Genomic DNA, 57671 nt, shown 5'->3' with positions numbered 1-57671 from the left:
TTAAGTTTTTTAAATTTTAAATGTTTAAGTTGACTTAAATAAACACTTTTATGATTTTCTATGGATTTGATTGAGTTCATAAATTTTTATTTTAGACCTATACATTTCTTCGAATAAAAAGTATTTATTATTTAGGTGTTCATTTAATCTTCTTGAGTTAGTATATAGATCATTGATTGCTTCAATGGCAGAATAACCATACCCTTTATTATATTCTTTTCCATTACAATCAGTTAATGTTACAATATATTGGTTATTGAATTTGTCAAGTTTTACATACTTGGAAGGTTCTGATTTTCTAAGTGTTGTATTTAGAGTATACATAGATTCTGATTTTAGATTATTTTTTCTTTTTGGCATCAAGTTTAAATCCTAACCCTAAAGAGATATTGAAGTTGTTTTCCATATCAAAACCAGAAATTTTATCACCTGATGTATCCGTGAATTCAAAAGTTCTGTTTACAGTATATCCAGTGTTGAGAGTGATGTTTATTGTATTTGATAATTTTTGTTTTAACTCTAACCCTGTAATGATTTCATTATAGTTTATACGCTCTACTTCTTCATTATTGAGGTTGAAATTTTCACTAATGTTGTAATTGAAACCTTCAAATTTGGCAAGAGCTTTTAATGAAGTTTTTGGTGAAATGTTATAGGTAAATGATGTTTCGGGGAAACCAATATTCATTTCTGTTTTTTCATTAAATTTTTTCCAATAATTTGCTATAGGAATTATCGGAACTCCAATTCCTGCATAGGGATTGTAGGCGACCCCAAAAGTTAATCGATTAACGGGTTTGGTGATGTAATTGAATAGTATAATTGCATTAGGATTAAAATCATCATAAGTTATGTCTGAAGTAAAATTAGAACTTAATTGAGGACGTAAGATTCCAACAAAACTCCATTTTCTATTCAGTACTTTAAAATAGGTAAGAGAAATACCGAAGTTGTAAAACTTATCTAAATCTTCCTCAAAGAGAACAGGAGTATTATAATCAATATTAGAATAGTTAGAAGTTACATCAACTCTAAATTGACCTCTACCATTTTTTAAAGGTTTGCTGTAGAGTTTTGCTGTAAAATCAAAATTGAAAATGTTAGCATCACTATCACCTTCTAAAGTATGTGACAATCTAGTTGATATGTCATCTTGTTGTTGTCCATAAGAGTAGATGCAATACATCAGGAGTAATAAGATTAAACTATTCTGTTTTTGTTGAATTTTCATATTTATTTTAAATTTTAATGTATTTGAAAATAAGAATCTTACTTCTTTATAATAGATTACTTTTTGTTTATATCTCATTGCTTTAAAGTAGCTATAGAGATAATTTTCTAGGTTTGCTGATTAATAATATCACTTCAAATCTGATACTTCTTTCTTAGTACCAAAAATTATTATATGTGAATTGATGTTTTTGCTAGTGAAGTGTCAAAAACGAACTTGAAGAGTGATTTAGTATCTACTATAGCTATTTTATCTAATCAGACTTTATTAAAAACAATTCAATCTCTTATATGACAATTAAGAATGCCTGTCAATGATTATTCTATACCAAGAATATACTTTTATGGCAAATTAGTATTGAATACTCTGATGATATTAAAAACCTATGCAAAAAAAAATATTCTGCGTTTTTTAATTATAAACGTTCTTTATTTTCTGGTTAGATTAACTGTTGATCATTCAAATAATGATACCATCATATTTAGTGCGATGGATCTATTTCATTATTTTACGGCCTTCTTTCTTTTGGTAATAACCTTAGAAACTAATGATTGGTTATTAAGAAAAGAAACTAAGCACAATGATCATAAACTATTAGGTGTAAACAATAGCCTGAAAATTATTGTTATAAACCTGGTAGGCCTTATTCCTATTGTTGCTTCATTATACTATATAGTTATTTTTAAGTTGAATTTCCTTATAGAAAATAGTGAAGATAATCTTTGGTTACTATTTAGATTAAACTTTTTCAAGGCAACACTACTGGGTTTAGTGGTTATTGTTTTTAATCTTTTTTACTGGTCTTTTAAACAGAAAAAAGATCTTGAAAACTCCTTGAATATTCTTGAAAAAGAAGCTACGATATCTCAATACAGGTTTTTGAAAAATCAAATCAATCCGCTTTTTTTATACAATAGTTTGCATACACTTACTACACTAATGTATAAAGATAGAGATCTGGCTTCTGATTTTGTATCCAGGTTAGCTATAACGTATCGATATATTTTGAATAATAAAGAAGAAAATTTAATCGAGTTAGAAGAAGAATTAAACTTCTTAAATTCTTATATATTCATGATCAATATAAACCAAGGACAAATACTAAATATAAATATATCTGTTTCTGTAAATCCTAAAGAGTATTTAGTTCCTGCATTAATTATGCAAATACTTATCGAAAATGTTTTGAAATATAGTATTTCTTCAAAAGAGAAACCCTTGGAGATTTATGTTGCTTCTAATGAAAAAAAACAATTGATCATTCAAAGCAAAATAAGTAGAGATAAGTGTGGAGAAGAATCTAAAGAAGAAATATTTAGGGATATTATCGAAAAATATTCTTTTTATACGTGTCAAAAGATTATGATTGAAAGAGAGAAGAAAAATTTTAAAGTTATTATTCCTTTATTATCAAAAAGAAATTTGAGAAAGAACTAAGATTTATAATTGATAATGGTGTTTTTGTGTTTGAATTAGATTGTAAACTAAGGGATTACCGTATTGTAACCGTGGATAACGTTTCAATTAACCGTAATTAAATTACCATTCACCGAAACAAAATTGCATTTCACCGACATGTCCAATGTAACTTTTTGATTATTAGATACATTTGAACTATAGATAAAAACAAAAGTTATGTGTTTCAAAAATATTTTTTTAGTTGGATTTTGCTTTATAATAGGAATTGTTTCTGGAAATGCTCAAGATTTTTTAGTAGACATACCAAGATCAGGACTTAAAAAAGGTATTTATAAAAACTTTGAGGAGTTTAAAAATAATAGCCCTTCTATAGAATTAGATTACAATGTGTTAAAAACAGAAAAGAAAACGGCGGGTATTTTTGCCAAAGAAATGACTGATTTTTATTACTTGGATATAAATAAGAAGAGTGCAAAAGAAATAGGAAGAGTGTTTGGTTTTTCTGATGGAAAAAATATCTATATAAACGAATTTAATCCTAAATTAAGATCTGATGTACTTTTTATGAAAATTGGCTTCATAGGAAACTATTGTATTTTTGAATATAAATCTTTTAATGAACCAAACTCACTGCTTTATAAAAATAAAGTGATAGACATGAAAACTGGAAAAATAAAAGCTGTTTCAAGACAAGTTTTAGAAGAAATAAGCTCTAATTCAAAAGAAACTCTAGCGTATAATGAATTACCAAAAATAATTTCTACTACTATTAAATAAAAAGTTTCATATAAAACGATAAGTAAAAAGTCTCTATACTATAGAGACTTTTTACTTATTTTTTGAAAAATTATATCAGAGCTACATTGACATTTTAAAGAAAATATAAAGATCACTTATTGAAATAGAGAAAAAGGTATCCATCTGAGTATTCATAATAACCTTTCCAATTACCTTCTAGATTCATTTCTTTTTTTCCTTAAATTTATTTTCTATTAGAATTTCGGTTCTTTTGGTATTAGCGTTTACATCTGCTTCAGTAAACCAGGCATCTCTCATTTCTTTTTTAGAGAATAACTCTAATTGGTCTCCATTGTGAGGAGAATCTTTCTGCGTAGCATTACCATAACTTAATAATACTTTGGCTTGTACTTGTTTGCCAAATTCAATTACTCCAACCCACGAGTCTCCGCCGCCTACATACATATGATCATCATCTGATCCTCCTGGCCAGGCTACTCTAAAAACACCTAAAGAACCATCGATGCCATTGGCAGGAAGATTTTTACCATTATAATTGATACGATAATAATCACCCCAAGGAACGTCTAACTTCCCAAATTTTGTTTCTATTTCTGAAGCTGCAACTTCCAAAAGTTCAACGGCTCTTTTGGGATCTGATAGTCCGTCTGGAGTAGTGTTAGGATGTGTAATATCCCAAGGTGTTTTGTAATTACCACTTCGCCATAATCCAAATTTTTGTGCCCAATTAAAAAATAATAACATACCCTTACTATTTGCATCTGCTTTTCTATCCCAATTTTCAAGTATCACTTTAGCCTTTTTTGCTTTATCTGAATTAGAATTGTCTACTGCTGCAAAGAGATCATCAAGAATACGATCTGCAAATTCTAATCGAGTAGAAAGTTTATATTCTATAAGTTCGTCAAAAGTAATAGATTGATCCTCAATCATCATACGAGTAGCACGTTGTGGTCTAAAATACATGTGTTTTGGAGCCATATAAGCTGGATACTCATCAGGGTTTAATGTCATGGGGATTGTACTTGTCCAAGGTGGGTCATTAGCATTTTGTAGCCACCCATTGACAGGATTTTTTACTTTTGGAAGATCTTCATATGGATGCATTTCTGTCCAGATATCTGATGCTTTTCCCCCTGGAATCACTCGATCCCAATATGCCCAATCTCCTGTACTTCGCTTAGGAACTAAACCATTAAAAAGATAAAAAATTTCACCTTGTTTATCTGCATACATCACATTCCAAAATGGGATTTGAGCCATTTTTAAAGCAGATTCAAATTCAGTAAAACTATTGCTGTTGATCATACGCCACCATTGCAAAAACATATTAGGGCGATCAGTTCCAACCATTCTAAGTGCTAGTATCTTTTCTTCAGTTTTGTTTACTACTGGTCCGTGAACAGTTTTCATTAATTGAAGCTCATGAGTTTTCAGATTTCCATCTTCTTGTTTTATTTTAATGGTTTTTGAGCTTTTTTCAAACTCTTTCCTTTCACCATCCAGAAGATACCCTCCATCTTCCAGAGTTAATTCATAAGTATCTGCATTATCGATTGTATTATCGGTATGACTCCAACCCAAGTTTTCGTTAAAACCAATGGCAATTCCAGGAAATCCAACTAGTGTTGTACCGTACATGTTTTTCTCATTGAAACGAAGATGGGATTCAAAAAATAAAAACTCCTTCCACCAAGGTAAATGCGGATTTTGAACCAGCATAGCACTTCCTGAAGCAGAACGTTGAGGAGCGATGGCATAAGTATTCGAACCCATATCTGGCCATTCCTGAATCCTGCCCAGATCGTTTCCTGCGATAAATCGAGTAAAAATAACATACATACTGTGCATATTGAGATCCTTGGTAGTTAAAGGCAATACTGTTTTGTATTTTTCTTCTATCGCTTCAGGATGTGACTCGGCATATGCATTCATTCCTTTTATAAAAGAGCTATATATAGTTTTGATTTCGGGATCTTGTTGGTTTTCCCATTCATTTGCTAACTCTTCAAAACCAAGAGTGTGAATTAGAATATCATTTGATAATTTTTCTTGCCCCCAATATTCTGCTCCTTTTCCTCTTGAACTTCCATAAAGATCTAAAATAAGATTGGCGTGATTATGCATTTGTGCCCATCCTTGAGCAAAAAACAGGTCTTCGAGAGTATTGGCTGTAATATGAGGAACACCCCAGGTATCCCAGGAAATTTCAGTCGTAGGTTTTTCGGTTTGAGCGCAGGAGATACTAAGAAAAGAAAGAATAAGGCAAGTGAGATATAGATGTCGTTTCATAGTTTTTTGTGTGAATTATGAACTTTTTAAAGAATATGTCTATTGTTTTGTAGGATTACGCAACATGTGATTTAACAACTAAGATACTAAATTTAGGTTTTCATAAAATTAAAAGATTTACAGATAATTTATTTATAGCCTAATGTTTACCTTTTGATAATTTATCCAACCAATAAATAAATAGTAATGTTTTTTATACAGTATATAGAATCTGTTTTTTCTGAAAATTTCAGAGAATTTTTTCCCTTATAGATTTCTTCTGTATTTCTCTCCCCAAAACCTGTTACTAGTTTTTGAACAATAAAAATTTTAAAAAACCTTAAAACCAAAAGTTATGAGTTTTATTTTAAAGGGCAATTTGGCTGGAGAATTATGTTCAGATTGCAAAGAATCATTAGTAGGTTCGATAATTCGTTTTTATCGTGTTGAAGATCTTGAAATTGGTTTGGCCAATGTTGCTGCCAATCCTAAATTAACGTTAGCAGTTTTGACTGAAGAGGCTGTTTCTGCAAAATCAAAATTATTAATGGCAGAAACTAAGATTGATGAAAATGGTAATTATGAGGTAGCTCTTGATGATTCGTATCAAAACTATGGTGGTCCATTAATGATTGATGTACTTACCAAGAGTGTGCCTAATCAGAAAGAAAAAGATAAAGAACCTGTACAATTTACTATTACTACAGTTCAACCTAAATGGAAAGAGTTTGAAAATGATTTTATTTTTGAATGGAGGTATTGTTTGCCTCAGCGATTTTGGTGTTTTATCCGTGGTTTATTTGATGCCTGGGTAATATGCGGTAGATTGTTGTCTTGTGAAGATCAAGAAACTCCTATTAGCGGAGTTATAGTGACTGCTTTTGATGCTGATTGGATTACAGATGATGAATTAGGTTCTGCAAATACTGATAGTAATGGATACTTTAGAATTGATTATACCAGTAGAGATTTTAAGCAGACATTTCTGTCTCCTTTAATTAATATAGAAACACCGTTTCCACCTTTTAATAGTGGACCTGATGTATATTTTAAAGTAGAGACTTCTGGAGGAGCAATTATTTATGAAGAAACCAGATCTGATGGTGAACAGGGTGGACGTAGTAATATAGGGCCTTGTTTCTGTATTACGATATGTGTGCCTTTTGAAGTTCCTCCAATTCCAGTAGCAAGTGCCTGGACTGGTATAGGAAATGCGTTTACGATACCTATCGGTGCAAGTTTAAATGATTTTGATGCTAGTGGTTATGCAGGAGGATTGAAATATGCGATTACAGGAAGTCCTCGCATGACTGGACAGGTAGCTTTAACTACCACTAATAAGGTATTACAAGGCAATCCAATAGAGTATCGTTTTAGAGTGAGTGATACAACAGGAGTTAATGGAGCGCCTGCTATAGCTGAATCTAATTTTACCAAAATAGTAGGAGCGGGGCCAGACAAAGATCTTTTTGCAAAAACCAAAATCGGTGAGATGATCTATTTTGGAACTCCTTTTAACCATGTAGAAATTTTTGCAGAACTAGAAGATCTTGATGACCAAGGATGGTTAGATGTTGGAACATCAGTTGTAAGAACTTTTACAGATGAGATAGGTTTAGATCCAAATGATTTGACCGACCCTACAGAAAGTGAGAAATGGCATTTTATAGATACAGATGGCCTTATGGCAATTAACACTTCAAAACTCACTGATAATACAATGCCAACGGTTTCTGACCCAGGAATACCAGTGCCTGTTGGAGATAGAAAAGATATTGAGAAAATTGCAATACGCTTTGAAGTGAGAGAGGTTATCAATAAGGCAACTAATAGTTTTAATTATTTGCCGGCAAGCGGACAAACATTGAATGCTATGATTGTAAATAACACAGCGGCGTTAATGCCATTTAATATTGTAGAATTGGTATCTAATGCTTGTGATACATTATCAGGAAACGTTAATGTTACATATACAGTGCATCACCCTCATCTTGAAGATGTGAGTATTAACGTAAGAAGTAACAGTAATACAATTAATACCAATCTTACAGGTACCAATTTGTCTTTGATTAACAATACAAACGATATTGGTTTGAATCACCTTAATGATGGATCTTTGTCTATTACCAGTGCTCCTAATAATATTAGTTTAATTACTTGCGCTTATATTGCCACATTAAGTGTGAAACGTAGATTACATACAGGGGATTCTGGGATTTCTCCCAAACATGATCAAAAAGCATTTTATTATAATGCCTAAAATATAGATACAGCCTGATTATAAAAGCTCTGAGATTTATTTCTTGGAGCTTTTTAAAATATTTGAAAGTTAGGGTTTTGTATTTCAGCTCCTAAAAACGATAAAGTCTGTTTTTTGTCGGGAATAATGGGTTTAATTAAATCTTGTTTTCACTTTTAATGAATCGGTATTTTAACTTTAGTAGATATTCTGCAAAGAGTAACTTACAAAAGTATACGCTATGAATAATAAATTAGAAGTTTCTGATATAAAACTGATTATACGTAACCTGATTACTTTTATTGTTTTAGATGGAAAAGAATATGTAAGTGATCAAAGAAAACAAGAATATGTCGCAGCATATATACATCTTTTGGTAAAAACAATGAACCTTGTTGATAATAAAGAAGAATCTGCTATTATCGAAGATATCGCAAATGATATTGATACTTATCTAGAATAAAAACACCTGTTTATTTAATCATTATTATATGTGTTTTTGAGGCTTTTTATTTTTAATAAAAGGTCTTTGTGTTTTATAAGTAATAATAACTTTTATATCTTGAACGTTTAAATATCCAAACCCATACTATAGTGAACGAGCAAGATTATATTGAACGGTTAAAAAGAGAAAATGAAATTCTTCAGGATAAACTGGATCAAATTAATAAAGCTAAGGAGCGGAAAAGAAAATTTAAATGGTGGTTGTTTAGAAAATCAAGCACACCTATTTTTGGAAACCGCCTTAAAAGAAGTATTAGCAATGCGATCAATGAGTATAAAGAATACAAAACCGTTTCTGTTGATACCGTTTCTGACGTTTCTTCGAGTATAGTCTGGAGGATCACCCGTATTGGATTATTTGCTTTTCTATTTGCAATTTTGCCTTCGATGGTTTTAATTTTTCAAACAATGTTACTGAAAAACCAAAATGAATTGGTTGATAATCAAAGTGATTTGGTTGAATCACAACGTAGATCATCATTGGTTTTTGTAATGGATAATGTGTTAGGTGATCTTAATGATGAATTGAAGTATAAAGGAGTTAATTCTGCTAACAATATTAGTAATACTTTAGAAGCTCGAATTGTAAGTCTTTCAAGGGCAATGAAACCTTATAAATACAAAGAAGGGAATAAGCTTATAGAAAAAGAAATTAGTCCTGAAAGAGGACAATTACTCTATAGTTTAGTAAAAAGTGATTTGGGAGAACAATCTTTAAGTGATATTTTCCGTACAGGAGATTTTGAATACAGTGATCTTAAAGATGCTTATCTTGGAGAGAAGTTTTTTTTAAGATATATAAAATTAAATCATTCAAATCTCTCAAGAGCTCATATGCCCAAAGCAGATTTATCTAATAGTGAGCTTATAGATGCAGAGATGGATAATGTAAACCTCTCAGAGGCTATATTAAAACGAGCCAGTTTAAAAAGAGCGAATCTTAAAAAATCTGAATTAGCAGGAGCTGATCTTACCTACGCCAATTTATTTGAGGCCGACTTAACTGGAGCAGATTTATCCGAAGCAAAATTATGGGGAACAAAACTAAATGAAGCAGATCTTACAGATGTAATTCTCGATAATGCAATTGTACATAGAGAAGATTGGATAGCCTATGTATCGGATTCATTAGACTTGGATGGGTCTAGTAGTATTGAACGTAGATATAGATTAAAAAAACAAAGTAAACAGCAGTTTATTATAGTTCCTAGGAACTAATAGTTTTTACCTTCTGTTTCCTGAAAATTATATTATGAACTTTCTCTATCAACCAATTCCCTAAAGGAAAGTAAAGCGCAAAGAACAATGCCATTCCTAAACTAAAGTTTTGGGGACTAAATGCTTGATCCAATATGTTGTTAGGGTAGGCATAAGAAGATTGTAACCAATACCCTAAAAACTCTAGAATCCCCATAGCTACAAGGCCATATGCATATTGATTAAAAAAATTGTATTCCTTAAGAATTATAGAAATAGGAACCATATATAAAATATAACAAGAAATGATTTGCCACCAATAAGTAAACTTTGCAATTTCAAGCGTTGAACCTACTTGATTCATTCCTAATCCCCAAAGGAAATAAATAATAATGTATGTTAATAATAAGGTTTTTGGTGTAGTGATTAATTTATCAAGATTCTTAGCTAAAATATCTTTCATTTACTTTGTTTTTTTACAACTCAGACGTTAATATGAGTAATGGTACGAAACCAACTTTTTTTATGAATTTTAAATGTTTTTATTTTACTATTTTGTAATATATTCTCAAATTCTTCTATTGTAAAAGCTCTTTGTATAGCTACCAAACCATCTTGTCGGGCAATAGAAGAGAGGGGTAATAAATAACCAAATATTTTAAATAAATTATAAGCAGCTTTACTTCTATATAAATCACTAAAAATTGCATGTTTTACTTTGTTAGCGTCTAATTTACATAAGAAGCGAATTAAATTCTGGTTTTCGAAATGATAAATAAAATGACTGCTAATAATAAGATCACAATCAGGAATTTCAAATTCTGGATTCAAAATATCATCGACAATGTAATTTACAGTTTCTATTCTCTTGTTGTTCTTTTCTGCATATACTATGCTTTCAGGATTACCGTCAATACCGGTAAATCTAGCCTGGATACCATTTTTCTTAAGTTTTGAAGAAATAGTATGAATACAATCACCACCACCGCACCCTAAATCTACAATATGAAAGGATTTTTGTGGAGATTGGCTAAGGCAGTACCGCAAAACTGCATCTCCCAGATATGCGTGATTGCCAAATAAAGTATTGATAAGCTGTAAACTACCTAAAGTTTTATGCAACCTAGTGCCTGATAAAGCTGGATTGTCAAGTTGCTCACGTCTTTGTAATCTGATTAGAGGATTCAAGAAACTAGATTAAGTGGTAAGTAATGTTTGTCTCAATTTTAATGATAACTTTACATTTAAAAGTAAAAATATGAATAAAATAGATATTAGTGATATCATAAAAAATCGAAGATCTGTTTTTCCTGGACAATATAATGACAAACCTATTTCAAAAGAATTTATTACAAAACTACTTGAGAATGCAAATTGGGCACCAACGCATAAATTAACAGAACCCTGGAGATTTAAAGTTGTAACAGGTGATACCAAAGACCAATTAGGGACTTTCTTATCAAATACATATACAGATATTACTCCGGATGAAAAATTCTCTCCATTTAAATATAAAAAAATTATCAATAATTGTAAATCTGCCGCAGCTATAATTGCAATTTGTATGCAACGAGATATAAATGAATGTATCCCAGAATGGGAAGAAATTGCATCAACAGCAATGGCCGTGCAAAATATGTGGTTAACCTGCTCAGCAAATGAAGTAGGATGTTATTGGAGTAGTCCGAAGTTAATCAATTATGTAGATGATTTTTTTGAACTCAATGAAGGTGAGAAATGTTTAGGCTTTTTTTATATCGGAAATTATGATAAAGATGAAGAACTAAAGTCAAAGCGTAAACCGATAGAGGAAAAGGTAACATGGTTAGATTAAAAAATAAAAGCCATCCGAATGGATGGCTTTATTGATCTTTTATAAGATCTAATAATTTTACAGTGCAATACGAATACTATTGCTGTGTCATTTTAGTAGCTAGCTCTTGAAGTCTTTTAGACGTTGAAGTCATATATTCAGTCCACTTTTGAGCATCTTCACCAGTTAATTTTCCAGAAATTTCCTGAGCTTTTGTAGCTAATTCTTGACCTTTTTGACCAAGAGAAGCAAAAGCAGTCATATCCTTACTTTCTACGATTTTTTCGTATTCAGAGATATACTTTTCGTATGTATCTACATACTCTTGAACAGCAGTATCACTAAAATTAGGTACACCTTCTGTTACTTCTTCAACTTTTTCTGCAACTTCTTCTTTTACCTCTTCTGCTTTTTCTGCAACTTCTTCAGCTACTTCTTTAGCTTCTTCTTTTACTTCTTCAGCTTTGTCTGAAGCTTGTTTACAAGAAATCACTGTTAAAAACATTAGAGCAAGAGCTCCTAAAAAAAACTTTTTCATAATTGATAGATTAGTTAATGGGTTATACTAACGCCAAATTTAACATTTTATTTCATATTGACCTTTTTTCTACCAAGTATTTCCAGTATCGCTTAGGTAAATGCTGAAGATGCAGTTTTGTGTTTTTTCTGGATTTTATATTTACACTGGAATAATAGGTGTTCCAGAGCGTTTGATAATCCGATTCTTGGGGTGAATATAAGAGCGAATTAACAGTTTTTAATTTTTCTAAGGTTATGATTTCTACCGTATTTAGATCATAATAGATTCCATAATTACGTTTGGTATCGTAAATCACCCATTTTTGATCCGCATATCGGTCTTTAAAATGATGAAGGATTAAAGGTAAAACATTAAAATCAGGAGAAACCGTTGCCACATAGATGTTTTCTTTGATTAAATGAAATCTTACAAAGGCTTCCATTCTATGCTTTTCTCTACCTACCATTTTAGCAACTTGGCTTATTTTTAGAATATCTTTATTGCTATAATCTATATCTTTTTTTGAAGGATGGTCAAATATATTTTGCATGTAAGAGAGCAAGGTGTTTTCTACACCTTTAATTTCACTTAAAAAAGCTTTGAAAAAATCTTTTTGTTGTGAGCGGGTTGTTTTATCAGAAAACCTTTTCCATACTCGTTGAGCTTTTAAACTATCTGGGATTATTTTTTCTGTAACGGAGAATAATTGATTGTTATTCTCGGTCTCTTTATAAATTATTGGGAGTCTAATTTTTTCTTCATAAACAGTAAATACAGCACACAAGAATCCATCAAAACTTCCATCATATAATAAAATAGTTTGCGGATCCATAGTAATAATTAGGTAAATAAACTTAATTGATGGTTAAAATGTGCATTGTATTTACTTTTAGAATTAGATAATATTCGATGTTTTAGATCTATGGACGAAAGCTCTTTTTTAAAATAATCTTTTGAATTACAAATGATAAAATATTGTGCCCGATTTAAAGCGATTCCAATAGCTTTGAGATGAGACCAATTTAAGTTTCTGAATTTTCTGGCTTGAATAATTTTGGAAACAGAATTCATTCCAATTCCAGGGATTCGTGCGAGCATTCTTTTATCTGCAACATTTATATCTATAGGAAACAAGTGTAAATTTTTAAGCGCCCAACCCAATTTAGGATCGATATCCAGATCTAAGTTTTTATGAGTATCATTTAGTAATTCTGTGACTGAAAATCCATAAAACCTTAACAACCAATCGGTCTGGTATAATCTGTTTTCTCTCAGTATAGGAACTTTAGTATTTAAAGAAGGAAGGCGATTATCTTCAGTAATGGGAATGTAGCCAGAATAATACACTCTTCTCATATTAAACTTTTTGTAGTAATAAGTTGCTGTGTACATAATATCACGATCACTCTCTCCTGTTGCACCAACAATCATTTGCGTGCTCTGGCCAGCTGGAGCATATCTTGGAGTACTTTTAATAACCTTACATTCGTTTTTATATTGAATAATTTCATTTTTAACCTTTTTCATGGGTTTAATAAAATCTTCGTGTTTTTTGTCTGGTGCCAAAAGTTTTAGACCAGAAATGGTGGGGATTTCTATATTAACACTCAACCGATCTGCATATAAACCTGCCTGTCGCATAAGCTCATCACTGGCACCAGGAATGGATTTAAGATGTATATATCCATTAAAATTTTCTTCAAGTCGGAGTTTTTTTGCCACTGCTACCAACCGTTCCATTGTAAAATCAGCATTTTTAAAAATTCCTGAACTTAGAAATAAACCTTCAATATAATTACGACGATAAAAATTTATTGTAAGATCAACTACTTCTTGGATTTTAAAGGCAGCCCGTTTAATATCATTGCTTTTTCGGGTTACACAATAGGCACAATCATAAATGCAATGATTGGTCAGTAGTATTTTAAGTAGAGAAACGCATCGTCCATCTTCGGTATAACTATGGCATATACCCATCCCGGTATTGTTTCCTAATCCTTTACTTGTGTTAGATCTTTTGCCACCACTACTGGCACAAGAAACATCATATTTGGCGGCATCTGCAAGAATTGATAATTTTTCTCGAATTCTATCAAACGACATAGGAAAGCTCAGGTGTGTGTTTGATTTGATTTTTAATAGCTCTTAAAATTTCTTCTATATCTGTAAGAATTTGATAATCTGTAAACCGAAGTACCGTAATACCTAAGGAATGAATGTATAATCTTTTTTGTTTGTCATTACTATAAACATCAGAAAATTCATGAGCATATCCATCAATTTCAATTGCGATTTTGAGTTGAGGATTATAAAAATCAAAACAATAATTACCGTTTTTATGATCTCTTAAAAAATGATACCCTTTTTCTTTTAACTTTTGATGTAACTGATTTACTGAAGAAATAGAATTATCAAGAGAATGACGAATTATTTTTTCTGATACAGGTTGATGCAAAACAATTTGTGAAGACATAATGGATGGTTTTGTTTGTAATTTTTCCAAATTTATGGAATATTTCCATAAAAATAAAAATAGAATACTGTTAAAATTGGAAATATTCCAAAAAAATGTATCTTTGTTAGGTAATTATCCCAAACCGTTAAGAGCTTGTCTATGATAAAAAATTAAATCTGAATTATATGGATAATTCAACTGACCAAACCATTAAGCGATTTAAACAAATTCGCGAAGAGAACCATTATACCCAATCAGATTTTGCTAAGATTTTGCATATCAAAAATTCTACAGCAGATATTGAACGCGGTAAGACAAAAATTTCAGGAAAAGTTGTTGCAATGTTATTGCAAGAGTTTAATGTAAATCCTTTATGGCTATTTGGAGATAGTAGTCAGAAAAAAATTCAGTTACATCATGGAGATGTTTCACCTAAGGTAGTTACGATAGACTCAAATCATAGTGAGAACATTGTTTTGGTTAATGTAAAAGCTGCCGCCGGATACCCTCACAATGTGCAGGATTTAGATTGGTATCAACAATTACCTGCTTTTGATATTCCACTACCTGAATATCGTAATGCAACATATAGAGGATTTCAAGTCGAAGGAGATAGTATGTTACCTGTTCTGGAACCTAAAGAATGGGTGATAGGAAAAGCTGTAAATAATCTTTCTGAGATAGGTAATAATGCTATTTGTGTTGTTGTACTTGAAGATAGTGTTGTTGTAAAGAAAATAAGAAAAAATGAAGATGCATCTGTTATTACTTTGATTTCATTAAATTCTGAATACTTGCCATACAATATCCAAACTCATCAAATTGTTGAGTTATGGGAGGTGAATAGTAAGTTAAGTTTCAATATTGATGCAAATTCTGATACTGCAAGTATTAAGCAATTGCAAGAAGCTATGCTGGCATTAACTTCAGAGGTTAGGAGTAGTCTAAAAAGCTAAAATTAGGATATAAAGCCAGACATCTTTGCATGTTCTATTGCTTCTTCAGAAGTATTAACTAGGAGGATAGGTGCGGTTTTAAACTTATTAATTATTTTCTTAATACGTTTCTCTTTTCGGGGATGTTTGACATTCCTCAAATAAATAGCTAAAATTCGTCCGGGATGTTCGTTCGAAATTTTGGTGTAGGTATCTGCGTCTTTTTCTCCACTGTCTCCAATTAAAATAAATTTTAAATCTGGGTACGTTTTTAGAATATTTAGAATTTCTGAATATTTATGGGGTAATGTGGGTTTTGGTGTTTTGTCGAATGGAGTTCTAAAATCTCTTAATAAAATGGGACCTTTAGGAAAATTATGTTTCTTAAGAAATGCTACCAGATAGTCATATAGATTCCAAGGACTATTACTTACATAAAACACAGGGTTTACCGAAGAGTTTTGTTTTCCGGATTGTAGTTTTCTATACAAATCGATAGTTCCTTCTATTGGTAATCTTTTATCAAAATTCTTGAAAAAAGTGTTAACTGCAACTTTCCATTTAAACAAAGATGCCACTCCAGTATGCAGTATCGTATCATCGATATCACTTATAATACCATATTCTGCTTGAGAGGAAGGGACAAGCATTTCGCCTTCAAAAATATTGTTGTTGATTATTGATTTATGTTGTTTTTCTTTAAAAGAAACGGTGTAATAAATCCATCCTTGAGCATTGATTAATTCTTTGTTGTTATGTATGTTTTCTTGGAAAAGATAGTATCCTTCGGCATCTGTATAGGTTGAGAATGTTTCTCCGTTAGATAATTTTAGTTCGATTAAAATATTAGGAATTTCATCACTTTCAAATTGCCTATAAATATTTTTTAAGGTTTTTAAGGTTCCGGTATTGCCATTAAATTGAACATTTTCATCTTCTAATGCTCTTCCAACTGCTCTTATAGTAGAAAGGGTTCCATAACCCAAATAAGAATTGATTCGTAAAGGCTTTTTTCTGAACATATTATACCAAAGATAAAAAACCCCGCTTATGAGCAGGGTTCTTTATCAATAAAATTGTGAAAATGATTATTTTAAAGAAGCTTTAATGCTTTCAATTTGAGCTTTTACTTCTTCTTCAGAACCTTTTAGTTCTTTAATTTCTTTATTTATGTTTCCGTTTTGAGAAGTTTCAATAGTAACAATTGCGGTTGCTACTTCGTTTTCTACCTTCATATTAACAGCCATTGTTTTAGTAACTTCCTTGGTATCTATTGATTCTATAACTTCAACGTCTTGAGTTGCAACTGCTGTTTCTGAGGTATGCCCTCCAAGTATTGGAGCGATAACAAGACCTATAAGACAGGTTAATTTAATCAAGATATTCATAGACGGTCCTGAAGTATCTTTGAATGGATCTCCAACAGTATCACCAGTTACAGCTGCTTTATGAGCATCAGAACCTTTATAGGTCATTTCTCCATTAATTTCTACACCTGCTTCAAAAGATTTTTTTGCATTATCCCATGCTCCACCAGCATTATTTTGAAAAATAGCCCATAATACACCACTCACAGTTACTCCAGCCATATATCCTCCTAACATCTCTGCAATTGCTACATTATCCATTCCGAATAACAATGGAACAAAAGCAATTATTAACGGGAATCCAATGGTTAATAATCCAGGTAACATCATTTCTTTTAAAGATGCTTTGGTAGAAATAGCAACACACTTATCGTATTCAGGTTTTCCGGTACCTTCCATAATTCCTGCAATGTCTCTAAATTGACGACGAACTTCTTGTACCATTTCCATTGCGGCTTTACCTACTGCGTTCATTGCCAAAGCTGAGAATACAACTGGAACCATACCTCCAACAAATAACATTGCTAATACCGGTGCTTTAAAAATATTAATACCATCGATTCCTGTAAAAGTTACATAAGCGGCAAATAAAGCTAAAGATGTTAAGGCAGCAGATGCGATTGCAAATCCTTTTCCTGTTGCTGCTGTTGTATTACCAACTGAGTCTAGTATATCTGTACGTTCTCTAACAATAGGTTCTTGCTCACTCATCTCGGCAATACCACCAGCATTATCAGATATTGGTCCAAAAGCATCAATTGCTAATTGCATTGCAGTTGTTGCCATCATTGCAGATGCTGCCAAAGCTACACCATAAAATCCTGCAAAGGCATAAGATGCCCAAATAGCCCCAGCAAATAATAATACTGAAGGGAATGTAGAAATCATCCCTGTTGCTAGACCCGCAATAATGTTGGTTCCAGCACCTGTGCTTGATTGTTGTACAATTTTGAGAATAGGTGACTTACCTAATCCTGTATAATATTCAGTTACTGATGAGATCACTGCTCCTACTGCTAAACCAACTAAGGTTGCATAAAAAACTCTCATTGAGGAAATTTGTATAGCACCTTCTCCAAAGAACTCCATAGTCATAGTCTCAGGAAGCATCCATTTACATAATGTAAAACAAGCTACTGCTACTAAGATGATCGAGGTCCAGTTACCAATATTGAGGGCTCCCATTACTTGAGCTTCTTTAGCATCATTATTTTTAATTTTAACTAGCATAGTACCTATTACTGAAATGATAATACCAACACCTGCAATTGCCATAGGTAATAGAATTGGTCCAATACCTCCAAAAGCATCTGTGATAGAACCACCCATATCTTTGATCACGTAGTTACCTAATACCATTGCCGCAAGTACTGTTGCTACATAAGATCCAAATAAATCAGCACCCATACCAGCAACATCACCTACATTATCACCTACATTATCTGCTATGGTAGCAGGGTTACGAGGATCATCTTCAGGAATACCTGCTTCTACTTTACCAACAAGGTCAGCTCCTACATCTGCTGCTTTGGTATAAATACCTCCACCTACTCGAGCGAATAATGCAATAGATTCTGCTCCTAAAGAAAATCCAGCTAATGTTTCTAAGACTATTGTCATTTTATCTGTGGAAACCCATTCGCCTCCCATAAAAATGTTATAAAATATAATAAAGAAAGCGGTTAGACCCAACACGGCTAGCCCTGCAACTCCAAGCCCCATTACGGTACCACCACCAAAAGATATTTTAAGTGCATTTGGTAAACTGGTACGAGCAGCTTGCGTAGTTCTAACATTTGTTTTGGTAGCAATCTTCATCCCTATATTTCCAGCAAAAGCAGAGAATACAGCTCCAAAAACAAAGGCAATCACAATTAACCAATGTGTTGTATCTACTACTATTGAAACTACAAATAATAAGATGCTCACTACTACAACAAATATTGCAAGTAATTTATATTCTGCATTTAAGAAAGCTAAGGCACCTTTATAAATATGATCTGAAATTTCTTTCATTTTACCATCGCCAGCATCTTGTTTCATTACCCAAGATTTTTTAACAAGCATATAAATTAGCCCTAGTAATGCCAAAGCAATTGGCATATAAATCATATTTGATTCCATTAAGTATCTTTTTAGTTAAATTAAGTTGCTAAAAGTAGTAAATTCATCTAAATATAAAAAGCGCAATATTTTTAGAAAAATATTGCGCTTTTTAGAGGTTTTTAGAGCTGTAATTTAAGAAATGCTAAATAAACCTTCAGGTTTGTTTTCTATTTCCTGAAAACGCTTTACACAAGCTTTTATGATATCTTTAGCTTCATCTATGTTACCCCATCCGCCTACATCTACTTTTTTCTTCTCTAAATCTTTATATACTTGAAAAAAGTGCTCTATTTCTTTTATTAAATGAGGATTCATTTCTTTAAGGTCTGCAAGTCGACTCGCAATTGGGTCAGCAATAGGTACGCAAATAATTTTTTCATCAGGACCTTTTTCATCAGCCATATGGAAAACTCCAATAGGTTTTACTTCCATTACACAACCTGGAAAAGTAGGCTCTGTAACCAATACTAAAACGTCTAAAGGATCTCCGTCCAATGCTAGAGTTTCTGGGATAAAACCATAATCAGCAGGATACATCATCGAAGAAAATATCATGCGATCATATCGTATCTTTTTTATGTCAAAATCGTACTCGTATTTGTTTCTACTTCCTTTAGGTATTTCTATTAGTACATCAAAGCTTTCTTTAGTAGCTGCGCTCATAATCTTATTCTCTTTTTTATGGGCGGCAAAGATAGGTATTACAAGAGGTTGGATGAAATTTATAAGTAAAAATTATCGATTTTTTTGCGAATTTTTAATGTAAAGTTAAACTACAACGTTTTCAGCATAGTAATATATCATTAAACAGAGAGAAAAAGCTATAGTTTTAAGTAGATAATATGCTAAAAATAAAATCCAAAAGAACCAGTAACTCCAAAATTTCGAGCATCAGGGTTGTCAAAATAATTTCCTCTAAAATGAAAATCAATTCTGAAGATTTTAAAAATGTTTCCTACTCCTAGACTATATTCCCAGTAGATTTCATCATCAGGAGCAAGTAAAATTTCGTTAGACGGAGCGCTTAATAAAATGTTTTCGTCTGATAACTGTCCCCAAGCTCCTCTTATACCCACTAATTCTCGCAAGTTCAATTTTCGCAAAAATGGAATTCTTGAAAAGATACGTCCGTTGAAATTGTGTTCTAAATGAAGCGTAGCATAGGTGTCTGTAACAAATTCATAAAAATTAAGTAGTGGAAAAGTATTGTAAATGGATAAATATGTCTGATTACCTGGTATTACACTAAGTAAACCAAGAGGTACATCTCCAAAAGTTTTTCCAACTTCTAATGTACTGTTAAGTCTTCCGAAACCACCAATATTCCATGGTTGTTGGTATAAGAATTGAATTTTTTGATATTCAAAATCACTTTCTAATATATCTTCCAGACCTACGCTATAATTTAAAAAGAGGGTAGCAAAATCTCCGTCGTTTACAGTAACTCTATCTACACCATAGCCTGTTGTTTTTCTACCAGGAAAATAAGCAATTGATGTTGCTATCTCGGTTTGTTTGATTTCACTTTCAAGTAGTCCAGTATCCTCATCGATAAAATCTAAACTAAATAACGAACGATCCGCAGGTTTTAAAGATCTAAAAGAACCTGTGACGCCTACAGTAAGATTTTTTCTAGGTTCTAACTGCATAGAAAAAGCAGATAAGTTAATAGAAGTCAATCTGTCATTGTCTCCAGTGGCAATTATTGAAGAAGAAGCAAGACTTCTACCTTCTACATCATTGGTGTTGGTTAAACTAGCTCCTAACTGTTCTACATCTCTTCGGTTTCCAGCAGATACGATTAATCTGGATTTTCTATCTACAAGATATTTTCCTGATATACCATACTTGAATTTTTGATCTTTAAATCCATAGGCTCCATATCCTTCAATTCTCCATCTGTCATTTGCCGTAAAATATGTTCTACCACCTGCACGTAATCTCCAACCCTCAATGTCATTAAATCCAACTGTAGAAAATAAAGGTCCAAAATCAAAACCATCAAATTCAATATATCCTGTAGCAAGAATGGTTCCTATATTGTATAATCGTTTAAATGCCTTTACAGTTCTTAAGGTATCCAGTAACTTATATACTTTCTTCTCATCTTTATTTAATTCTTCCATTCTGGCATTGGCCCAAAAAGAATCCGCTCTATTATATATATCCTGATCATAAGGATCTACCTGGGTTTGATAGAATTTTTTATCCTTCTTGATATCAAATTTATAGTTGTCATATAAAGTGGTTCGTTTCCCGTAAACACCACGAGATTTTTCTTTTTTACTAAAAGCAAAATCAGATTGAAAATAATCTTTGGTAATTAGAAATATAGAATCATTAAGTACATCAAACTCTTGCTCAATATATAAATCCTTTACCCAGTTAATATTAGCACTTTTTGTAACCTCAAGATTAATATCTTTGATTGCCCAGGTGGTATCATTTACCCAAAAATCTCCTTTAAAGGTAAGTTCATTCTTACGTCTTGGGTAGTATACAATATTATAGCACCATTTGTTATCGATATATGCACTATCTGTCAATACATAGTTATATACATCAATTCCTGTTCGGGATAATGGACTGGTAAAACTTTTATCAAAAAACTTTAAGTAATTGTCATAAACATCATAATCAGAATAGAGATCTTTTACAAAAGCAATCAGTGTTTGATTGTCGCTAAATCCAGCATTCTTGTTTCCTGTGAGTACTTCTTTAAGCTCATTGATGTCATTATCCCCGTAAACTTTTGAAATGGCTTCATTTAGAAATATAGGGAGATAAGTTTTTCCGGTAATCCTAGAGGTGTCTATATCATCAAAAATAAACTCCATACCATTAAAAATCCTACTGTTAACCAAGGCGCTATCTATGGTGTTAAGATCAAATTCAAGCTTTTCATATTTATCGTATTGATATTGCTTAAATTTTTTAACTCCATTTGCCCGTCGATTTCCCCAGATTTTTCTTAGGATATCAATTGCAGGGTTATTTTTTTTAGAAGTTTTTCCTTTAAATATAACTACTTCATCTAATGCAGCTGCTTCTTCTTCAAGAACTACTTCCATTTTATAAGTAACTTTCTGAGAAAGTGGTATGGTTTTAGTCTCAAAACCTATAAAAGAAATCTTTATACTATTATGATTGCCTTCAGACTCCATATAGAAACGTCCATTCTCATCAGTAATGGTACCTATAGTAGAATTAACAAAAACTACATTGGCAAATGGTATAGGTTGCTTGTTACCATCATAAACGCGACCACCAACTTTAGTTTGTCCAAAAAGAAAAGTATTACCTAAAGCAAATAAAACCCCTAAAACCCAATATTTCATTCAATGTTATTAAAATGAATAATACGACTAATAATAATTCAATTGATCATGCAACTTTCGAGCCATTTTTTATCTTTTAAGATAATTTTGGTCAACTTATAAGTTGATGAAACGCAAAATAAAAGGGATCATTTTATTTATACATTACTTTTTTGACAGCTTTAACAACATCTTTACTATTTGGCAACCATTCTTCTAATAGAACAGGAGAATAAGGTGTTGGTGTATCTGCTGTATTTATCTTTAAAATAGGAGCATCCAGATAATCAAATATGTTTGACTGAACTTGATATGTGATTTCTGAAGCAATATTTGCCAGTGGCCATGCTTCCTCAAGTATAATAAGTCGATTTGTTTTTTTGACAGAAGTAAAAATAGCATCAAGATCTAGTGGTCGAACTGTTCTCAAGTCAATAACTTCACAAGAAATATTCTCTTTAGCTAACTCATCTGCAGCTTTTTGAGCTTCTTTAATGATTTTTCCAAAAGATACTATAGTAACATCATTTCCTTCTCTTATGATATCTGCTACTCCTAGTGGAATGGTGTATTCTCCTTCAGGAACTTCTCCTTTATCTCCGTACATTTGTTCACTTTCCATGAAAATAACAGGATCATTATCTCTGATAGCGGATTTTAGCAAACCTTTAGCATCTTTAGGGTTAGAAGGTACTACAACCTTAAGTCCTGGAGTATTTGCAAACCAATTCTCAAAAGCTTGTGAGTGCGTAGCTCCTAATTGTCCTGCGGATGCAGTAGGACCTCTAAATACAATAGGAATATTGAATTGTCCTCCACTCATTTGACGCATTTTTGCTGCGTTGTTAATGATCTGATCAATCCCTACCAAAGAAAAATTAAAGGTCATAAATTCAATAATTGGACGATTGCCGTTCATGGCACTACCAACGCCAATTCCTGCGAAACCTAATTCAGAAATAGGAGTATCTAATACACGGTCTGGGCCAAATTCTGCCAACATACCTTTACTCGCTTTATATGCTCCGTTATATTCTGCAACCTCTTCTCCCATTAAATAGATGGATTCATCACGGCGCATTTCTTCGCTCATTGCTTCACAAATTGCTTCTCTGAATTGTATGGTCTTCATGGATAAAATAATTATTTTTGCTATACGAAAGGCAAAAGTAGCAATTAATCCCCTTTACTTATGGGAGAATAATAAAAAATTTATTATGCGTGCATAGTAAATTAGACTTTTTATTTGTACCTTCGCCTTTATTATTAAATTCTCAAAAAATACCTATATAAAATGAAGATATTAGTTTGTATTAGCCATGTGCCAGACACAACTTCTAAAATTAATTTTACGGATGGAGATACCAAATTTGATACCAATGGGGTTCAATTCGTAATTAACCCTAATGATGAGTTTGGATTAACTCGTGCTATGTGGTTTAAAGAAAAACAAGGAGCTTCTGTAGATGTAGTTAATGTTGGTGGATCAGAGACAGAACCTACATTGCGAAAAGCTCTTGCTATTGGAGCAGATAACGCAATAAGAGTAAATACTGAAGCTACTGATGGATTTTACGTGGCAAAACAATTAGCAAAAGTAGTAGAAGATGGTGGTTATGATCTTGTAATTGCTGGGAGAGAATCCATTGATTATAATGGAGGAATGGTTCCAGGTATGTTGGCAGCATTAACAGGTGCTAATTTTGTTAATACTTGTATCGGATTAGAAATAGATGGAGATACAGCTACCGCGACTCGTGAGATAGATGGAGGTAAAGAAACATCTACTACAAAGTTACCTTTAGTCGTTGGAGGACAAAAAGGATTAGTAGAAGAGAGTGATCTTAGAATACCAAATATGAGAGGAATTATGATGGCTCGTAAAAAACCTCTTAATGTAGTAGAGCCTGTTGATTCTAATGCAGAAACAAAGGCTGTGCAGTTTCAAAAACCTGCTCCAAAAGGAGATGTTACTTTAGTAGATCCCGAAAATGTGGGTCAATTAGTAGAGTTATTACATAACGAAGCTAAGGTAATTTAATAAATAAATAAAATAAACGCTGACATCAGATCAGCATCAAAAAATATAAAACAATATGTCCGTTTTAGTATATACAGAAAGTGAAGGAGGGAAATTTAAGAAAGCAGCCTTCGAAGTAGCATCCTATGCAAAAGAAGTAGCGGGTATGCTTGGAACTACAGTAACCGCAGTAAGTGTTAATGGTGGTGATAGTAGTGAGTTGGGAGCATATGGAGTAGATAAGGTATTAGAAGTTAAAGAAGATAAATTAACTGGATTTAATGCAAAAGCTTATGCAAGTGCAATAAGACAAGCTGCAGAAAAAGAAAACGCTAGTGTGGTAGTTGTAAGTTCTAGTGCTGATAGTAAGTTTTTGGCGCCTTTAGTAGCAGTTCATCTTAATGCAGGATATGCTTCTAATGTTGTGTCTTTACCAGAAAGTGCAGCACCTTTTAAAGTAAAACGTACCGCATTTACAAACAAAGCATTTAATATTACAGAGATTTCTACAGATGTTAAGGTAATTGGATTATCTAATAACGCTTTTGGTCTCAAAGAAAATTCAGGTGCAGCAACGGCTGAAGGTTTTGAACCTTCTCTTTCTGATGCAGATTTTGGAGTTACAGTAACCGCTGTAGATAAGGCAACGGATAAAGTTTCTATTGCTGATGCAGAGATTGTTGTTTCTGGAGGTAGAGGCCTTAAAGGACCTGAGAATTGGGGATTAATAGAAGAACTTGCAGGAGTTCTTGGTGCAGCTACTGCTTGTTCTAAGCCTGTAAGTGATATGGGATGGAGACCTCATAGCGAACACGTTGGGCAAACAGGAAAACCTGTAGCTTCTAATTTGTATATCGCAGTAGGAGTTTCTGGAGCGATTCAACATCTTGCAGGAATTAACTCAAGTAAGGTTAAAGTGGTGATTAATAATGACCCTGAAGCACCTTTCTTTAAAGCGGCGGACTACGGAATAGTGGGCGATGCGTTTGAAGTGGTGCCGAAACTTATCGAAAAATTAAAGGAATTTAAGGCGAATAACGCATAATTTTCATAAATTGTGCCCAATTAAGGGCTGTTTGAACCTAGGTAAAAGTCCGTTTGTTCAAACAGCTCTTTTTTATTGAAAAAAAACTATGAGTTTAGTTCGTCTGAACATAAAAGGAATATCGTACAGTCAAACCCAAAATGGTGCTTATGCATTAATTTTAAGTGAGGTCGATGGAGAGAGAAAGTTGCCAATCGTTATTGGTGCATTTGAAGCACAATCAATAGCAATTGCTTTAGAAAAGGAAATTAAACCTCCAAGACCATTGACTCATGATCTTTTTAAGAATTTCGCAGATCGGTTCGATATTGTGGTAAAACAAGTAATTATCCATAAGCTTGTTGACGGTGTTTTTTATTCCAGTGTGATTTGTGAACGTGATAAGATTGAAGAAATTATAGATGCTAGAACTAGTGATGCCATTGCTTTGGCATTACGTTTTCAAGCACCGATATTCACATATAAAAATATTTTGGATCAGGCAGGTATTTATCTTAAGGTTAACCCTAAAAAAGAAGATGAAAACGACCCTGAAAGTTTATTGGTTGATGAATTAGTCTCAGATGATGTAGAAATGGTAGGTAAAGAAACCAGTTACCAGGACTTATCTTTAGAAGAACTCAATCGAATGCTGGATCAAGCTGTAGCTAGTGAAGATTATGAACTTGCAGCAAGAATAAGAGATGAAATCTCCAAGAGAGGATAAATTTCATCAATGTTGATCGATCTAGTACATGTTTAAAATGATTTCAGTTTTTATGAAAAAAGGATTACTTACTTTCCTGTTTACAATATTTACTTTTACTTTATTATCAGCTCAGTCTATAGAAAAAAAATGGATTTTAGAAACTGTTAAGGGTGAATCTGAAGAGGTTTTTGAAGCCAGTAAAAATGATTATCTACAATTAAATAAAGGGTTATTTTCTTATTCTTTTGAGAATAAATCAGAATCACTTAAAGGAGATTATTTAAGACAAAATAATGTACTTTTATTATTCCCAGATGTTGCAGAAGATTCTTTGATAAAGTATAAAATTAATATTATCACTGATTCTACATTGGTATTATCTAAGAAGGGAGTTCAATATTCATTAGTTACAGAAAAAGAAACTGTACAAGTTGTAGAAACAATCGAGACTGCAGAGTTGATACCAAACCAAGGTTTCTCACTTAATAGCTTGTGGAGAGGGGTCTTAGGTATGATCGTTCTTTTAATAATTGCATTTTTATTTAGCAGTAACCGAAAAGCTATAAACTGGAAAACTATTGGTATAGGCTTGGGAGCTCAACTTGTTTTAGCAGTTGGAGTCTTGAAAATTAGTTTTGTTCAAAAGCTTTTTGAATTTGTAGGAAAAATATTTGTTAAGATCTTAGATTTTACTGCAGCAGGAAGCGAGTTTCTTTTGGGAGGGATGATGGATGTTGATAGTTTCGGATTTATATTCTTATTTCAAGTATTACCAACGATTATTTTCTTTTCAGCATTGACATCAGTATTGTTTTATTTGGGAGTTATCCAAATTGTAGTGAAAGGAATGGCTTGGGTATTAACAAAATTAATGGGGATTTCAGGAGCAGAAAGCCTTAGTGTCGCGGGAAATATATTTTTAGGTCAAACCGAAGCTCCATTGATGATTAAAGCTTATTTAGAACGAATGACACGTTCAGAAATTCTATTAGTAATGATAGGAGGGATGGCAACTGTTGCCGGAGGTGTCTTGGCAGCTTATATAGGCTTTTTAGGAGGAGATGATCCGGTATTGAGATTAGAATTTGCAAAACACTTGTTAGCGGCTTCTGTGATGGCTGCACCTGGAGCTATAGTGATTTCTAAATTGTTATACCCACAACAGGAAAAGGTTGATACTGATGTAAAAGTTTCTTCAGATAAAATAGGTTCTAATATATTAGATGCAATAGCTAATGGAACAACCGAAGGGTTGAAACTTGCTGCAAACGTTGGTGCAATGCTCTTAGTTTTTATAGCATTTATCGCTATGATAAATTATGGTTTTGGTAAAATGGGAGAATGGACAGGTCTTAACCAGTTCTTAGCTAATAACACTCCTTATGATAGATTTTCATTAGAAGCAGTTCTTGGTACCGTGTTCGCACCATTAATGTGGTTAATTGGTGTGGCCAAAGAAGATATGATGCTTATGGGGCAATTATTGGGTATTAAACTTGCAGCGAGTGAGTTTGTAGGTTATATCCAATTAGCAGATCTTAAAAACCCTGCTAATCCATTGCACCTTACATATAACAAATCGGTCATTATGGCAACCTATATGCTTTGTGGTTTTGCAAATTTTGCTTCCATTGGGATACAAATAGGAGGAATCGGTTCATTGGCTCCTGGTCAACGTAAAACCTTATCAGAATTTGGAATGAGAGCTTTAATTGGAGGTACTATTGCTTCCTTGCTATCCGCTACTATTGCTGGAATGATCATAGGTTAAAACTTGTTGTATATTGTAGTTGTTGAAAACTATTGGACAACTAACCCATAATCAAACGATTGAAAACTATCTCGTATATGTTTTTTTGTATATTTGACAGAATAATCATTGATCAAATATAGCCTAAATCTACAAAAGAAATATGAAGCAATATCTGGATCTAGTGCGTCATGTACTAGAAAATGGAAATGAAAAGGAAGACAGGACTGGCACAGGAACTAAAAGCGTTTTTGGATATCAAATGCGTTTTGATCTTAGTGAGGGTTTTCCTATGGTGACTACAAAAAAACTCCATTTAAAATCAATAATTTATGAACTATTATGGTTTTTAAAAGGAGAAACAAATATTAATTATCTTCAGGAAAATGGAGTTAGAATTTGGAATGAGTGGGCAGATGAAAACGGAGATTTAGGACCTGTTTATGGTCACCAATGGCGTAATTGGAATAATGATGAGATTGACCAGATAAAAGAAGTTATAGAATCATTAAAGAATAACCCAGATAGTCGCCGTATGTTGGTATCTGCTTGGAATCCAAGTGTATTACCAGATACGTCAAAATCTTTTTCTGAAAATGTATCTGATGGAAAAGCCGCATTACCACCTTGTCATGCATTTTTTCAGTTTTATGTTGCAGATGGTAAATTGTCTTGTCAATTATATCAACGCAGCGCAGATATATTTCTTGGAGTGCCTTTTAACATAGCTTCATATGCTTTGTTTACCATGATGATGGCACAAGTATGTGGATATAAAGCTGGAGAATTTATACATACATTTGGAGACGCTCATATATATAATAACCATAGAGAACAGCTTGAATTACAGCTATCTCGAACCCCTAAAAAATTACCTAGAATTGTATTGAATCCGGAGGTGAAAAATATTTTTGGCTTCGTTTTTGATGATTTCAGGTTAGAAGACTATGATCCGCATCCTCATATCAAAGGTGCAGTAGCAGTCTGACCCCAATTTAAACTAGAGTACTATGAAGAAACTATTACTTATTTTAACAATTCTATTTTCAACATTTTCCTTTTCCCAGGATAATATTATTTTATCTCAAGAAAATGCCAATGAAAAAGGAATTACACCGATATGGCCAAAATGTGATCGCTCAACCAGGCAGACCCCATCACAATGTTTTGGACAGAAACTAAGAGATCACATTATTAGAAATTTTCAATATCCAGAGTTAGCATTAAATGAAGGTTTGAGCGGTACCGTTACTGTAGAATTTATTGTTAATAAAAAAGGGAAAGTAGAAATACTTGAAGTAACTGGAGCGCATAGATATCTGCAAAGAGAAGCTATCAGAATTATCAGAGCAATTCCTAAAATGAAACCAGGTAAATGGGGAGAAAAACCGATCGCTATTGCCTATACGGTTCCGATTACTTTTAGGAAACCACAGTAATGTCAAAAATACTTTTAACATTGGATTAACTTTGATCTAAAGTTAAAGAAAAATAAAAATCATTAAATTTGAGTGTATTCGTAAACCGGATACACTTTTTTTTATGATTGTTATTGATAGTTTACTTACCCTTTTTTTGCAAACACGTTCTGATACAGAAGAGATTTGCGCACCCCTCGAAACTGAAGATTATGTAGTACAACCCTTAGTAGATGTATCGCCTCCTAAATGGCATTTGGGACATACAACGTGGTTTTTTGAAGAATTTATTTTGGATAAGTATAAGCCAGGTTATAAACGTTTTCATCCTGAATTTGCTTACGTATTTAATAGTTACTACGAAAGCGTAGGCAAACGAGTAGTTAGAACCAATAGAGGTAATCTTTCCAGACCCACTGTTCAGAAAGTGTATGAATATCGAGATTATGTTACTTCGCACTTACAATCATTTCTTGAAGAAGTCGAAAATGAAGAAATTAACTCGCTTGTAGAAATTGGTATTCATCATGAGAAACAACATCAAGAATTATTACTAACTGATATCAAATATATATTAGGTAATAATCCTTTACTTCCTAAATATAATGATACCTTTTCAGAGAACCCTGTTATAAAGTCTTCTACAGAATATATTGTAGTAGAAGAAGGTATGTACGATATAGGTCATACCGGAAGTGACTTTTGCTATGATAATGAATTGGGTGCGCACAAAGTGTTTTTACAACAATATGCGATATCTAATAATCTGGTTACAAATAGAGAATTTCTTGAGTTTATTGAGGATAGTGGATATAAAAATAGTCTTTTATGGCATGCAGAAGCCTGGGATTGGATCCAGAATAATAATATAAATGCTCCTCAATATTGGCATAATGTCAACGGACAGTATAAACAATATACACTACAAGGACTAAAAGAATTACATCTGGATGCTCCGGTTACTCATATCTCTTATTATGAGGCGTTTGCTTTTTCTCAATGGAAAGGAGAACGTTTACCTACTGAGTTTGAATGGGAAGCTGCACAACCATTTTTTGATTGGGGAGCACGATGGGAATGGACAGAAAGTGCTTATTCACCTTATCCCAATTATACAAAAGCACCTGGTGCTTTGGGAGAATATAATGGCAAATTTATGGTTAATCAAAAAGTGTTGAGAGGTGGATCGGTTGCAACTCCACAAAATCATACACGACCTACCTATCGTAACTTTTTTCATCCATATCTTAGATGGCAATTTACTGGATTTCGATTAGTTAGAGATCTTTAATTTTCATTTTCATGAAACAAACCCAGATAGCTTTTAAAAATATTCTTGTAAAATAGATATAGCCTCATTTTTAATGTAAGGACTAATGATATATTACGTTCTTAATACATTAACAAATCATAATTGTAAAAAACAAACTTGTGAACTCAAAAGATCAAAAAGTAATCGTTTCAAATTTTGAAAAAGAAGTATATGAGGGTTTAACCGCCTTTCCTAAATATTTATCATCAAAGTTTTTTTATGATGAAGTAGGTGATAAGTTGTTTCAGGAAATAATGAACTTACCAGAATATTATCTTACCAGAGCTGAATACGAAATTTTTGAAACTCATAAAGCTGATATTGTTAAAAGTTTTGATGAAAATCAAGAAGGTTTTGATCTTATCGAATTGGGAGCAGGTGATGGTAAAAAAACGAAGGTACTTTTAAAAGAATTATCTGATAAAAACTATGATTTTACTTATAACCCAATAGATATTAGCCAAAACGCTATTGATGGATTGGTTCAGAACTTAAATTCTGAAATGCCAGCGATCAGTGTTCAAGGACAAGTTGGGGAATATTTTGAAGTTTTGGATCGATTACAACATATTAGTGATCGCAAAAAAGTGATCATGGTTTTAGGTTCTAATATTGGTAATTTAATGCATTCTAGAGCGATTCAGTTTTTAAAACAATTATGTGGTGTTATGAATCCTGGTGATTTACTTTTTATGGGATTTGATCAAAAGAAACATCCTCAGAAAGTTTTAGATGCTTATAACGACAAAACGGGTGTAACGGCAGCATTTAATAAAAATGTTTTGACCAGGATAAATAAAGAACTTGAAGGTAATTTTGATCTTGATGCTTTTATTCATTGGGAAGTGTATGATCCTGAGAGTGGTACAGCAAAAAGCTATTTAGTTAGCACTAAAAAGCAAACTGTAGATATTGATTGCCTATCCCTGCAAGTTCATTTTGAAGCTTGGGAGAGTATTCATACCGAGATTTCTCAAAAATATGACGATGATATCGTAAAATGGCTGGCAGAAGAATCTGGACTTACAATTAAAGGTGCGTTTACTGATAAAGAAAATAATTATAAAGATTATTTAATCTCAAAAATCAAATAATTTTAAACTTAAAAAGAGTTTAATCTATAAAAATAAAGACTATGAAAGCAATTTGGAACGGGCAAATTCTGGCAGAAAGTAATGATACTAAAATGGTAGAGAATAATCATTATTTTCCTCCAGAAGCTATAAAGAAAGAATTCTTTAAATCCAGCAAGACACATACGAACTGCCCTTGGAAAGGAATGGCGTCATACTATACTATAGAAGTCGACGGAAAACAAAATCAAGATGCAGCCTGGTACTACCCAGAAACTAGTGACCTGGCAAAGCAAATTAAAGGATACGTGGCATTTTGGAAAGGTGTTGAGGTAGTAGAATAATACTCCTCAACACCTTTCAAACTTTACTATAAAACCAGTAAACTATTGTCAGCAGAAGCAAAATCATTCCACTGATATCCATCTGCCTCGATTTCATTGGTCCATTCTCCATCTACAACATATTTGAATTCAAATTTATTGTCTTTTGGAAGATCTAGAGTTCCTTTAAAATTTCCATTTTTCAGCTTTTTAAGAACAGTAGCTTCTGTGTTCCATTCATTAAACTCTCCTGCTACACTAACACTTTTTGCATCCTTGGCAGGAACAATAAAAGTGACTTTACAAATTGGTTTAGATTTTAAATACTGTTTGGTAATCGCCATAATTTAAGTTTACTATTAATAATTGGTTAATTAATCAGATGTTAAATTACTATAAAACTTGAAACCAGAAAAGTCCGAAACATTAGATTTTCAGTAATTTAATCAACATTTAACAATTAAATATTAACGATAACGATATAGTATAGAAAGCAAATTATCTATGTCTTCTTTAGTATTATAAAAATGGAGACTTATTCGAATTCCTGATCCGCGTAATGAAGTGATAATATTATGTTCTAAGAGTGTGTTAAAAAGAGTTTGATTTCCTTTAATATTAAAAATAGAACTATGCTTTTGACGTTCTGCTGCTGCTGCTTGAAGCAAATCTAACTTACGAAGTTCAGCTTTGGTATATAAACATAGCTCGTTAAGCTTTTCTTCGATAGTAGATATACCAACTCCCGATAAAAAATTAAGAGAATATTGTAGACTTCCAAAATTAAAAGTATCGAGATGACCACATTCAAATCGAGCCTGGAGACTTGTATATGAACTATCATAATCAGCTTCTAAAGCAGTTTTTTTATAGGTATAAGAAGTGATTTCTTCCAGAATACCTTCTTTAAACAACATAAATCCATTGCCATAACCACCAAGTAGCCATTTATAACCACTACATCCTAAAATATCAATCCCAGAAGCATTAAAATTAAATGATGTAGTTCCACAAAATTGTGTGGCATCAGCTATTATTAATAAATCGGGATATTCTGATTTTAATTCTTTTAAAAAATCTAAATCGATCAAAACACCACTTATATATTGGACAATGCTAAAAGCAAAAACATCAGGTTTGTGTTTTGTTATGGCATTTTTAATATTTTGTTCTAACGAAGTATCTATTTGTGCATAACATACATCAAACCCTTTGTTAGTAACTGCAAAATTTATAGAAGGATAATCATCATCTAATAATAATATTTTTTTATCCTTATCTATTCCGTTTAATAAAGTATTAAAACTTAATGAAAAGTTAGGAGTTAATACTGTATCCTTTTCTTTTCCTCCAAAAAAGTCGGCAATTGTATTACGAACACCACTAAGAAACTCCTGTTGATTATTTCTAAATACGCTTCCGCCAATCAAAAAATCCAGATCATGTTCCTGTCTGAAATTTAATAGAGAATCATATAATAATCCAGAGGATGCTGTGTTAAGGTATGTGTTATGGGAAAATATAGGGAATTCTTTTCTTAAATTCTTCATAAGTTATTTTAGGGCTTTTTAGTAAAAACTTTATATTTACTCGGATATATTAATCAGCCATCGCTAAGGTACTATTAAAATGTTTTCAAAAAGAAAAGAAACTCCGCAAATTGATCCGCTACAACGCGAGTTATATGAGCATGCACGTAAAAGAGTTATTCAAAAGAAAAGATTGTTTCAACACTTTATTGTTTTTTTAGTAGGAGCTATTTTTTTTGCACTACTTAATCTGGCGTTTGGTTTTGGTGCAGACATTACTTTTTTTGGAATCGATTGGTATGTGATTGCTATTATTTGTTGGGCATTTCTCTTTGTATTACATTTTTGTAATGTATGGTTGTTTAGTAAGTTTATGGGGCAAGAATGGACTGATCGTCAAATGGAACGATTGATTACGAAACAAAAAGAGGAAATAGCATTGATTCAAAAAGATGTTGATCTTATGTATCCAAAAGAAGACCTCATAAAAAAGAAAGAAGCATTTATTAAACAGCAGCAACCTATAGAGAATAAAAAGATGGAAGAACCTAAACGTATGATAACAATGATAGCTGCAGCAGGAGAAAATAATGCTTTAGGTAAGGATAATGATTTGGTATGGCATTTACCGGATGATTTTGGGAGGTTTAAAAAACTTACTTCTGGGCATCATATTATAATGGGTAGAAAAACTTTTGAAACTTTTCCGAAGCTACTTCCTAATCGTGTGCATATTGTAATCACACGCAATAAAGAGTATCAGGCAGAAGGTGTATTAGTAGTTCATACACTCGAAGATGCTTTAAACAAGGTAAAGAATGATTCTCAACCTTTTATTATAGGAGGAGGAGAGATTTATGAAATGGGAATGAATCATTCTGACTGTATAGAGTTAACAAGAGTTCATGGGGAGTTTGAAGCTGATGCCTTTTTCCCAGAAATTGATCTAAAAGATTGGGAGTTGATCAAGGAAGAATTTCATGATAAAGATGAACGTCACCAATATGCATTTACATATTTGACGTATAAAAGAAAATAATGTTCTCTAAAGAACTTATACCTTATTTTGAAGAACTTCTTTATGAAAAAATCTTATCTGTAAAACCTTTATCCGGAGGAGATATTAATGAGGTTTATCTTTTGACTACTAAAAAAGATGAAGTCGTTATCAAGATCAACGATGCTTCCATTTTTCCTGGAATGTTTCAGGCAGAGGCCAAAGGACTTGAAACATTAAAAAAGTCAAATACTTTTACAATTCCTGAAGTTTTGCATATTGACGAAATTGATGGCACATCTTTTTTGATGATGCAATATATTGACTCTAACAGAAAAGTTGATGATTTCTGGGAAATATTCGGAAAACAACTTGCAGAGTTGCATCAACAAAGCGAAGTTTATTTTGGTTTTGAAAACGATAACTATATTGGAAGTTTGCCTCAATTTAATGACCGCTGTGTTTCTGCATCAGAATTTTATATACTCCAACGATTAGAACCGCAATTTAAACTTGCTATCAATAAAGGATTTTCATTCTCTAATTTAGATCGTTTTTATAGAACTATAGAAAATAAAATCCCGCAAGAACCTTCAAGCTTAATTCATGGAGATTTATGGAGCGGTAATTTTATGATAGATCATAGAGGGTTACCCTGTTTGATCGATCCAGCTGTTAGTTATGCTCCCAGAGAAATGGATATTGCAATGATGTATCTGTTTGGAGGTTTTGATACAACCTTGTTCGATATATACAATGAAGCTTTCCCGCTGAGTCATAATTGGAAAGAACGTCTTACTCTGTGGCAATTATATTATTTATTAGTGCATCTTAATTTATTTGGTAGATCATATTATGATCGAGTAAGAAGTATAGTAAATCAATATTCTTAATTTTTTGCAAATCTATAATTAGCGTTCCCAATAGATAAAAAATAAGATCCTTTACTTAGAGTGTTTACCATAATTTTATTTTCTGAAGGACTTACAACTGATTCTAACAATTTTGCACCTAACATAGAATATATTGCTATTTTTTCTGATGTATGGAGGCCATCAATATGAAGAGTATTTGTTGTTGGATTAGGATACATAATAATTTTTACTTGATTGGTGGTATCCAGATCATCAACATTCAATACATGGCTATCTACCACTTCAACTACTACAGAATTAGAGTTATAGGTGATTTGAAATTCTTTATCTACCCCTAAATCAGGATAATTAATTGTATTGAATGTTCCGCTTATACTATTTGCAGTCAATATGGTATAAGTAGTTCCTATTGCAGGATCGTAACTATCTAACAAGTTCACATTTAAAGTTCCGGATAGTGTAGCTGTACTAGCAACCTGAACCAGATCTACTTCAGAAATACTTCTGATATCAGTTGTAACATTTGCGCTGGAAAGAAATGTAGCATTACTATCAAAAACATAAGTGCCTACATCAGGAGAAGCACTATTTCCTGGGCTGAAAAGCTGTGACAAGTTAAAATCATTGGTATGTGTGGTATTATCTCCATATAAGAATGCGTTGTTTTGAAAAGTACCATTATTGGTTAACATCGAATTATTGATAAAAATCGAACTGTTATTCCACTGTCCATTATTTGTTATGTTCCCTTCATTGGTAAAGAACGATCTATTGGTAATTAATCCCTCATTTGTAATCGTTCCGTTATTTGTAAAGGTAGAACGACTTTCTAAAGTTCCGTTATTAGTAAGTGTTCCATTAATAGTTACGACAATAAGTGCTACATCTGCTCCAGCACTTATGATTACTTCATCTTGTGCATTAATCGTTGTGCCTGGATAACTAGGACTCCAATTACCTTGATCGGTCCAATCTCCAGTTCCGGTATATACAAATGGAGTACGGACTACTGTTAAAATAACACTAGTTGCTGTATAACTTATTTCGAATGCTTTGTTCCCAACTAAAGTTGGATAATTAATTGTATTAAATGTTCCGTTTACACTATTTGCCGTCAATATGGTATAAGTAGTTCCTATTACAGGATCGTAACTATCTAACAAGTTCACATTTAAAGTTCCGGATAGTGTAGCTGTACTAGCAACCTGAACCAGATCTACTTCAGAAACACTTCTGATATCAGCTGTAACATTTGCGCTGGAAAGAAATGTAGCATTACTATCAAAAACATAAGTGCCTACATCAGGAGAAGCACTATTTCCTGGGCTGAAAAGCTGTGACAAGTTAAAATCATTGGTATGTGTGGTATTATCTCCATATAAGAATGCGTTGTTTTGAAAAGTACCATTATTCGTTAACATCGAATTATTGATAAAAATCGAACTGTTATTCCACTGTCCATTATTTGTTATGGTCCCTTCATTGGTAAAGAACGATCTATTGGTAATTAATCCTTCATTTATAATCGTTCCGTTATTTGTAAAGGTAGAACGACTTTCTAAAGTTCCGTTATTAGTAAGTGTTCCATTAATAGTTACGACAATAAGTGCTACATCTGCTCCAGCACTTATGATTACTTCATCTTGTGCATTAATCGTTGTGCCTGGATAACTAGGGCTCCAATTGCCTTGATCGGTCCAATCTCCGGTTCCAGTATAAGTAAAAGTTGTTTGTGCCTGAGTAAAAAAAGTTAAAATGCTTAATAGAGTAAACAAATAAATCTTCATGATTCTATATTTTGACAGCAAAAATATACTTTGTTTGTTATCTAGAACACCCTATTTTCAGTGAAAAAAGTATATTAAGAATATGAAGATGTCTAGAACTTACAAAAATCTAATCACCAACTTTATCTAACTATTAAGCTTTATACTTACTTTTGTCAAAATTTTAAACACATAGTACATGAATGCATATGTATTTCCAGGTCAAGGAGCTCAGTTTTCAGGAATGGGTCTTGATCTATATGAAAATTCAGAATTAGCAAAAGAATTATTTCATAAAGCCAATGATATTCTGGGTTTTGAGATTACTAAAATTATGTTTGAAGGTTCTGCTGAGGAATTAAAAGAAACCAAAGTAACACAACCAGCCATATTTTTACATTCAGTAATTTTAAGTAAAGTATTAGGTGATAGTTTTAAACCAGACATGGTTGCTGGCCATTCACTAGGAGAGTTTTCTGCTTTAGTCGCCAACGGGACATTAGAATTTGAAGATGCTTTACAATTGGTGTCTAAAAGAGCTTTGGCTATGCAAAAAGCTTGTGAATTACAACCTTCAACAATGGCAGCGGTGCTAGGATTAGAAGATGAAGTAGTAGAAGAAACTTGTAAAGAAATCGAAGGAATTGTAGTTGCTGCAAATTATAATTGCCCGGGACAACTGGTTATTTCTGGAGAAGTAGAAGCTATAGAAAAAGCTTGCGAAGTATTAAAAGAAAAAGGTGCTCGTAGAGCATTAGTGTTACCAGTAGGGGGAGCATTTCACTCTCCATTGATGGAACCAGCCAGAGAAGAACTGGCAGCTGCAATTGAGGCTACAAAATTTAATACTCCTACATGTCCTATATATCAAAATGTAACAACAACGGCAATTACTGATCCTGAAGAGATTAAAAAGAATTTGATTGCCCAATTGACTGCACCAGTTAAATGGACACAAAGTGTGAAAAATATGATGAAAGATGGAGCTACATCTTTTACCGAAGTTGGACCAGGAAAAGTACTTTCTGGATTAGTGAAAAAAGTAGATCGTTCTATGGAAACGATTTCTGCTTCGATTTAGAAGGAATAAAATAGTATAAATAAAACACCTCAAAATATTTTTTTTGAGGTGTTTTTTATTTTGATTGCTTTTTAATATTCAGAAAAATACCTCCAGAGATAGAAGGATTAGCATAAATTATACGACCACTTATTGTAGAAGTATACGTAAAAGATATTCCGAATTTTTTGGTAATGTAATAAGCTATTTCACCTCCCACACTGGTATACTCAATATTATTGGCAAAAATACTTCCTTGTGCATTTTGAGCTGATTTGTCCCCGTTTTGAAGGGATTGTACGGCATTTAACCGTCCTATTAGCCATATTTTTTTATTCCAAAAAGAAATACCAGTCTCACCACCAAAATGTAGTTCATCAGAAAAATCTTGAGTTCGGTTATTATAGCCAAAATAAGTTTTTGCATAAAGAGGAGTTTTCTTTATAGTAAATGGTATACCAAAATCTAGTTGTATATGTTGATTAAATTCTCCATCTCCTGTTTGAAAACTTCCATCCGAACCTCCAGAATCATTGCCAATAGGAAGACCTAATTTTAATGTTGTAGCTATTGCAAAGTTATTTTTCTGTAGTATTCCATATCTTATTGATATATCACTATCTCCAATACCATTGAGATCTTCTCCTTGTTGTATTACTTCTCCTGTGGTACCAGAAATCTGATCATTTTGATAGGTCCTGGAGAAAAAAGGAACATAAGCAATTATGTCCAACTTATCGGTGATTCCATATTCACCATAAAAATTGAGATTAAAAAAACCGCGTGTTGCATTGGGATCTATATTTCCGGTATCAGTATAATGTTGATCAGAAACCAATGACCAGGCTGATAATTTATAATATCCATTTTTTTTGCCTTTAGACCATTGTCCGGTTGTTGTCGATATACTTAAAAGTAATATTGAGACAAAAGCTAAATTCTTTAATTTCATAATCTTTGGTGGTAGTATGATTAATTGATTTTTCCTTCTCCTACTTTTACAGAAAAAGGTTTGCACCAATATAATAAGTAACTGTATTGGTTTAGTTGAACATCCTGGTTGCTGATGTCAAATGTATGAGCTCCATTGAAGACAGTAACAGGGCCTATTTCATAAGCTCCGTTAATGGTGTTAGGGTTGTTAGTAAAATATACATACAATCCTGGTAATGATGATGAAGCAGCATAATTATCAGATATAGAGAGACGTATAATATCTTCGTTAGGGATGTTTTCAAGGACGAATTCACCGGTAAGTGTATAGCTGCTAGTGGTTATAATTGTTCCTGTTCTGGATTGATTATCAACAATAGTTTCATCTGTAATTTGTAGTGTACTATTAGCAACACTAGTTATTGAGTTATCAAGTGTAGAAACTGTAATGATAGCTTCTCCTTCTTCTAAAGCTGAAGCCAATCCCATCGCATCTATGCTTATTATGGCTTCATCAGAACTAGACCAGATAAGATCAACATTTTCTTCTTGCCCGATATTGTTGAGATAAGTAGCTTCAAATTGATGAGTTTCTCCTATTGCTAGAGATTCTAGAGGATTATTAATTCTTAGAACAGGATCGACTTGGTCATCTATGATATCTTCTCCAATGCAGGAAATAGCGCAGGCAAAGATAACACTCAATAAAAGGGGGTGAATGGCTTTTTTCATTGGTTAGTTTTTGATAAAAAAGAGCGTTCTTTAAAGATAATTTTACGTCTGATTAAGATATGATTAATCAGATGATGGTGTTTTTTCAATTTGATTTTTAGGTCGTTATATAGTATAACTACTTACAAATTAATGGAGGAATATGAATGAAAACTAAAACAAGTATTATTTTTTAATTACTAATTCGCCTTGCATAAATTTATTAATATATTGAGCTATTTCTTCTCCTTTCTCTTCTTGTAGAAAGTGCCCGGCATCTTTAATAATAATTTTTTGCTGCTCTTTGGTAGAGGGAATTAAGCGATAAAAGAATTTTTCAAGTCCTCCTAAAATTTTGTCCTTATCAGAAAAAAGAACCAAAGCTGGTTTGTTCCAGGTAGAGAGTACATCTCTTGCTTTTTGTATAGGTCTTACTGCTGGATCGCTAGGGTTGGCAGGAACCAATAGGGGAAAAGCAACAGCACCTCCTTTGTGTTTCCTGTTCGGAAAAGGAGCGCAATAGGCATCTAGAACATCAGAAGATAATTTTTGATACGAGCCTTTTTTTAAGATTGTACTAATAGATAAAGAAGGGTGATATTTGGCATACATTCTCCAGATTTTAAAAAACAACGACATTTTTTTACCTACCGGTAAAAACGTATTTAATATCACTACTCTTTTAAAGCGTTCTGGGTATTCTGCCAGTAAGCTTAATCCTAGCATTCCTCCCCAATCCTGAACTACAAGAGTAATATCTTTAAGATCTAATTTTTGAATGAAATGTTCTAATGATCTAAAATGGAGATCAAAAGTATAGTTTTTCCATCCTACAATTTTGTCAGATTTTCCGAATCCTATAAGATCTGGAGCAATAAATCGATAGTTTTTTAATGTAGGAATGAATTTTCTGTATAAATAAGACCAGGTTGGTTCTCCGTGAAGTGCAAGAATAACTTCTCCTTGTCCTTCATCAATATAATGCATTTGAAGATTTTCAAATTCTATAAAGTTTTCTTCATACGGAAAATCTTTAATGTTTTTGAAACGACTGAGGTCTGGTTTTACGATCTCCATAGTTTTGAGTTTGTGGTTTATGATTGTATTAACCTAAATTGAATTCATAATAAATAATTCAACACGTTACTGTACTGTTAGTCGTAATAGACCTAAATCCATTAAAAATATCTTACCTGCCGTTATTTGCAGTTTTAGCGGCTTTGAATTGAGTTTCCAGATATACTTGTTTCCACTTGCCGTCAGTGTAATCTCCTACTTTAAAGTTATAGGTGTTGTCATCTACATATTCCCACATATCGGTAACTAATGATTTACCATATTGATATTGATAGATAAGGTTTTTTCCTTCAAATTTAATTTCACCTTTAGTAACACCTCCAAAAACATCAAATTCCCAAAACTTAAAAGTTTTAGTAGTCGCATCATATTTTCTTATCCCGTGATTTCTCCATCCATACTGTGTTTGCTCTTGATTGGTAAACCCTTTGGATTTTGCAATCACAATAGTTTTATTAAGATCAAACATAAAAATGGTTTCCTGTTTAAATTTGGTTCCATCTCCCCATTTGCCTTCTGCTTTCCATTCTTTTCCAATCAAATTTTTGAACATAGACAGATCAGATTTCTGTGCAGATGATATTTGTGTAATAAATAGAAATATACTTATTGAGATTATAATTCGAGAGTTCATATGATAGCAATTAACGTTTCGATAATAGCTAAGATAGTTGCTAATTTATTTTTTATCTAGATCTTCTAAGTCTTTTTTATATTCTTCTAACCTCCAATCAGCGTTTTCTTTGGCAAGTTTGATTGCTTTTTTATAATAAATAGTAGCTTTTTCTTTATGTTTTAATTCTCGATATACATCACCCATGCCATTTAATGACCTTGCAGAATTAGGTGATTTATGAATGTATATGTCATATAAAACCTTTGCTTTTTCGGGTTGATTGTGCTTAAGGTAAAACTCTGCAAAAGTACATCCCCAATTGGTTCTTAACTTTTCTAAAAAACCTTTGGGTTTAAATTCTTTAATAAAAGAGTCAAAAGCGGTGTAGTTATTTTCATCAAATGATTTTCGAACTAAACTCCACATAGTACCTTGTGCAATATCTTCAGAAAAACCAAATCGTTCAGCTCTCTTTTTGTAATATGAGATCACATAATCCATGCCTCCTAATTGTTGATACTCTTTTAGATTGTGAAAGGTAAGTTCTTTATAGTTATAGTAATATTGTTTTACCCCATGATAGAGTGTGTGGTAAGGAGTAGATCTATGTTCTTCATTTTGTAATTTAATGTAATTCCAACGTAAGTTCTTAGGAGATTTTGATTCTAGTTTATTTTTCAAATATTCGGCACCTTCTGTAACCATGCCTTCATTGATAGCAGACGTAAAATAGAGAAAGGAGTTAGGATGGTTCTCTAAGATACTATCTAATCTTTTTACTCTTCTTGTGGATACAGGTAAGTTTGATACTTGTATAGGAAAAGGACTGGCGGCTATATATCCCTTAAATAGTTTGAGTTTTTTTGTCATAGCTTCTATCACAAATCCACCGCCGTATTCCCATCCAAATAATAAACGTTCTTGCGAAGTATTATATTTTTGATCAACAAACGGAATTACTTCATTTGATATGAAGTTTAAAAAAGAAGCAGTTCCTGTACTAAAATGTCCAAACCGGTCAGGATAAGTATTATTGATGCCTACAATTATGAAATCCGGAGTTAATTTAAATTGTTTGAAGGATTGTGATATACTTATTGCATGATGAAAAAGTCGTTGCCCATCTAAAATATATATCACAGGATATCCTTTTGAAGTTTTATTATAATCCTTGGGTAATAAAATTTGAATTTTTCGATCTTGATTTAATACTTTGGAAGGAATGATAATGTTTTTTCCTACCGTATTATCTTGAATCTTAATTTGTGAATATCCGGTATAGATAAGACTCAATAATAGACAAGCTGAAAAAAAGATTTTGACTTTCATAAGATGTATAAACTAAATGTTAGTATGCTGACTCGGATATAATTACTTACCAAGCTTTTGTTGGATTTTTTTTATACGATTTTTATAATCAGTGATCTGATCTTTGTTATATGTCTTAGCTAGTTGTAATGCTTTTTCCTGCGCGGTTAATGCTTCTTTAAGTTGATTGTTGGTTTCTAATGCTTCTGATAAACTTTGATACGCCCAGGGAGAATTGGGGCGGTATTTTACTCTTCGTTTAAAAACCTGAATAGATTCTTTGATTCTTCCGTCTCGCAATAGCTTACCACCTATGAATCTCAGGCAATTTACATTGTTCCATCGTTCTGCTTTCGGTAGGATTGGGAAACCATATATTTTAGAGAGGTTTTGATGATAGGCATCTATGTTTTCTAGGGCATTTCCTGGTTCCTTAATGATTTCACGAAATTTTAGAGACCACTTGTCTTTAGGAAAAATCATTTCCATAGAAGAAAGCATGGCTTTGATAATACAATCATAATGACCTTCATCGGGAATAACTTCTATTTTTAATTTTAAACTTTTAGATAAAAATGGAGTTAGTTTCCCTTTTAGTTTATCCATGTTTTTTAAATAGGTATCATTTTTTTTAACATCATCTTCTGCTACTGCCAGATAGAATTGAGCTTTACGGTTAGGATTATTAATGAAGACTTCTTCAAAGGCGTCGATGAATGTTTCACCAGGGTTGTATCCCATACCAATCATATCTGCACTCGCTACTGTAATATGAGCCTGAAAGAGATCGGGAGCTTGTGCAAATGTGTGTAATGGAAATACACTGCTTCCAGAAACCCCTACAATTATGCGATAATCAGCTGCTCGATATTGTTGTTTTAAATAAGGGAACAATTCTTCCTTAAGGTGTCGTATAAACTTTGTAGGATCTGCGTTAAACTCTATGGTTTCTCGACTAGACCACATACCATTAGTATATACATTAGGAGCATAATGTGTTTCTTCTTCAAAGCTTATAACAATAGCTTCGGGCATTCGATTAACATAACTTAAGTGTTCAATAACACCAGATATGGTTAAAAAAAATTTATTGCCGTGACTTCCACTTATTAAAATCACGGGATATGTATGATCTTCTGAGGCAGTATAAAAACTTTCTGGAAGATAGATATTCATTTTTCTATCTTCATTTAAGATTTTAGAATGAAAAGAAATTTTTTGGGCATAGGTTGTAGGAGAAGAAGAAACCGCAGATAAAAATGATTTATCTGATTGTTGTGCCTTTCCATAAAATATAGAAAGTAAGAAAATGAAGCTTGTGATTAGGTAAGAATGTAATTTCATTGATCTGGTATTTATCTTTTGTTAATACTAGTTTTTAATTCGTTTAAAGATTCTTTGTATTTAGATGTTTCAGGATTAGATTCTCGTTCTGAGATTTCAATAGCTTTTTTATATGATTTTATAGATTCTGTAAATTTTTGTGCAACTTTTAGAGAGAGTCCGAGATATGCGTGAGCATTAGAAGAGTGTGGATAAAGTTTTACCCAGTATTGGAACAATTCAATGGCTTCGCTTACTCTACCTTGTTTTAAAAGTCGACGCCCAATATTTTTAATACAGTTCATGCTATATAACCGATTCATATTAGGGTATATCTTAAAACCATATTGTTGAGATAAATTATTGTAAAAAGCATCTATATTTTCTTTTGCGTTTCCTTCTTTGTTGATGGTCTCAACATAATCAACAATCCATTGCTCTTTTGGATAAATGAGGTCAAAAGCAGAAATGATTCCGGGAAGTAAAACATCTGTATGGCCTTCACCATGGATTATTTCTCCTTTGGCACTCAAATTGGAGATTGAACCTTTTGATATTTTTTGATTAAAAGAAGCAATATTGTTTTTAATATTAGGATTACTGATCAAATCCCGACCTCCAGAAACAACATATAAATATGTTTTGTTAGAAAGTGAAGAGGTTAAGGAGTTTTCAATAATGTGAATAAAGTTTTTATCTTTTGTATAACCATCTCCAATAATATTACCAGATGCCAGAGCTATATATGCTTGAAATAATTTTCTGTTTTCACAAAAAAGATCCAAGGTAAATACTGAAGAAGGTGAGAATCCCACGATAGTTCTGAAGTTTGCCGTACGATACTTAGTAGTTAAAATGGGGATCAATTCTTTTTCCAAAAATGCGCTGAGTTCTTCCTGATGATTTCCGTAATTATAATTTCTTTGTTTACTATAGCTATATAGGTTAGGAGCGTAATAACTACGATGCTGTTTTCCTTTAGGAATAGTTACAATAATTGATTCTGGCATTCTCGAGGTTGCACTGAGATGGTTAACTATTGCAGTCATTGTTGAGAATATAAGTTGATCGTCTAGTACAACAATGATTGGGTAAGATTTTGTTGACTTATCATAATCGTAAGGGAGTACTATTTTTACTTCTCTTACTTCGTTTAAGAATTTGGAGTTTATTTTGACTGTATCAATACGGTTGTTGTTGCTATGTTGCCCCCACATTTGTAAAGTACATAAGAAGAGGATAAAAATGTAGTTTTTCATTTTGATGCCTGCAATAAAGTGATGTATAAATATAGTTTGCAGTCAAAAGAGGAATCATCAAATACTGATGAATGAGGATAAATAATGATTAAAAGGTTTTTTTTTACCGATGAGTGATTGTAGAAAGTTTCTTATGAAAATTGCACCCATTTTCTGAATTCAGAAGTTTTAGAAGAACTAGTAACAACTCCTTGACCAATTCCGGTAAGAATAATTAGAAGTCTATTTTTACTATGTGTATCCATAGCGGTTATGTGCTGTATGTTTATAATTTGACTTCTGTTAATTCTAAAAAACGATTTAGGGGTCAACTGATCTTCAAGAATTCCGATACTTTGCGAAATACTATGTGTGTTACCATTTTTATCTGTGATTTTACAAAAATCACCACAAGCCTCTATCAGACTTATAGTATCAACATCTATTAGTTTGATGCCATTTCCTTTTTTTACTACAAAACGATTTAAGAATTGTTTTTTTTCGGAGGTGATTAACTCTTTTAGGTCTTTAAAAACTTCATTGTTTGTTTGAAAGGCGCTTCTTGAAGAAGCGATAAGAGTCTCGTATTTACACAAGGCTTCTGATAATTCCCCCTTTGAATACGGTTTTAAGATGTATGCGATGCCATTAGCTTTAAAAGCATCTAGAAGAAAAGTGTCATAGGCGGTACAAAAAATAATAGGCGATGATAAGTTTATCTGATCAAATAAATCAAAAGCTAAGCCATCAAGTAATTGGATATCAGAAAGAATAAAGTCATATTGATTTTGAATCAATAATTGCTTTGCGTTACCGATGGATCTGGACCAATCATACGTGACTTGAGAAGAATAATATTCTTGAATATAGAGGACTAGTTTTTCATATGCCGGAATTTCATCTTCAAGAATTAGAATATTCATAAAACTCTTTGTTTAATTATTGTTCTAATGTTAATAGAGGTAATGTTATTGCAAAATAATTTTTGCTTTCTTCAATAGTAACCTCCTTATTAGAAAGAAGTATATAGCGTTTTTTTATGTTTTGTAATCCAGTTCCAGAAGAATAATTATTTGTTATAATAATAGATTTGTTGTTTTTGACTTTAATTATATCATCAAGAATTGTTATCTCTGTTTTGATTACCTGGTCATTTTTTGGTTTGTTATGTTTTACTACATTTTCAATAACCGTTTGTAAAGCTCCTGTTGGTAAATATTTGTCTTTAGGTTGTTCGTTTTTGTGTAAAATAAATTCGTAAGAATGACCAAATCGAGTTTCGATAAGAAAGAAATAATTTTCAGCTAATTTAATTTCTTCTTCTAGCGGTACGACTTCTTGATCCTTGGTTTGAGTGATATGTCGATATAATGATGCCAGTCGAGAAATATAGATTTTTGCCTTTTCCGGAGAAATGTCAATTAAAGCATCTAATGTATTAAGGCTATTAAATAAAAAATGCGGATCAAATTGTGTCCTTAATAATTTGAGTTGCATTTCTTTCTGTTCTTTGGCAATCTGATTTACTTTTATAAAGTTTTCGTAATACTTCTTTCCTAATAATAATCCCAATGGCAGCGCTAGATCTACTGCGGAGTTATAATAACTTTTAAAAATTAATTTTTTACTCAGGTCTGATATTTTTAAAGGATTTCCTCCTGACCAGAACTCTAGGAGAAGAGATCCAAATCCTACTAAAATCACACTACCTAATGCCGTGAAGAAAAATAGTAAATACTTTTTATTTTTAACCAATAACTCAATGATCAGATATCTAAAAAGAATTATTAGAACAATTGTCTTTATCCAAAGAAGAGGAATATCTATTAAATACTTAAATAAGGGTCTACCTAAAATAGAAAAATGAGCAATGTCCCATAGTGTAACTATGGCCAGATAAATAATAAGAAGACGGTAATCAGATTTATTAAGTTTGAGATACATCATGGCGTATAAAGATATTGTTTTAATATTTCTGGACTTTTATTCCTGAGGTAATTCTCTTTTTTTAATCGAAGTTAATTTACTTCACTAATAAGCAAATAATTATTCTATGATAAAAAGGAAAAGTTTTTTTGAATTCTTTTACCAGATACTTCTTATATAACAGTGTTAAAAGATATGTATGCTTTGCATTCAAGTTGATTATTAACTCATCTCAAAACTATAGATATTAGAATTCCGACAATAAAGGTAACTACTCCAATTGTTAATAGAAAAAAAGCAAAACCAGTTATATAAATAAAAAAGCCTTGTATTAAACCTTTGATATACCCTTTGTTAAACATACCTTGAAATATATGACTATATACCAATGCGGCAATTAGGAGGCCTATTAAATACAGCCAAGCTACATATTCAGGAAACAGATATATGATGAATAATGATACGATCCCGTATAATGTTGACTGCCCAATCATAAAAGTATTGAGTATAAGGTGTTCTGCATAATGTAATGCTCTTTTCTGTAAAAACAATATAGAACTTAATGACATAAAAGGAATTATTAGGAAAGGGATAATATTCATAAACTTAGTTACGAATTTCATAGAATCTTCCAATTTAACTTCTTCTGCCTCAGATTTTATAACCCCAAGCATCTTGTAGTTTTCGATCGTTTGATCTATTTGTAATTTCCAAATGCCAAGGTATAATATAAAAAAAGTGCTGATTGCTATGGCAATTAGAGCATATCTAAAAGGATTTGTGTATTTAACGGTATTACCATCTAGATAATTATTTATTACTTTTCCAGGAGAGATAGTCAATGACTTAAATGTATAGAAAAAACCCTTTTCAAGGTTAAATATAGCATTCACAAAAGATTTAGATAATTTCTTTAAGGTCCATCTATAATGAATTACTTTTTGGCCGCAATGTTGACAAAATTTTTGTTGTACTACAGTACCACAGTTCTTACACGGATTAGATCCTTCCATTTGATATAAATACTAATAATATTTTTCAAAGATATAGGATTTAGAAGTTTATTATTTATAGCTCTTAGTTTCTTTTATCACAAAAACTGTCAGTTTTTTTATTGGATCATCGTTTACATCAAACCATATCAGCTAGAAAACCTAGTGCTATTTGACCTAATTGATCTTGTATATTTAAAATTTTGGAATTCATTATGGTAGTGCTTTGTACGACCGCCATTGCTGGAGCTCCTGTTTTAACCATATCGCCTAATTCCTTTGGATTAGATATTTATTCAATAACTACCAATATTCAAAGATTTTAAAAATTTTACCTTCTTTAAATTCGAATAAAGTCATTTGAGGCTTACCAGCTTCAGTTCCTGTATCTGTTTTACTAATGAATTTTTTTTCTACAACGACTGCATTTAATCCCAGGATTGTGTTGACAATTTTAATGTCAGCCACACTGCCATTATAGCCACCGTTTTTTTGATTTCTTACGTATCCCTCGTATAATTTTTTTCGAGTGTAAACTCCTCCATATTTTGGATGCACGTAGGTGAAATCTTCAGAAAAAAGCTTAAAAATATTATCAATATCATCTACTGTAGAATTTGATTGAAATACTTTTATATTCAATTTATAGTATTCATTTACAATCATTTTAAGCGAATCTTTATGCGACTGATTGGCTTCTTGCCCTTTAACAATAAATGCTTTAAAACAAAACAAGATTATAATAATCAAGGTTGTAAATGACTTTTTCATGGGTTAGATTTTAATTTTTATAAACTTTTCCTTCTTTCATTACAAAAACTATATTTTCCATAGTATCAATCTTTTTTGTTGGATCATCATTTACAGCAACAATATCCGCTAGAAAACCAGGAGCGATTTGACCTAATTGATCTTGCATATTCAGGATTTTGGCATTTGTTGTTGTAGCACTTTGTATAGCTGCTATTGCAGGCATTCCTGCTTCAACCATGAAACCAAACTCTTTTCCATTTTGTCCATGCATAAATACTCCAGCATCTGTTCCAAAAGCAATACCAACACCGCGATCATAAGCTTTTTTAAATGTATTTTGGATTTTTGGACCAATATCTAACGCTTTAGGTACAATAATCGCAGGATAGTATCCATCGATTTTAGCTTTTTCGGTTACTTCTTTTCCTGCTGTAATCGTAGGAACCAAATATGCATCATATTGCTTCATCAGATCCATAGTTTTTTCACTCATTAAAGTCCCATGCTCGATGGTTTTTACACCTCCAAGTATAGCACGTTGCATCCCTTCGTCTCCATGAGCATGTGCAGCTACATGAAAACCATAATCCTTAGCGGTTTCAGTAATGGCTTTAATTTCTTCTACGGTAAATTGAGGATTAGATCCGCTTTTGGCAACACTTAAAACACCACCTGTAGCTGTAATCTTAATTAAATCTGCTCCGTTTTTATAACGCTGACGAACAGCTTTTTTTGCATCTTCTACACTATTTACAACTCCATCTTTTGGTCCTGGATCTCCCATTATGGATTTTTTACTTCCGTTTGTAGGATCAGCATGACCGCCTGTAGTGGCCAATGATTTTCCTGCTGTAAATATTCTTGGCCCATCAATTTTTCCTCTGGCAATTGCTTTTTTTAAAGCAATATTGACACCGCTACCACCCAAATCTCGAACAGTGGTAAATCCCGCCATAAGTGTAGTTTTTGCAAAACCTACTGCATCAAAAGCCACATCAGCTTCATTATCCGTATAACGTTTCAAATAAGCTTTAGGATTAGTTTCTCCTTCTAAATGTACATGCATGTCAATAAGACCTGGCATTACTGTTTTATCTTTAAGGTCGATGGTAGTATCATCTTTTTTTCCTTTGGTATATCCGTTTTCTACCTTGGTAATTTTGTTTCCAGAAATAACAATTGTTTTTTCGGTAAGAACTGTTCCTGTTTTGGTGTCAATTAGTTTTCCGCAATGTAAATAGGTGTCTTGTGCTAAAATAGTTGTGCAAATGAGTGCAAGCAGCACAGAAAATATGTATTTCATTTTTGAGATGGTGTAAAAGTTATTATAATTAAAATTGAGTTTTTAAATATTAGAAAAGCAACAATTTATAATAAATAGTTGTTAATGAAGTGTAGATTATGATTTCTTTTAGAAATATAGAAAGCTAATAATGGGTAAAATCTATAGATGTGTTTGATTGTAATAACCCTAATTTTATTGAAAGAAGAAATAGAAAGGAAGTGTTTTTAATGAATTTTGAGAAGTAATAATCAAGTTTTACAAAAGATGATTTAAAACTAATTAGCCATTAACTTTTTAAATATAAAGTTAATGGCTAATTGTTCTTTTTGAATTACTTACGAAACGTTATTGCCTTGTTACGTAATATTATATTAAAGATCTTTTTTCAAGAAAATACTATCTATACACCGTGTATTGTAATACGCAAGAGTTATTTTCTCTCTCATTACATTGCCAAAATACAATATTAGCACTTATGAATGCAGCCGATCCAACAGAACTTATTATTTGATCAACATGAGCCTGAAGATCATCTTGGTAATGATCAAGGTTAATATCACCATCTCCATCTACATAGTAGATCATACTTTTGTAATATGTAGAAACAGTTCCAGAAGGAGGCCAGGTACGAGGATAGGTAGTACACTCTCTTACATAACGTTCAAACTCAGATCTAGAATCGTCTGAACATCCTTCATCTCCGTGTAAAGTACAATTTGCTCTGGTTGTTGGTTTTTTAAGAGCACTTAATTCTTTCTCACTAGCAGTACGATGTTCAACAGTTCCTACTAATTCCAGGTATTCATTAGCGGCGTTAACTTCTTCGCTGGTTGATTCTTTACTACAAGAAGAGATTACTATAGCAACTAGTACTATTGCTATAATAGATTTCATTTTAAATTTCATTTTTATTGTTTTTAGGTTAAAAGATATCCGCAAGTAAATAAAGATGAATACCATCACCTAATTAGGTTTTTTAAGTATTTGTTATCTTTCTTAAGTCTTAATAGAGAGAATTTTAATAGAATTATAATGTCAAAATAACTTTAAGTTAAGAAGTGATTATTATATCATAATTTTATGATTGAACGTTCGGATATATAGTATCGTTTTTCTTACCAATTTGTACGATGATTTAAGTCAATAACTCGGCTAAATCTTGTTCTATATAATCAGGAATTGTATTTACATCTATAATTTCATCTGATAAACCTTTTTTCTTTTCTTGTAGTTGTAATATTTTTTCTTCGATGGTATTTTTTGAAATGAATCGAGTAACCATAACATTATTAGTCTGCCCAATACGGTGAGATCTAGCAATAGCTTGTTTCTCAATAAATGGATTCCACCAGGGATCTAATAATACTACGTATGATGCTTTTGTAAGATTTAAACCTACTCCACCAGCTTTAAGCGAAATGAAAAATATAGGAATAGCATCATTTGTTTGGAATTCGTTAACGATAGATTCACGATCAGAACTTTTAGTTTGCCCTGTTAAGGTTGTGTACGGTATATGATTAGCATCACACCATTCTTGGTATATATTTAAATGAGAGACAAAAGAACTAAAAATCAATACTTTTTTATTTGATCTCACCAAAGTTTCTAGATAATTGGTAACATCCATAAATTTTCCAGATTGTTGATCTGATTTCTCATCAATTAGTTTTGGATGATTTGCTAATTGACGAAGTTTTGTAAGTGTATTAATAATATGAATTTTATTTGAAGGAACCGGATCAATACCCAATAGGAGGTTTCTGGCTGCTGATTTCTGAGATTCATATTGTTTTTCTTGATCAAGAAGCATTTCTGTATAGATAATTTGTTCTGATAATTCAGGAAGATCTTTTGCAACTTGCTCCTTGGTTCTTCTTAAGATGAAAGGGTCAATAAGATTTTTTAGTTCTTCTATACGTTCTTGATCCTGGTGTTTTTCTATTGGAATTTTAAAATGATCCTTAAAAAAGGTATAACTACCTAACATTCCTGGATTAATAAACTGCATCTGTGACCAAAGGTCAGATAATGAATTTTCTATAGGAGTACCACTTAAAGAAATTTTATGTGAAGCCTGCAAGCTATTGATAGCTTGAAAAATCTTAGATTCTTTGTTTTTTATCTGCTGACTTTCATCCGTGATTAGATATGCAAAATCTGTTTTTTTAAGTATTGAAATATCTTTCGAGACTGTGGTATATGTTGTAAGAATTACATCATAAGTATCTAGATATGGAGTAATCTTTTTTCTATCAGTACCTGTGTATTTGACAATAGAAAGATGCGGAGCAAATTTTATGATTTCTTGCGCCCAGTTAAAGACTAGGGAAGAAGGAAGCACGATCAATGCTTTTAAATATGTTTTTATTTCTAGAGGATCGCTAAATAATTCTAATCGTACAGTTTTTGAGGTGCCTTCCTCTGGAGATAGATGTTCTTTTGCAAAAATTAATGCAGCAATAGTTTGTAATGTTTTTCCTAATCCCATATCATCTGCAAGACAAGCGCCTAATTCATTATGATAGTGATTCACTAACCATTGAACTCCTTCTTTTTGATATGGACGTAAAGTTGCTTTTAATAAATCACTCGGTTGATATTCTATATCAGTCTTATGCTCTATAGCTAACTCTTCTGGTTCGATAATATCTTTTAAGATAGTATAATTTCCTTTGTTTACTTGTATCGTGTCATCCTTTACTTTTCCGAAATCTGCTATTTTTTTGTATCGCGTCATCCATTCTTGAGGGATAATAAAGATTTGATCTTCATCAATAGGAAAGAGACGATTGTTTTGTTTAATGTATTTTACAAATTTTGAAAACTTAATCTCTTGATTACCAATGGTAACAATACCTTTTACATCAAACCAGTCATTTTTTTTTTCGTTCTTAATATCTATTTGATAAGGAGTAATGTTTATAGGTTTGTCTTCAATTTGTGGTTGTTTTATTTCAAAGCCATCTTCAACAAGCTGAGATTTATTCACCGTTAACCATTTTAGAATTTCAAAAGGATCCTCGGTATTTTCGGTTTCTAAAAGTAAATTGTTATTGAGACGTAATCCTTTACTAATTAGTAAATCAATTATTTTTTGCTCTGCTTCAGGATCTCTTTTTGTTTGAATAATCTGAATTTGATGATCATCTTCAAAATTTACACTAGAAACAGTTGTCTTGGTGTTATTATAATCAAAAGTAGCTTGATCATAGTTCAAAATAAGTTTTATCACATATACATCTCTAATAAAATCCTGAAGAACTTCGATTTCATAGGATGCTATGTTTTTATGTGTAATGATCTCAAAACCATTGGTTACAACATCGACATTTTTAATTACAGGTACAATTACTTTTTCTAAATACATTTTAATGTGTTTTTGAGCAATTGTAATCTTTTCTTTATCAAAAAATGGTTTTAGTTTGTTGGAATTGAGGTTTTTAATTTGATAAATAGCTTTGTCTAAAAGAATCCAGGAAGGGTCATTAAGTAATATTTGAATACTATGATTTTTTGGGATTAAACGCTTTTCTTGATCTTTAAGAGTAAATGCATATTCTATTCCTTCTTCTGTTTTGGTAAATTCTAAAATTGGATATAGAGAAATAGAATCATTTATCAAAAGCCTATGATTTTCAAAAGGATCTTTTCTTTGTGCGTTATAAGTTATTGCATATTGATTTGTAACCAATAAAGAATAAAAAGTAGCAAATTTTCTATGAACAAAGTTTAAAATTACGGGTTTGATTTTGGGATCTACAAGAAGTTCTGCAAGCTTTAAAGTTCTTCTGTTTTTTACAGACTTGAAACGTTGTTCTAATGAAAGAGGTTTTAACTGATTGCAAATTTCTAATAATTGCTCATGAGGAGTTTCACGGTATGTAATTTCTAAACTATCCAGAATTTCTGGAGTAGCTTGTTTCTCTACATAACCAAGGCGATTATTGTTTAGAGGAACAACATATGGTTCGGGTAAAGGAGGAATGTCCTTAAAACTATGGTCAAAAAGATTATAACAGATAACTAAAGAATCCATCACGAGTAAGTAGGTTTAATGGGTTATTTGGGTTTCCTCTTTTATGAAGAGGAATTAACATAAAGAAGTATTTTAGAAACTTCTTCTATTTATAATAAGACATTAGTTTTCCATAAAGGAAAACCAATGTCCTGGTATTATTTAAAGAAATATTTTATAATACTAATTATTTACAAAATCAATCACAGTCTTAGTGATAAAATCAATCTGTTCATCATCTAACTCTGTATGCATAGGTAAAGAAATAACTTCTTTTACCAATTGATTGGTCACAGCAAAATCAGCTTCATTATATCTTTCATCCTGATATGCCTTTTGACTATGTAAAGGAATTGGGTAATAGACACCGCAAGGAATTCCGTTATCATTTAAATGCTTTGCCAAATCATCACGCTTGCCATTCGTTATTCTTAAAGTATATTGATGAAATACATGGGTATCATCAGTATCAAGAATAATTGGAGTAATGATGTTTTGCTGATTTTCAAAAGCATTACTATATTTTTTTGCTGCCGTTCTTCTAGCATTATTATAATTATCCAGATTTGGGAGTTTTGCTCTTAGAACGGTAGCTTGAATAGAATCTAATCTAGAATTTACTCCAACCACATCGTGATGATATCTTTTATACATTCCATGATTTACGATACCTCTAATCATATGTGCCAAATCATCATCATTAGTAAAGATAGCTCCACCATCACCATAACACCCTAAATTTTTTGAAGGAAAGAAAGAGGTTGATGCTACATGACCAATAGCTCCTGTTTTTGAAACTTTCCCATCAGAAAAGTTGTAATTTCCTCCTATACCTTGTGCATTATCTTCTATTACATATAAATTATGCTCCTTAGCTATTGACATGATTGCATCCATATTAGCGGCTTGGCCAAATAGATGAACAGGAACAATTGCTTTGGTATTTGGTGTTATTGCTTTACGAATAGCTTCTGGATCAATATTAAAAGAATCTGGTTCAACATCAACCAGTACAGGAGTCAATTGTAATAAAGCGATAACCTCTACTGTAGCAGCAAAAGTAAAATCTGCAGTAATTACTTCATCTCCCGGTTTTAAATCTAATCCCATCATTGCAATTTGCAAAGCATCGGTTCCATTAGCACACGGAATCACATGTTTTACTCCCAAATATTCTTCTAGCTCTTTTTGAAAACTATGCACTTCAGGCCCATTAATAAAGGCTGTCGAATTTATAACGTCAAGAACAGATGCATCTACACGTTCTTTTATGTGTTCATATTGACCTTTTAAGTCAACCATTTGAATCTTCTTCATAAGGTGAAATTTGTAACCTGACGAAAGTACAAAATAATGATGCGATTGCCAATGTGTAGACAAGGCAAAATGTATTTTTGATTCTAATTTTTCTTATCAGTTTATTGAAGTATCTATTCTTTAAAGAATTTTAAGGTTTTTAAGCTACCTATTTTTAATAAATAGATACCGCTGTTTAATGTTTGTAATTGTTCAGAAATATTATACTGCCTTGTTTGTTGTATTGTATTGATTGAAAATTTCTTAATGACTTTACCTGTGATGTCAAATACTTGTATTGCTAGTTGTTGATCAGGTATCTTATATCCCAAAAATGATAATGAAGCTACATTTTTAACAGAATTAGGTGTTATTAAAATAGATTTTTGATCAGAATTAATGGTGTTTTCGTTATCATTTTTAGATAAACTCTTTTTAACATCACCAACCACAAACCCAGAAATAATTGTTCTTTTAAAGTTGTTTTTATTTTCTGAGTTTAAAAATAAACTATATACACCATCTTCAAGATTCTTTGTGTCAAACAAGAAACTATCGTTGTTCCTATTAAAAGTGATTATTTCAGGATTATTTTGTAAAGGAATGCCATCAATTTTTGAAGTTTTAATTATAACACCGCGTACAACTGTATTTAATGGTAGTTGTATATCTTTTTTGTTTGAATAGATATCAACTTTTAGTTTGGGATAATGGTTATTGTTTTTTAGCTGCTCTAAAGACATTTTTATACCATTGTTCTGTTTGATAAAAGCAACGAATTTTGAGTCACTGTTAAGAACACTGTTCTTTGTTAAAATAGGGATTACCGTTTGATGGTTTCTGGTAACATAGTTTTCAGGAAGTTGTATTTTTTTAAGGTTCTGATCATATAATTGAAACTTGGCTTTTGAATGTTCATGAATGATCTCTGCTATACCATATTCTGATCCTTTATCGAGTAGGATTTGATCATATTTATTTTCAGAATGAATTATGTAATAATTACTTTCTGTTTTAAAACTATTATTATTTTTCTGAGATTTTGATAGGTTTTTTCGAGAACCATTTTCAATATATGATTGTACATAAGGCCAGCTAAATTGCCCAAAACTAACATCTAAATGATCAAAAGCGGCTCTTGGATCATTTTTTCTAAACACATATTCTGCGCCAGGCCTTAATGTACTGTTGTAAGGTGCAACGCCATCATTAGCACCTTGTACAGGAAGTAAAATTCCACCGGTAAGCGTAAAAGCGGCTCTGGCTAATAAGTTAGAACCTTTATAGAATCCTGAAGCTCCCAGAATGACGAATTTTTCAGGTTCATTATTAGGATGATTATCCAGGTAAGGGCGAACCACATCTCTACAATAGTAGGTGGTTGAGGTTCTGGCACCTTCGTTTAAACCGGTAAGCCTCCAGGCCCAGTTTAACCAGGGCATTTGTGAAATATCAGCCAGATACGTACCCCAGAAAGGAGTTCCAAGAGCAAAGGCTTGTGCAACTTTGTTCTTTTTTTCATAATGAATCATAGCGGCCTCAGAAGCTTTGCCGCCATTACTATGTGCTACAAGGTATATTTGAGGAACATTAAATTTTTCTGTGATAATATCAATTGATTCTGCGAGTAGTTTTCCATTTATCCAGATTCCTTCACCTCGGGTTGTAGCCACAAATACTGCTTGATATCCCTCGTTATATGTTTCTTGATAAAAAGAATTATCAAACAAAAACTGAGATTGATTGAGGTCAATGTATCCATGGTTGAAAAGAATTACTTTTCCATTATAATTTGGTGGTGTAACTCCATAATGAATGGTAGATTTAACTAAAGGTCCAATAAAAAAGGGGTTTAACTGATCGGGTTTTGGAAGCTGTACTTCAAGAAAGCTTTGAGAAGATAAAATCGCGCATGAAAATAATGCAATTAAAGTAAGTTTTAATTTCATAAATATTGAGTTTGTGTGATTAAAGTATTAATTTATTAAAAAATTAAGATAAATTGAGTGTATAGGTTAATATATTATTAGTTTTATTAAGGAATTGTCAATTTTTAAATAGATAGTTCTTTTGTTTTTACTTCTTTTATTACAACAAAGAGCTGTATTTTAGCAATTCATAAAAAATCATAATTTTTGGGCTTTTTATATAATTTTTTTATTTCCATATTTAGTGGATTACTTCCAGTAATAGGACTATTGAGTTC

General features: G+C 32.1%; 55 protein-coding genes (2 of these 55 running past the window's edge). 20 read left to right on the top strand and 35 right to left on the bottom strand.

The window, feature by feature from the left end; genetic code table 11:
• The 3 genes in view from U0D62_RS13370 to U0D62_RS13360 are tightly spaced (at most 16 nt apart) and all read right to left on the bottom strand, a layout consistent with a single transcriptional unit that may run on beyond the window.
• A protein-coding gene (locus U0D62_RS13370) for a hypothetical protein (RefSeq protein ID WP_322287808.1) crosses the window boundary here: on the bottom strand, positions 1-80 show its 5' portion. 109 nt of this gene lie to the left of the window's left edge; only the first 80 of its 189 coding nucleotides appear in the window; it begins with the start codon at positions 78-80; its stop codon lies off the left edge, out of view.
• Positions 49-324 (bottom strand): hypothetical protein, encoded by a 276-nt coding sequence (locus tag U0D62_RS13365; protein WP_322287807.1) that lies wholly within the window; start codon positions 322-324, stop codon positions 49-51. Before U0D62_RS13365 ends, U0D62_RS13370 begins: the two co-directional genes overlap by 32 nt.
• Before the next feature lie 16 nt (positions 325-340).
• Positions 341-1231: a DUF6268 family outer membrane beta-barrel protein gene (locus tag U0D62_RS13360; RefSeq protein WP_322287806.1), complete on the bottom strand. Its 891-nt coding sequence runs from the start codon at positions 1229-1231 to the stop codon at positions 341-343.
• Between the two features lie 303 nt (positions 1232-1534).
• Here U0D62_RS13360 and U0D62_RS13355 point away from each other — a divergent pair, with 303 nt between their 5' ends.
• Both U0D62_RS13355 and U0D62_RS13350 read left to right on the top strand, forming a co-directional pair.
• A complete protein-coding gene (locus tag U0D62_RS13355; protein WP_322287805.1) occupies positions 1535-2668 on the top strand; it encodes a histidine kinase in 1134 nt (377 codons plus the stop codon).
• Positions 2669-2866: 198 nt separating this feature from the next.
• Complete coding sequence (locus U0D62_RS13350; protein WP_322287804.1) at positions 2867-3427, top strand: hypothetical protein; 561 nt, start codon at positions 2867-2869, stop codon at positions 3425-3427.
• Between the two features lie 183 nt (positions 3428-3610).
• Here U0D62_RS13350 and U0D62_RS13345 read toward each other — a convergent pair whose 3' ends face one another.
• Positions 3611-5701: an acylase gene (locus U0D62_RS13345; protein WP_322287803.1), complete on the bottom strand. Its 2091-nt coding sequence runs from the start codon at positions 5699-5701 to the stop codon at positions 3611-3613.
• Between the two features lie 334 nt (positions 5702-6035).
• Here U0D62_RS13345 and U0D62_RS13340 point away from each other — a divergent pair, with 334 nt between their 5' ends.
• From U0D62_RS13340 to U0D62_RS13330, 3 genes are all read left to right on the top strand, one after another.
• Complete coding sequence (locus U0D62_RS13340) at positions 6036-7940, top strand: transthyretin-like family protein (protein ID WP_322287802.1); 1905 nt, start codon at positions 6036-6038, stop codon at positions 7938-7940.
• A 220-nt stretch (positions 7941-8160) separates the two neighbouring features.
• A complete protein-coding gene (locus U0D62_RS13335) occupies positions 8161-8382 on the top strand; it encodes a hypothetical protein (protein ID WP_322287801.1) in 222 nt (73 codons plus the stop codon).
• A 131-nt stretch (positions 8383-8513) separates the two neighbouring features.
• Positions 8514-9641, top strand: coding sequence for a pentapeptide repeat-containing protein (locus U0D62_RS13330; RefSeq protein ID WP_322287800.1), 1128 nt, complete (start codon positions 8514-8516; stop codon positions 9639-9641).
• On the opposite strand, the gene U0D62_RS13325 is transcribed toward U0D62_RS13330, so the two are convergent.
• Together U0D62_RS13325 and U0D62_RS13320 are read right to left on the bottom strand one after the other, a co-directional pair.
• Entirely contained in the window at positions 9631-10083 is a 453-nt protein-coding gene (locus U0D62_RS13325; RefSeq protein WP_322287799.1) for a hypothetical protein, read from the bottom strand. The genes U0D62_RS13330 and U0D62_RS13325 overlap by 11 nt on opposite strands.
• A gap of 20 nt (positions 10084-10103) precedes the next feature.
• On the bottom strand, positions 10104-10808 hold the full coding sequence (locus tag U0D62_RS13320; protein WP_322287798.1) for a methyltransferase domain-containing protein: 705 nt from the start codon (positions 10806-10808) through the stop codon (positions 10104-10106).
• Positions 10809-10878: 70 nt separating this feature from the next.
• On the opposite strand from U0D62_RS13320, the gene U0D62_RS13315 reads away from it, so the two are divergent.
• Positions 10879-11454 (top strand): nitroreductase family protein, encoded by a 576-nt coding sequence (locus U0D62_RS13315; protein WP_322287797.1) that lies wholly within the window; start codon positions 10879-10881, stop codon positions 11452-11454.
• Positions 11455-11530: 76 nt separating this feature from the next.
• Here U0D62_RS13315 and U0D62_RS13310 read toward each other — a convergent pair whose 3' ends face one another.
• From U0D62_RS13310 to U0D62_RS13295, 4 genes are read right to left on the bottom strand one after another with little or no spacing between them, the layout of a single operon-like run.
• Positions 11531-11971 carry a hypothetical protein gene (locus U0D62_RS13310; RefSeq protein ID WP_322287796.1) on the bottom strand — a complete coding sequence of 147 codons (441 nt, stop codon included), beginning with the start codon at positions 11969-11971 and terminating at the stop codon, positions 11531-11533.
• A gap of 52 nt (positions 11972-12023) precedes the next feature.
• Positions 12024-12785 (bottom strand): TIGR03915 family putative DNA repair protein, encoded by a 762-nt coding sequence (locus U0D62_RS13305; RefSeq protein ID WP_322287795.1) that lies wholly within the window; start codon positions 12783-12785, stop codon positions 12024-12026.
• A gap of 8 nt (positions 12786-12793) precedes the next feature.
• Positions 12794-14056 carry a putative DNA modification/repair radical SAM protein gene (locus U0D62_RS13300; protein WP_322287794.1) on the bottom strand — a complete coding sequence of 421 codons (1263 nt, stop codon included), beginning with the start codon at positions 14054-14056 and terminating at the stop codon, positions 12794-12796.
• Entirely contained in the window at positions 14046-14426 is a 381-nt protein-coding gene (locus U0D62_RS13295) for a DUF559 domain-containing protein (protein ID WP_322287793.1), read from the bottom strand. Before U0D62_RS13295 ends, U0D62_RS13300 begins: the two co-directional genes overlap by 11 nt.
• Positions 14427-14593: 167 nt before the next feature.
• On the opposite strand from U0D62_RS13295, the gene U0D62_RS13290 reads away from it, so the two are divergent.
• Complete coding sequence (locus U0D62_RS13290) at positions 14594-15364, top strand: XRE family transcriptional regulator (protein WP_322287792.1); 771 nt, start codon at positions 14594-14596, stop codon at positions 15362-15364.
• A gap of 2 nt (positions 15365-15366) precedes the next feature.
• Here the strand turns inward: U0D62_RS13290 and U0D62_RS13285 are convergent, their stop codons facing one another.
• The 5 genes from U0D62_RS13285 to U0D62_RS13265 form a co-directional block, all read right to left on the bottom strand.
• A complete protein-coding gene (locus tag U0D62_RS13285; RefSeq protein ID WP_322287791.1) occupies positions 15367-16365 on the bottom strand; it encodes an App1 family protein in 999 nt (332 codons plus the stop codon).
• Between the two features lie 66 nt (positions 16366-16431).
• A complete protein-coding gene (locus U0D62_RS13280) occupies positions 16432-18834 on the bottom strand; it encodes a sodium-translocating pyrophosphatase (RefSeq protein ID WP_322287790.1) in 2403 nt (800 codons plus the stop codon).
• A gap of 114 nt (positions 18835-18948) precedes the next feature.
• Positions 18949-19479: an inorganic diphosphatase gene (locus U0D62_RS13275; protein ID WP_322287789.1), complete on the bottom strand. Its 531-nt coding sequence runs from the start codon at positions 19477-19479 to the stop codon at positions 18949-18951.
• 182 nt (positions 19480-19661) lie between these two features.
• Positions 19662-22154, bottom strand: a complete 2493-nt coding sequence (locus tag U0D62_RS13270) for a DUF5686 and carboxypeptidase-like regulatory domain-containing protein (protein WP_322287788.1) — start codon at positions 22152-22154, stop codon at positions 19662-19664.
• 133 nt (positions 22155-22287) lie between these two features.
• On the bottom strand, positions 22288-23265 hold the full coding sequence (locus U0D62_RS13265; RefSeq protein WP_322287787.1) for a pyruvate dehydrogenase complex E1 component subunit beta: 978 nt from the start codon (positions 23263-23265) through the stop codon (positions 22288-22290).
• Positions 23266-23427: 162 nt separating this feature from the next.
• On the opposite strand from U0D62_RS13265, the gene U0D62_RS13260 reads away from it, so the two are divergent.
• From U0D62_RS13260 to U0D62_RS13220, 9 genes are all read left to right on the top strand, one after another.
• Positions 23428-24174 (top strand): electron transfer flavoprotein subunit beta/FixA family protein, encoded by a 747-nt coding sequence (locus U0D62_RS13260; RefSeq protein WP_322287786.1) that lies wholly within the window; start codon positions 23428-23430, stop codon positions 24172-24174.
• Positions 24175-24229: 55 nt separating this feature from the next.
• The gene (locus tag U0D62_RS13255) at positions 24230-25198 is read left to right on the top strand and encodes an electron transfer flavoprotein subunit alpha/FixB family protein (RefSeq protein ID WP_322287785.1); all 969 of its coding nucleotides are present in this window, start codon (positions 24230-24232) and stop codon (positions 25196-25198) included.
• Positions 25199-25286: 88 nt separating this feature from the next.
• Positions 25287-25904 carry a bifunctional nuclease family protein gene (locus U0D62_RS13250; protein WP_322287784.1) on the top strand — a complete coding sequence of 206 codons (618 nt, stop codon included), beginning with the start codon at positions 25287-25289 and terminating at the stop codon, positions 25902-25904.
• Positions 25905-25956: 52 nt separating this feature from the next.
• Positions 25957-27657 (top strand): nucleoside transporter C-terminal domain-containing protein, encoded by a 1701-nt coding sequence (locus U0D62_RS13245; protein WP_322287783.1) that lies wholly within the window; start codon positions 25957-25959, stop codon positions 27655-27657.
• Positions 27658-27799: 142 nt separating this feature from the next.
• Positions 27800-28624 (top strand): thymidylate synthase, encoded by an 825-nt coding sequence (locus tag U0D62_RS13240; protein WP_322287782.1) that lies wholly within the window; start codon positions 27800-27802, stop codon positions 28622-28624.
• 22 nt (positions 28625-28646) lie between these two features.
• Positions 28647-29075, top strand: a complete 429-nt coding sequence (locus U0D62_RS13235; protein WP_322287781.1) for an energy transducer TonB — start codon at positions 28647-28649, stop codon at positions 29073-29075.
• A gap of 103 nt (positions 29076-29178) precedes the next feature.
• Entirely contained in the window at positions 29179-30345 is a 1167-nt protein-coding gene (egtB, locus tag U0D62_RS13230) for an ergothioneine biosynthesis protein EgtB (RefSeq protein WP_322287780.1), read from the top strand.
• Positions 30346-30485: 140 nt separating this feature from the next.
• Entirely contained in the window at positions 30486-31460 is a 975-nt protein-coding gene (egtD, locus tag U0D62_RS13225; protein WP_322287779.1) for an L-histidine N(alpha)-methyltransferase, read from the top strand.
• Between the two features lie 41 nt (positions 31461-31501).
• Positions 31502-31783: a DUF427 domain-containing protein gene (locus tag U0D62_RS13220; RefSeq protein ID WP_322287778.1), complete on the top strand. Its 282-nt coding sequence runs from the start codon at positions 31502-31504 to the stop codon at positions 31781-31783.
• A 26-nt stretch (positions 31784-31809) separates the two neighbouring features.
• Here the strand turns inward: U0D62_RS13220 and U0D62_RS13215 are convergent, their stop codons facing one another.
• Together U0D62_RS13215 and U0D62_RS13210 are read right to left on the bottom strand one after the other, a co-directional pair.
• A complete protein-coding gene (locus U0D62_RS13215; protein WP_322287777.1) occupies positions 31810-32106 on the bottom strand; it encodes an isoamylase early set domain-containing protein in 297 nt (98 codons plus the stop codon).
• Between the two features lie 123 nt (positions 32107-32229).
• Positions 32230-33312: an aminotransferase class V-fold PLP-dependent enzyme gene (locus U0D62_RS13210; protein WP_322287776.1), complete on the bottom strand. Its 1083-nt coding sequence runs from the start codon at positions 33310-33312 to the stop codon at positions 32230-32232.
• Between the two features lie 79 nt (positions 33313-33391).
• Here U0D62_RS13210 and U0D62_RS13205 point away from each other — a divergent pair, with 79 nt between their 5' ends.
• A complete protein-coding gene (locus tag U0D62_RS13205) occupies positions 33392-34330 on the top strand; it encodes a dihydrofolate reductase (protein WP_322287775.1) in 939 nt (312 codons plus the stop codon).
• Positions 34330-35181 (top strand): fructosamine kinase family protein, encoded by an 852-nt coding sequence (locus U0D62_RS13200; RefSeq protein ID WP_322287774.1) that lies wholly within the window; start codon positions 34330-34332, stop codon positions 35179-35181. Before U0D62_RS13205 ends, U0D62_RS13200 begins: the two co-directional genes overlap by 1 nt.
• Here the strand turns inward: U0D62_RS13200 and U0D62_RS13195 are convergent.
• The gene (locus tag U0D62_RS13195) at positions 35178-36950 is read right to left on the bottom strand and encodes a T9SS type A sorting domain-containing protein (RefSeq protein ID WP_322287773.1); all 1773 of its coding nucleotides are present in this window, start codon (positions 36948-36950) and stop codon (positions 35178-35180) included. The genes U0D62_RS13200 and U0D62_RS13195 overlap by 4 nt on opposite strands.
• 178 nt (positions 36951-37128) lie before the next feature.
• Here U0D62_RS13195 and fabD point away from each other — a divergent pair, with 178 nt between their 5' ends.
• The gene (gene fabD / locus U0D62_RS13190; RefSeq protein ID WP_322287772.1) at positions 37129-38010 is read left to right on the top strand and encodes an ACP S-malonyltransferase; all 882 of its coding nucleotides are present in this window, start codon (positions 37129-37131) and stop codon (positions 38008-38010) included.
• 55 nt (positions 38011-38065) lie between these two features.
• Here the strand turns inward: fabD and U0D62_RS13185 are convergent, their stop codons facing one another.
• From U0D62_RS13185 to U0D62_RS13105, 17 genes are all read right to left on the bottom strand, one after another.
• Positions 38066-38941, bottom strand: coding sequence for a hypothetical protein (locus U0D62_RS13185; protein ID WP_322287771.1), 876 nt, complete (start codon positions 38939-38941; stop codon positions 38066-38068).
• Between the two features lie 20 nt (positions 38942-38961).
• Entirely contained in the window at positions 38962-39654 is a 693-nt protein-coding gene (locus U0D62_RS13180) for an Ig-like domain-containing protein (protein WP_322287770.1), read from the bottom strand.
• Between the two features lie 165 nt (positions 39655-39819).
• A complete protein-coding gene (locus U0D62_RS13175) occupies positions 39820-40710 on the bottom strand; it encodes a haloalkane dehalogenase (RefSeq protein WP_322287769.1) in 891 nt (296 codons plus the stop codon).
• Positions 40711-40822: 112 nt separating this feature from the next.
• Positions 40823-41344 (bottom strand): hypothetical protein, encoded by a 522-nt coding sequence (locus U0D62_RS13170; protein WP_322287768.1) that lies wholly within the window; start codon positions 41342-41344, stop codon positions 40823-40825.
• A 45-nt stretch (positions 41345-41389) separates the two neighbouring features.
• Positions 41390-42655 carry an alpha/beta hydrolase-fold protein gene (locus U0D62_RS13165; protein ID WP_322287767.1) on the bottom strand — a complete coding sequence of 422 codons (1266 nt, stop codon included), beginning with the start codon at positions 42653-42655 and terminating at the stop codon, positions 41390-41392.
• A gap of 42 nt (positions 42656-42697) precedes the next feature.
• Entirely contained in the window at positions 42698-43978 is a 1281-nt protein-coding gene (locus U0D62_RS13160) for an alpha/beta hydrolase-fold protein (RefSeq protein ID WP_322287766.1), read from the bottom strand.
• Between the two features lie 11 nt (positions 43979-43989).
• Positions 43990-45216, bottom strand: a complete 1227-nt coding sequence (locus tag U0D62_RS13155; protein WP_322287765.1) for an alpha/beta hydrolase-fold protein — start codon at positions 45214-45216, stop codon at positions 43990-43992.
• Between the two features lie 131 nt (positions 45217-45347).
• On the bottom strand, positions 45348-46118 hold the full coding sequence (locus tag U0D62_RS13150) for a LytR/AlgR family response regulator transcription factor (RefSeq protein ID WP_322287764.1): 771 nt from the start codon (positions 46116-46118) through the stop codon (positions 45348-45350).
• Positions 46119-46134: 16 nt separating this feature from the next.
• Complete coding sequence (locus U0D62_RS13145) at positions 46135-47142, bottom strand: sensor histidine kinase (RefSeq protein WP_322287763.1); 1008 nt, start codon at positions 47140-47142, stop codon at positions 46135-46137.
• Between the two features lie 206 nt (positions 47143-47348).
• A complete protein-coding gene (locus tag U0D62_RS13140; protein WP_322287762.1) occupies positions 47349-48134 on the bottom strand; it encodes a DUF3667 domain-containing protein in 786 nt (261 codons plus the stop codon).
• Between the two features lie 118 nt (positions 48135-48252).
• Positions 48253-48378: a hypothetical protein gene (locus U0D62_RS13135; RefSeq protein ID WP_322287761.1), complete on the bottom strand. Its 126-nt coding sequence runs from the start codon at positions 48376-48378 to the stop codon at positions 48253-48255.
• A gap of 38 nt (positions 48379-48416) precedes the next feature.
• Entirely contained in the window at positions 48417-48884 is a 468-nt protein-coding gene (locus tag U0D62_RS13130; RefSeq protein WP_322287760.1) for a nuclear transport factor 2 family protein, read from the bottom strand.
• A 10-nt stretch (positions 48885-48894) separates the two neighbouring features.
• A complete protein-coding gene (locus U0D62_RS13125) occupies positions 48895-50169 on the bottom strand; it encodes a metal-dependent hydrolase family protein (protein ID WP_322287759.1) in 1275 nt (424 codons plus the stop codon).
• A gap of 378 nt (positions 50170-50547) precedes the next feature.
• Positions 50548-51045 (bottom strand): hypothetical protein, encoded by a 498-nt coding sequence (locus tag U0D62_RS13120; protein WP_322287758.1) that lies wholly within the window; start codon positions 51043-51045, stop codon positions 50548-50550.
• Positions 51046-51286: 241 nt separating this feature from the next.
• The gene (locus tag U0D62_RS13115; protein WP_322287757.1) at positions 51287-54190 is read right to left on the bottom strand and encodes a DEAD/DEAH box helicase; all 2904 of its coding nucleotides are present in this window, start codon (positions 54188-54190) and stop codon (positions 51287-51289) included.
• Between the two features lie 162 nt (positions 54191-54352).
• Positions 54353-55486 carry a DegT/DnrJ/EryC1/StrS family aminotransferase gene (locus U0D62_RS13110; protein ID WP_322287756.1) on the bottom strand — a complete coding sequence of 378 codons (1134 nt, stop codon included), beginning with the start codon at positions 55484-55486 and terminating at the stop codon, positions 54353-54355.
• 113 nt (positions 55487-55599) lie between these two features.
• A complete protein-coding gene (locus tag U0D62_RS13105; protein WP_322287755.1) occupies positions 55600-57414 on the bottom strand; it encodes a T9SS type A sorting domain-containing protein in 1815 nt (604 codons plus the stop codon).
• A 249-nt stretch (positions 57415-57663) separates the two neighbouring features.
• Between U0D62_RS13105 and U0D62_RS13100 the strand changes: the two genes are divergently transcribed.
• A protein-coding gene (locus U0D62_RS13100; RefSeq protein ID WP_322287754.1) for a 3-deoxy-D-manno-octulosonic acid transferase crosses the window boundary here: on the top strand, positions 57664-57671 show its 5' end (the start). It continues 1180 nt past the right edge of the window; 8 of the gene's 1188 nt are visible here — the first part of the coding sequence; it begins with the start codon at positions 57664-57666; its stop codon lies beyond the right edge, outside the window.

It is taken from the genome of Aquimarina callyspongiae, from assembly GCF_034322225.1.
Lineage (GTDB): Bacteria > Bacteroidota > Bacteroidia > Flavobacteriales > Flavobacteriaceae > Aquimarina.
Note: the sequence above shows the minus strand (reverse complement) of the source record. Positions and strands in the feature narration are given on the sequence as shown.

Excerpts from the sequence above, each read along its gene's own strand:
- U0D62_RS13120 (WP_322287758.1), bottom strand. The coding sequence starts at position 51,045 with ATGAAATCTATTATAGCAATAGTACTAGTTGCTATAGTAATCTCTTCT.
- U0D62_RS13255 (WP_322287785.1), top strand. The coding sequence starts at position 24,230 with ATGTCCGTTTTAGTATATACAGAAAGTGAAGGAGGGAAATTTAAGAAA.
- U0D62_RS13280 (WP_322287790.1), bottom strand. The coding sequence starts at position 18,834 with ATGGAATCAAATATGATTTATATGCCAATTGCTTTGGCATTACTAGGG.
- U0D62_RS13250 (WP_322287784.1), top strand. The coding sequence starts at position 25,287 with ATGAGTTTAGTTCGTCTGAACATAAAAGGAATATCGTACAGTCAAACC.
- U0D62_RS13105 (WP_322287755.1), bottom strand. The coding sequence starts at position 57,414 with ATGAAATTAAAACTTACTTTAATTGCATTATTTTCATGCGCGATTTTA.
- U0D62_RS13270 (WP_322287788.1), bottom strand. The coding sequence starts at position 22,154 with ATGAAATATTGGGTTTTAGGGGTTTTATTTGCTTTAGGTAATACTTTT.
- U0D62_RS13240 (WP_322287782.1), top strand. The coding sequence starts at position 27,800 with ATGAAGCAATATCTGGATCTAGTGCGTCATGTACTAGAAAATGGAAAT.
- U0D62_RS13290 (WP_322287792.1), top strand. The coding sequence starts at position 14,594 with ATGGATAATTCAACTGACCAAACCATTAAGCGATTTAAACAAATTCGC.
- U0D62_RS13275 (WP_322287789.1), bottom strand. The coding sequence starts at position 19,479 with ATGAGCGCAGCTACTAAAGAAAGCTTTGATGTACTAATAGAAATACCT.
- U0D62_RS13220 (WP_322287778.1), top strand. The coding sequence starts at position 31,502 with ATGAAAGCAATTTGGAACGGGCAAATTCTGGCAGAAAGTAATGATACT.
- U0D62_RS13130 (WP_322287760.1), bottom strand. The coding sequence starts at position 48,884 with ATGAAAAAGTCATTTACAACCTTGATTATTATAATCTTGTTTTGTTTT.
- U0D62_RS13175 (WP_322287769.1), bottom strand. The coding sequence starts at position 40,710 with ATGGAGATCGTAAAACCAGACCTCAGTCGTTTCAAAAACATTAAAGAT.
- U0D62_RS13350 (WP_322287804.1), top strand. The coding sequence starts at position 2,867 with ATGTGTTTCAAAAATATTTTTTTAGTTGGATTTTGCTTTATAATAGGA.
- U0D62_RS13155 (WP_322287765.1), bottom strand. The coding sequence starts at position 45,216 with ATGAAAAACTACATTTTTATCCTCTTCTTATGTACTTTACAAATGTGG.
- U0D62_RS13260 (WP_322287786.1), top strand. The coding sequence starts at position 23,428 with ATGAAGATATTAGTTTGTATTAGCCATGTGCCAGACACAACTTCTAAA.
- U0D62_RS13110 (WP_322287756.1), bottom strand. The coding sequence starts at position 55,486 with ATGAAGAAGATTCAAATGGTTGACTTAAAAGGTCAATATGAACACATA.
- U0D62_RS13145 (WP_322287763.1), bottom strand. The coding sequence starts at position 47,142 with ATGATGTATCTCAAACTTAATAAATCTGATTACCGTCTTCTTATTATT.
- U0D62_RS13300 (WP_322287794.1), bottom strand. The coding sequence starts at position 14,056 with ATGTCGTTTGATAGAATTCGAGAAAAATTATCAATTCTTGCAGATGCC.
- U0D62_RS13215 (WP_322287777.1), bottom strand. The coding sequence starts at position 32,106 with ATGGCGATTACCAAACAGTATTTAAAATCTAAACCAATTTGTAAAGTC.
- fabD (WP_322287772.1), top strand. The coding sequence starts at position 37,129 with ATGAATGCATATGTATTTCCAGGTCAAGGAGCTCAGTTTTCAGGAATG.
- U0D62_RS13245 (WP_322287783.1), top strand. The coding sequence starts at position 25,957 with ATGAAAAAAGGATTACTTACTTTCCTGTTTACAATATTTACTTTTACT.
- U0D62_RS13310 (WP_322287796.1), bottom strand. The coding sequence starts at position 11,971 with ATGAAAAAGTTTTTTTTAGGAGCTCTTGCTCTAATGTTTTTAACAGTG.
- U0D62_RS13295 (WP_322287793.1), bottom strand. The coding sequence starts at position 14,426 with ATGTCTTCACAAATTGTTTTGCATCAACCTGTATCAGAAAAAATAATT.
- U0D62_RS13235 (WP_322287781.1), top strand. The coding sequence starts at position 28,647 with ATGAAGAAACTATTACTTATTTTAACAATTCTATTTTCAACATTTTCC.
- egtB (WP_322287780.1), top strand. The coding sequence starts at position 29,179 with ATGATTGTTATTGATAGTTTACTTACCCTTTTTTTGCAAACACGTTCT.
- U0D62_RS13325 (WP_322287799.1), bottom strand. The coding sequence starts at position 10,083 with ATGAAAGATATTTTAGCTAAGAATCTTGATAAATTAATCACTACACCA.
- U0D62_RS13140 (WP_322287762.1), bottom strand. The coding sequence starts at position 48,134 with ATGGAAGGATCTAATCCGTGTAAGAACTGTGGTACTGTAGTACAACAA.
- U0D62_RS13305 (WP_322287795.1), bottom strand. The coding sequence starts at position 12,785 with ATGGATCCGCAAACTATTTTATTATATGATGGAAGTTTTGATGGATTC.
- U0D62_RS13335 (WP_322287801.1), top strand. The coding sequence starts at position 8,161 with ATGAATAATAAATTAGAAGTTTCTGATATAAAACTGATTATACGTAAC.
- U0D62_RS13125 (WP_322287759.1), bottom strand. The coding sequence starts at position 50,169 with ATGAAATACATATTTTCTGTGCTGCTTGCACTCATTTGCACAACTATT.
- U0D62_RS13285 (WP_322287791.1), bottom strand. The coding sequence starts at position 16,365 with ATGTTCAGAAAAAAGCCTTTACGAATCAATTCTTATTTGGGTTATGGA.
- U0D62_RS13210 (WP_322287776.1), bottom strand. The coding sequence starts at position 33,312 with ATGAAGAATTTAAGAAAAGAATTCCCTATATTTTCCCATAACACATAC.
- U0D62_RS13160 (WP_322287766.1), bottom strand. The coding sequence starts at position 43,978 with ATGAAATTACATTCTTACCTAATCACAAGCTTCATTTTCTTACTTTCT.
- U0D62_RS13315 (WP_322287797.1), top strand. The coding sequence starts at position 10,879 with ATGAATAAAATAGATATTAGTGATATCATAAAAAATCGAAGATCTGTT.
- U0D62_RS13340 (WP_322287802.1), top strand. The coding sequence starts at position 6,036 with ATGAGTTTTATTTTAAAGGGCAATTTGGCTGGAGAATTATGTTCAGAT.
- U0D62_RS13150 (WP_322287764.1), bottom strand. The coding sequence starts at position 46,118 with ATGAATATTCTAATTCTTGAAGATGAAATTCCGGCATATGAAAAACTA.
- U0D62_RS13360 (WP_322287806.1), bottom strand. The coding sequence starts at position 1,231 with ATGAAAATTCAACAAAAACAGAATAGTTTAATCTTATTACTCCTGATG.
- U0D62_RS13200 (WP_322287774.1), top strand. The coding sequence starts at position 34,330 with ATGTTCTCTAAAGAACTTATACCTTATTTTGAAGAACTTCTTTATGAA.
- U0D62_RS13165 (WP_322287767.1), bottom strand. The coding sequence starts at position 42,655 with ATGAAAGTCAAAATCTTTTTTTCAGCTTGTCTATTATTGAGTCTTATC.
- U0D62_RS13185 (WP_322287771.1), bottom strand. The coding sequence starts at position 38,941 with ATGAAATTAAAGAATTTAGCTTTTGTCTCAATATTACTTTTAAGTATA.
- U0D62_RS13265 (WP_322287787.1), bottom strand. The coding sequence starts at position 23,265 with ATGAAGACCATACAATTCAGAGAAGCAATTTGTGAAGCAATGAGCGAA.
- U0D62_RS13135 (WP_322287761.1), bottom strand. The coding sequence starts at position 48,378 with ATGGTTAAAACAGGAGCTCCAGCAATGGCGGTCGTACAAAGCACTACC.
- U0D62_RS13170 (WP_322287768.1), bottom strand. The coding sequence starts at position 41,344 with ATGAACTCTCGAATTATAATCTCAATAAGTATATTTCTATTTATTACA.
- U0D62_RS13115 (WP_322287757.1), bottom strand. The coding sequence starts at position 54,190 with ATGGATTCTTTAGTTATCTGTTATAATCTTTTTGACCATAGTTTTAAG.
- U0D62_RS13355 (WP_322287805.1), top strand. The coding sequence starts at position 1,535 with ATGCCTGTCAATGATTATTCTATACCAAGAATATACTTTTATGGCAAA.
- U0D62_RS13180 (WP_322287770.1), bottom strand. The coding sequence starts at position 39,654 with ATGAAAAAAGCCATTCACCCCCTTTTATTGAGTGTTATCTTTGCCTGC.
- U0D62_RS13345 (WP_322287803.1), bottom strand. The coding sequence starts at position 5,701 with ATGAAACGACATCTATATCTCACTTGCCTTATTCTTTCTTTTCTTAGT.
- U0D62_RS13195 (WP_322287773.1), bottom strand. The coding sequence starts at position 36,950 with ATGAAGATTTATTTGTTTACTCTATTAAGCATTTTAACTTTTTTTACT.
- U0D62_RS13205 (WP_322287775.1), top strand. The coding sequence starts at position 33,392 with ATGTTTTCAAAAAGAAAAGAAACTCCGCAAATTGATCCGCTACAACGC.
- U0D62_RS13365 (WP_322287807.1), bottom strand. The coding sequence starts at position 324 with ATGTATACTCTAAATACAACACTTAGAAAATCAGAACCTTCCAAGTAT.